The organism is Nocardioides sp. Soil_C_8, from assembly GCF_057656315.1.
The window spans coordinates 57,770-113,693 of record NZ_JBDGKQ010000004.1 but is presented as its reverse complement, the minus strand read 5'-3'; the positions used below and the strand labels follow the sequence as shown (position 1 = coordinate 113,693).

The window sequence follows — 55,924 nt, the reverse complement described above, 5'->3', positions numbered from 1 at the left end:
GCCTGCGAGGCGCCGCCGCCGGTGCCGCCGCAGCCACCCTCGCCCTGACCCTGGTGCCCGGCAGCTCCGCCGCTGCGCAGGAGTCGAGCCGTGACGCCGTGGCCGTCAGCCTGAAGGTGGCCGACCAGCCGCGCGTCGAGGTCGCGACCGTGCCCCGTGCGTGGCCCGGCGAGCTGCTCGAGGCCCAGGGCGTCCCGGTCGACGGCAACGACCTCGTCGACGTCGTCCGCGACGGCCGCGAGGTCAGCGGTCCCCGCAAGCGCCTGCGCCAGGGCGACGTCGTACGCCTGACCGACGTGGTCAAGGAGCGCAAGAGCAAGCGCGAGCGCGTGCGTCCGCGCACCGTCGAGGTCGCGACCACCAAGCTGGAGCCCGGCCGCCGCAAGGTCGTGCGCGAGGGCCGCCCGGGTGTCCGCAAGGTCGTCGCGGTGAAGACGCTCCACAACGGCGAGCCCGTGAAGTACCGCGTGGTCAAGCGCAAGCTCGTCAAGGACCCTCGCCCGCGCCGCGTGCTCGTGGGTCGCAAGGCGTACGCCGTCACCGGTGCCGACGGCCTCAACTGGGGCGCGCTCGCCAACTGCGAGTCCGGCGGCAACCCGCGTGCGGTCAACCCGGCCGGCTACTACGGGCTCTACCAGTTCGACCTCGGGACTTGGCGCAGCGTGGGCGGCTCCGGCCTCCCGACGAACGCCTCGGCCGGTGAGCAGACCTACCGCGCGAAGCTGCTCTACAAGCAGCGCGGCCGCTCGCCGTGGCCGAACTGCGGGCGCCTGCTCTGAGCCACTGAGGCGCCTCCCGGGCCAGGACCGCCTCAGAGGCTCCGGGTGCGCACCATCCGCAGCACCTCCTCGGAGCGCTCGGTGAGCGCGCTGACCACGACCGGCGCCGCCTGGGCGGCCGCGACCTCGCGGGCGCGCGCCACCCAGGCCTCGTCGACGGCGTACACCGGGAAGAGCGTCGCGGTCAGCGCCAGGCCGGGGATCATCCCGCCCTCGTGCAGCGTCGGGAGCGCCTCGAGGTAGCGGTCGAGGAACGGCGCCAGGACCTCGGCCTGGCCCGGCCGCCAGAGTGCAGTCGCGACGACGCGCGCGGACTGCACCGGCACCGTGCGGTCCACCACCTTCGTCCACGCCTCCTCCTTGGCCTCGGCGACGGGTGAGCTCGCGCGCACCCGTAGCGCACGCACCCACGCGTCGGGATCGGGGTCGCGGTCCTCCAGCGCCTGCATCGCGTCGGCGTCCAGGGTGCCGAGCTGGGCGCGACGTTCCAGGACGTACCACTGGAGGTCCACGTCGTCCCCGACCTCGTCGAGCAGCTCGTCGAGGTCAGCCTCGCTCGCTGCCGTGCGCACCAGCGCGCGCAGGGCCGTCTGGCGTGACACCCCCGCATCGACCAGGTGACGCGCAGCCGCGGCGACCCGGGCCTCGAGCCGGACCCGCTCCGCCTCGGGCGCCCACTGCTGGGCGGCGCTGAGCGCGAGGTCCACGCAGGGGTCGACGACGGTCTCGACGGTCTCGACCGACAGCACGTCGGTGATCGCCCCGACGGCCTCGCCGGCGGTCGCGTCGCCGTTGGTGAGCATGTCCCACACGGTCGCGATGGCCACCGCGCGCGTCAGCGTCGTGGGCAGTCCGGACGGATGCCCCACCAGCACCTCGCGACCGGCCGCGTCCGGGCGCGTGGTGGCGAAGGTGGTGTCGTCGTGGTTCACCAGGTAGAGGTCTGCCTCGGGCAGGCCGTCCACCGACGTGCGCTCGCCGTCGACCTCGACCAGGACGGAGCCGACCTGCTCGAGGGCGTCGCCCGCGCGGCGGTAGGCGCCCACCCCCACCACCTGCGGGTGCGGGGCGCCCTGCGCCCCGAGCGCGGTCAGCACCAGGCCGTCGGCCGTCTGCTCGACGCCGAGCCGGTCCACGCCGGCCGTCTCGAGCCACGCCGTGCGCCACGGCTGCAGGTCGCGCCCGCTCGCCCGCTCCAGCGAGCCGACGAGGTCGTCGAGGGTGGTGTTGCCCCAGGCATGCCGGGCGAAGTAGTCGCCCATGCCCCTGCTGAACGTCTCCTCGCCCACGAAGTACATGAGCTGCTTGAGCACCGCGGCGCCCTTGGGGTAGGTGATCGAGTCGAAGATCGACTCGGCGTCGGCGACCGACGGCACGGGTTGGCGGATCGGGTGCGAGCTCGGCCCCTGGTCGGCGAGGTAGGCAGCCAGCTTCTCGTGCACGAGGTTGTTCGCGGCGGTGTCGCCGTACGCCGTCGCGCGCTCGGCTGCCCACATGCACGCGAACTCGGCGAAGGCCTCGTTGAGCCACAGGTCGTCCCACCAGCGCATCGTGACGATGTTGCCGAACCACATGTGCGCCATCTCGTGCAGCAGCACGTTGGCGAACCACTGCCACTCGCCAGTGGTCGGCTCGTGGCGCTTGAGGATGTCGTCGGTCCACGTGACGCAGCCGTAGTTCTCCATCGCCCCTCCGAACTCGGGCAGGAAGACCTGGTCGTAGCTGCGCTGCGGGAACGGCATGCTGAAGCGGTCGCCGAAGAACGCGAGGCCCTGCTCGGTGAGGGTGAACAGCTGCTCGGAGTCGCGCTCGAGGACCGACGCGAGGGTCTGGCGGGCGTAGAGCCGCAGGTCGTGGTCGCCGACCTCCTTGCGCAGCTCGACGAACGGACCGGCCACGACGACCGGGTTGTACGTCGACAGCCGGGGCGTGGGCGAGAACGTCCACCGGCGGCCGCCCTCGACGGCCTCGACGACCGGGTCGCCCGAGTTGCTGACCACGGTCCACGACTCCGGCGCGGTGACGGTGAACGTGTGCGGTGCCTTGAGGTCGGGCTGGTCGAAGCACGCCCACGCGTAGCGCGCCTCGTCGGGCTCGAAGCTGGTCCAGAGGTAGACGTTCTTGTCGGCGGGGTCGACGGCACGGTGCACGCCGCGGCCGTCCCTGGTCTCGCTCTGCACCGTGGCGACCACGAGCTCGTTGTCCTGCTGGAGGCCGGCCAGGGCGATGCGCCCCTCCTCGGCTGCCGGCAACGGCTCGCCGTTGAGGGTCGCCGACTCGACCTCGGCGCAGCAGTCGACGAACGTCGACGCCCCATCGGTGGCGGTGAACCGCACCGTGCTGACGGCCCGGAAGGCGGGACCCTCCGGCAGGTCGGTGAGGTCGATGGCGATGTCGTAGGAGGTGACCGACAGCAGGGCCGCGCGCTCGATCGCCTCCTCCTGTCGAAGGCTGCGGACGGACACGGTGTGGTCCTCACTGTCGGCGGACGACGCCCCGATCGAGCGCCGCTCGCAGCCTAGGGCGGCGGCGTCCGCGGGAGCGAACGAAATGGCACCGGGCGAGCTGCGAGGCTCCGGCGAGCCTCATCGAGGTGCATCGACGGTCGACCGGCTTCGCACGCCCTCCCACGCGCCTCCCAGCGCGGTCACGGCGACGAGTGCGATCCCGAACCCGGTCCAGTCGCCCACCGGGAGGTAGCGGCCGAAGGCGTAGAGGGCGGTGTTGACGACGCAGTAGACGGCGCCGTACTGGACGATCCGTCGCACCGGCGTCAGCCCCACGTGGTGGTCGGCTGCTGATCTGTTCGCACGGCGGTAGACCTGCCACGGGGCGCTCATCACGATCGCGTCGAGGAGGTAGCGGGTGTTGTCGGTGTCGTCGTCGACGGGACGGTGTCCGACCAGCTCGGCCCGGTGCCGCTCGATCTCGCGCTGGACGAGCCCGAGCGACACAGCGAGGACGAACGCGATGAGCGCGGTGACGACGTACGCACCCAGCGGGCCGGTGAGGTCGTAGGTCCGCAGGTAGATCCAGTAGCCGGGGATGTCGTCGGCCACCTGGTAGACGGGGAAGACAGTGGCGCACCAGACCCGTGCGAAGGCGAACCTGCGTCGGTCCGACGCGGTCGGGCCGGGTCCCGCGAGCGCGCGGGTGATCTCGGCGTTCCGCGCGGACATCTCGCGGAAGACATCGACGGCGTCGGGCACGTAGCGCCACACGCTGAGCGCGGCGCCACGTGCGGCTCGTAGAGCGGTGCGGCGTGCACGCATGCGGGCTCGGATCTCTCGGACGGACTGGTCCGAGTGCAGCCGAGGCGGCCGGAGGCGTCAAGGGAGACAGGTGCTTCGACGGGTCGTGGCCGCCACTCCATGACGCCCCGGGCTGATGCCTACTGCCCGACGCCTACTGCCCGATGCGGGTGCGCACCTCGTAGAGCTCGGGGAAGAACGTCAGGTCGAGCGCCCGGCGCAGGAAGTCGACGCCCGAGGACCCGCCGGTGCCGACCTTGTGCCCGATGGTGCGCTGCACGACCTGGAGGTGGCGGAAGCGCCACTGCTGGAAGGCGTCCTCGACGTCGACGAGCTCCTCGCACGTCTCGTAGACGCCCCAGTGCTCGGCGGGCGCGGCGTAGACGGACGCGAAGAGGTCGACGAGCTCGGCGTCGGTGGTGTGCGGCAGCGTCTGGTCGCGGTCGAGCAGCCGCTGCGGGACGGCGTACCCCTGGCGCGAGAGGTGGGCGAGGAACTCGTCGTAGAGGGACGGCTCGTGGAGCAGCTCGTCGAGCGCGGCGCGCGCCGACTCGTCGTGGGAGAAGACCTTGACCATGTCGGCGTTCTTGTTGCCGAGCAGGAACTCGACCTCGCGGTACTGCGCGGACTGGAAGCCCGAGCTGGTGGCGAGGAACGGCCGGATCTCGGCGTACTCCGACGGCGTCAGCGTCGCGAGCACGGACCACTGGTCGGTCAGTGTGTGCTGGATGTGCTTGACGCGCGCGAGCCGCTTCAGCGCGGGGGAGAGGTCGTCGGTGCGCAGCAGCGCGCGGGCCGAGCGCAGCTCGTGGACCATCAGCTTGAGCCAGAGCTCGCTGGTCTGGTGCTGGATGATGAAGAGCAGCTCGTCGTGCTGCTGCGGGTCCGACAGCGGCTGCTGGGCCGACAGGAGCACGTCGAGGCGCAGGTAGTCGCCGTAGGACATCGAGCGTGAGAAGTCACGCTGGATGCCCTCCTCGAGGTTGCGCTGGTTCGGTGTGCCACCCGGTCCCTGTGCCATGGACTGCAAGGTAGTCGGTGGTCTCGTCTACCGTCGCACCCATGGCCCCCACGACCCGTCCGGATGCGGGCGCGCGCACCCGCACCTGGGTGCCCGGCTGGCCGTGCGCGCCGGCGCAGGTGCTGCGCCCGCAGCGCCGCGGGGCGGGTGACCCGACGCAGCGCCACGAGGAGTCCGGCAGGATCTGGCGCGCCATGCGCACGCCGGAGGGGCCGGCGTCGCTGTGCGTGCAGCCGAGGCCGTCGGCGGGCGAGGTCCTCGGCCGCGCCTGGGGGCCCGGAGCGGAGTGGGCGCTCGACCGGATGCCCGCGCTGCTGGGCGCCGACGACGACCCCTCGGGCTTCGAGCCGCACCACCACCCGGAGGTCGCGGCCGGCTGGCGCACCCACCAGCACTGGCGGATCGGCCGCACCGGGCTGGTGATGGAGTCCCTGGTGCCCTCGATCCTCGAGCAGAAGGTCACCGGCAAGCAGGCCTTCGGCTCGTTCCGCGAGCTCGTACGACGCCACGGCGAGCCCGCGCCCGGCCCCGTCGCTCCGCTGCGGTTGATGCTGCAGCCGACGCCCGAGACGATCGCCGCGATCCCGTCGTGGGAGTGGCTGCGCCTCGGCGTCCAGCCCGCCCAGTCCCGCACTGTGGTGACCGCCTGCCGGCTGGCGTCGTCGCTCGAGCGCGTGACCGAGGTGTCGGCCGAGGAGGCCGACCGGCGGCTCCGCTCGGTCCGGGGGGTCGGGGTGTGGACGAGCGCCGAGGTGCGGCAGCGTGCGCTGGGCGACCCCGACGCGGTCAGCTTCGGCGACTACCACCTCGCCAACTGGGTCGGCTGGGCGCTCGTGGGCCACGACATCACCGACGAGGAGATGGGCGAGCTCCTCGAGCCCTACCGCCCCCAGCGCGGGCGGGCTGCCGCGATGGCGATGGCTGGCGGGCAGTCACGTCCGCGGCGCGGACCGCGGATGAGCGTGCCCACGCACCTCCCGACCCGCTGACCGGCCCCGCCGAAGCGGTCCAGACCCCCAGAAATGGTGTCGCCGCCCGCAGCGGGCCGGGAGTAGCGTCGATGCGGATGTGAAGGCTCGAGGGAGGCCGACATGGGCGATCCGGTCCTGCTGCTGGCCACGACCGACGAGACGTCGCGGGACGTGCTGGGGTCGGAGCTGCGGCGCAGGTACGGAGGCGACTACGAGGTGGTCGTCTGCGCGGACTACGAGCACGCCCGCGCGGTGCTCGAGGGGCTGCGGCGATGGGGGCGGCAGGTGGCGCTCGTGATCGCCGGCTACGGTCCCGACGACCGGGGCGGGCTCGACTTCCTGCGCCGCGCCTATGGCATGCACCCGTCGGCCAAGCGGGCGGTCGCCGCCATCTGGGGCGACTTCGCCAGCACCCGCGACGTCTTCACCGCCATCAGCCACGGGCACGCCGAGCTCGTGCTGCTGCGCCCCGAGCGCCGGCGCGACGAGGAGTTCCACGGCGCGATCACCGACGCCCTCGACGACTGGCACCTCGCCCAGGGCATCGGCTTCGAGGCGGTGCGGATGATCGGCGAGCAGCGCGACGAGCGCACCCACGCGCTGCGCGACCAGTTCGGCCGCAACCACATCCCGGTCGGTTTCCACCAGGTCGGCACGGAGTCCGCCAACCGGCTGCTGGCAGGGCTCGGCCTCACCGATCCCGAGCTCCCGGTGCTCCAGCTCGCCTTCACCAACCCGCCCACGACGCTCGTCGCGCCGACCGACCTCGAGATCGCCGACGCCTTCGGGCTGATGGGCCCGCTGCCCGCCGACCACGTGTACGACGTCGTGGTGGTCGGCGCCGGGCCCAGCGGGCTGGCCGCCGCGGTGTACGCCTCCTCCGAGGGACTGTCGACGATGGTCGTCGAGCAGCAGGCGGTGGGCGGCCAGGCCGGCACGTCCTCGCTCATCCGCAACTACCCCGGCTTCTCCCGCGGGGTGAGCGGTGCCCACCTGGCCTACCGGTCGTTCCAGCAGGCCTGGGCCTTCGGCAGCGAGTACTCCTTCCTCCGCGAGGTCCAGGCGCTCGGCACCGACGGCGACCTGCGGACGGTGTCCATGTCCGACGGCAGCGTCATCCGCACCCGCAGCGTCGTCATCGCCACCGGCGTCGACTACCGCCGCCTCGGCGTGCCGGCGCTGGAGGAGCTCGTCGGACGCGGGGTCTTCTACGGGGCAGCGGTCGCCGAGGCGCCGTCGATGGCCGGCATGGAGGTCTACGTGATCGGTGGCGGCAACTCGGCCGGGCAGGCGGCGCTGCACCTGGCACGCTACGCCCGCCACGTGACCCTCCTCGTGCGCGGTGCGTCGCTCGCGGCGAGCATGTCGGAGTACCTCATCGCCCAGCTCGACGCCACCCGCAACGTCGGCATCCGCTACGGCACGGCCGTCCTGGACGGTCGGCAGGAGGACGGCTGCCTGGCCGCGCTCACGCTGGGCGAGCAGCACAGCGGCCCCGGCGGCGGCGAGGAGGTTCCCGCCGGCGGCCTGTTCGTGCTCATCGGCTCGGTGCCGCGAACGCAGTGGCTGCCTGCCGAGATCGAGCGCGACGCCTCCGGCTTCGTCGTCACCGGGGGTGAGGGACGCCTGCCGCTCGAGACGAGCCTGCCGGGGGTGTTCGCCGTCGGCGACGTGCGCGCCGGGTCGATCAAGCGGGTCGCGACGGCCGTCGGCGACGGCGCGACGGTGATCGCGACCCTTCACGGCTACCTCGCGGCGCACCCGCTGGCGACCCCGACCGCATGAGCCGGCGCCACGCCGCGACCGGTGCGCCGGTGACGCGCGGGATGCGGGTGCTGCTCGTCGTGGCGGCCGTGCTCGTCTTCCTCGCCGGCTTCCAGCTGACCGTCTTAACGACCCGGACGGCGGACTGGTTCTCGTGGACCATCGACGTGCCGATGACGGCGGTGTTCCTCGGCGCGGCCTACTGGTCCAGCGCCGTCCTCGAGGTCGCGGGAGCCCGCTCGCGCACGTGGGGCCGCGCGCGCCTCACCGTGTGGACGGTGCTGGTCTTCACCGTCCTCACGCTGGTCGTCACGCTCGTGCACCTCGACAAGTTCCACCTCGGCGCCGAGCACCCCGCCAGCGCCCGCGCGATCACGTGGGGCTGGCTGGCGATCTACGCCGGGGTGCCGCTCGCCATGGTCGCCGGCCTGGTGCTCCAGGCGCGCGCCGGCGGCTCCCGGGACGTGGACGTCGTACGCCTCCCGGCTGGGCTGCGGTGGCTGCTCGTCGGCCTCGCCGCGCTGCTCCTCGCCGCGGGCGCGGCCCTGCTGCTGGCGCCCGAGTGGGCCGCCGGCGGGTGGGCGTGGCCGCTCACGCCGCTGACGGCGCGCGCCATCGGTGCCTGGCTGGTCGGTCTTGGCTGGGCCTCGGCCCACGCCCGGCTGGTCGACGACCGCGAGTCGGTGCGGCCCGTCGGGCTCACCGGGGCGGCGTTCGTGGTGCTGGAGGCGGTGGCGCTGCTGCGCCACGGCGACGACCTCGACTGGTCGGGCTGGCCGGCGGTGGCCTACGTCGCCGGGCTGGCGTGGATCGCCGTCGTGTCCGCCTGGATCCTGTCGCTCAGAGCAGGGGGCGCAGGGGAGCCAGGAAGCTCTCGGTGAACTTCCGGTTGAGGTCGCGCGCCTCCCACTCCGACAGGGTCAGCTCGAGGCAGTTCGTCTCGTCGTTGACGAAGACCTCCTCCATCATCGCCGCGAATGCCGGGTCGATGACCTCGAGGTTGATCTCGTAGTTGCCCTGGAGGCTGAGGCGGTCGATGTTGGCGGTGCCGACGGTGGACCAGCTGCCGTCGATGGTGGCGGTCTTCGCGTGCACCATCGCGTCCTTGAACCGCAGGATCCGCGCGCCGGCGGTGAGCAGCTGGCCGTAGTAGCCGCGGGAGATCCAGTCCGCCACGATGTGGTTGGACTTCAGGGGCAGCAGGATGCGTACGTCGACCCCGCGCCGCGCCGCCTCGGCGAGGGCGTCGACGAAGTCCTGGTCGGGCAGGAAGTAGGCGGTGGTGAGCCAGATGTTGTGGCTCGCGCGAGCGATCGCCTCGAGGTACATGCTCCGGATCGGGAAGTTCCACTGCCGCGGGACGTTCTTGTGGACCCGGATCTGGGGGTCCCAGTCGGACGCCGTCTCGATCAGCAGCGGCCGGTCGTTGCGCCGCAGCCGGTGGTGGCGGTTGAGGTTCCAGAAGTCGGCGAAGGCCCGCTTCATGTCCCAGACACCCGGCCCCGTGATCCGGACGTGGGTGTCGCGCCACTCGGTCGCGTAGGCCGAGCCGATGTTGTAGCCGCCGAGGAACGCGACCTCCTCGTCCACCACCAGCATCTTGCGGTGGTTGCGGCCGTAGCGGCGCAGGTCCCAGATGCGGATCCCCGCCGTCCACACGGGGTAGCGCAGCACCTTGAGCGACGGCGGGAACCGCTTGAACGCGGGGGACACGACCATGTTCGCGAAGCCGTCGTAGATGCAGTGCACGTCGACCCCTCGGTCCGCGGCGGCGGCGAGGGCGGTCTTGAACTTCCACCCGATCTCGTCGCCCTTCCAGATGTAGGTCTCGAAGAGGATCTGCTTCTTGGCGCCGTCGATCGCCGCGAGCATGTCGTCGTACAGGTCGCGGCCGAAGGTGTACGTGGTGATCTCCCCGTCGCCGACGGGCACGGTGCCGGGGCCGGTCACGGGGAACGGCTTGGGCCGCTTGCCGCGGCGGCGGTAGGAGTCGACGAGCGAGAGCGCCACCGCGACGGTGAGCTGGAGACCGACGAGTCCCATCAGGATGCGCCGGACTGCGGTCAGCGTGCGGGCGACGGTCACGGGGTCAATCTAGCGACGGACCCCAGTCGGGGTGACTGCGGCGCGGCTGGCAGCATGCGTGGGATGCGCCGCCTCGTCTACCTGGTCGCCGTCACGCTCGACGGGTTCATCGCCGGACCGGACGGCGGTGACCCCAGCGGCTCGGACTTCCTGCCCGTCACGCCGGACCTCGTCGAGCACCTGGTCGCCACCTGGCCCGAGACGCTCCCCGGCCCCGCCCGCGACGCGATGGGCATCACCGGTCCGGGCACCCACTTCGACACGGTGGTGGAGGGGAGGGGGTCGTACGACGTCGGGCTGTCGGCGGGGCTCACCGACGCCTACCCACACCTGCGGCACCTGGTGGTCTCCCGGTCGCTCGCCGGTCGGACGGACCTGCCGGTCGAGGTCGTCGCGGGCGATCCGGTCGAGCGGGTCAGGGAGCTGAAGGCGGAGGCCGGCCTCGACATCTGGCTGGTCGGCGGCGGGACCCTCGCCCACACGCTGCTCCCCGAGATCGACCGGCTCGTCCTCAAGGTCAACCCGTCGGTCATCGGCGACGGACGCCGGCTCCTCGCGGGTCCGTTCGCGCACGCGCGCTTCGAGCCGGTCGAACGGGTCGACCTGCCCGGCGGTGTCCGGATCGTCACCCTCGACCGGGTGCGCTGACGCCCGGGCGAGGCTCGAGCCGGGCTCAGGCCAGGTCGAGCGCCGTGTAGCGCGCGACGTCGCACGGCTCGTCCGACAGCACCCGGAACAGCGCCGCCCGGAGCATCGCCTGGCGCTCGACCCCGGTGCGCCAACCGTCGAGCGCCGTCCTCGGCGCACCGAGCCACAGCACCGCGTCGAGCACGCAGACCGCCTCGGCCCAGAGGGGCGAGCGCCAGGCGGGGGAGACGTCGATCACGAACGGGATCCCTGTGGCGTCGAGCAGGACGTTGCCGGCCAGGTCGGCGTGGACCAGGTGCTCGCGACCCAGGTCGGTGTCGTCCAGGCCGGCCGCGAGACCGTCGACGAGTGCTGCCAGGCCCGGCTCGGGGCGGTCGGCCGCCGCCGCGACGGCAGCGTCGGCGTCGTACGCCTGGCGCTCGGCCACGCCCCAGCGGTCGGTGCGCGCGCCCAGCCCGGCCGGGCGCTCGGCCACCGCGCCGGCGAGGTGGGCGTGCAGGAGGTGGGCGGTCGCCCGCAGGGTCGCGAGGTCCCGGCACGGCGTCGCGTCCGGCTCGAAGCGGGTCGCCGTCCAGCCGTCGACGACGAGGTTCCCGTCCCGGGCGGGCACCGGCAGCGCCAGCCGGATCGAGCGGGGCGACTGCTCGTCGAGCCGCACCGCCAGCCGTGCCTGGATCGGCGCCAACCAGCCCTCGGAGGCGTCGTGGCCGGGGGACAGCGCGAGGTCGCCGGCCCGCCACGTCGTGCCGCGACCGCCCGGGAGCGGCTCGAGGACCCCCTCGGCGACGAACAGGTCGAGCACGTGGTCCGGGGGCCGGCCGGTGTCGCCGTAAGGATCCCGAGAAGACATGGCAGCGAGCGTAGGACGAGTGCCGCGCGCACGGTGCAGGCAGTTCGCGTGGATCGTGGCGCAGGTCACGCTCAGGCGCGGCTGATGCGGCCCCAACTGCGTGCATGGTGCTTGGTCATGCGTGCGCCGGCGAGCTCGAACGTCTCGGGGCCGAACCTCGACGTCAGCTGGGTGCCGGTGACGAGCCACGCCACTGCCAAGGCGACCCACGTCCCGCGCGTGCGCAGCCGCGCCCGGGAGAACGCCCGGGCCGCGGCACAAGCGTCGCCGTCGCCGGCCACCCACTGCCGTCCCTCGCCCTGCTCCATGCGGACATCCAACCCGTCCGCGCGGCTGTCCGGGGCGAAGCGACCGAGCCCGCTGTCGGTGGGCCCGCGTACGCTCGACGCATGCGTCCAGTCACCGATCTCCAGCGCCGGGTGGCCCCCTTCAAGGTGGTGTCCGACTACGAGCCCTCAGGCGACCAGCCGGCGGCGATCAAGGAGATCGTCGGCCGGATCCAGGGCGGCGAGCAGGACGTCGTGCTGCTCGGTGCGACCGGAACCGGCAAGACGGCCACCGTCGCGTGGGTGGCCGAGCAGCTGCAGCGGCCCGTCCTGGTGCTCCAGCCCAACAAGACCCTCGCCGCGCAGTTCGCCAACGAGCTGCGCCAGCTCTTCCCCGACAACGCGGTCGAGTACTTCGTGTCCTACTACGACTACTACCAGCCCGAGGCCTACGTCCCCCAGACCGACACCTACATCGAGAAGGACTCCTCGATCAACGAGGAGGTCGAGCGGCTGCGCCACAGCGCGACCAACAGCCTGCTCACCCGCCGCGACACCATCGTGGTCTCGACGGTGTCCTGCATCTACGGCCTCGGCACCCCCCAGGAGTACGTCGACCGGATGCTGCGGCTGAAGGTCGGCGAGGAGCACGACCGCGACTCGGTGCTCCGCCGGCTCGTGGAGATCCAGTACACCCGCAACGACATGTCGTTCACCCGCGGCACGTTTCGGGTGCGCGGCGACACCCTCGAGATCTTCCCGGTCTACGAGGAGCTGGCGATCCGTGTCGAGTTCTTCGGCGACGAGATCGAGCGGCTGATGACCCTCCACCCGATCACCGGCGAGGTCGTCTCCGACGACACCGAGCTCCACGTCTTCCCGGCCACCCACTACGTCGCCGGCCCCGAGCGGATGGAGCGCGCGATCAAGGGCATCGAGCTCGAGCTCGACGACCAGCTCGCGGCGTTCGAGAAGCAGGGCAAGCTGCTCGAGGCGCAGCGCCTGCGCATGCGCACGACCTACGACGTCGAGATGATGCGCCAGGTCGGCTCGTGCTCCGGCATCGAGAACTACTCGATGCACATGGACGGCCGCACCCGCGGCAGTGCGCCCAACACGCTCCTCGACTACTTCCCGGAGGACTTCGTCCTCGTCATCGACGAGTCCCACGTCGCGGTGCCGCAGATCGGCGGCATGTACGAGGGCGACATGTCCCGCAAGCGCAACCTCGTCGACCACGGCTTCCGGCTGCCGAGCGCGATGGACAACCGCCCGCTGCGCTGGGAGGAGTTCGTCGACCGGATCGGCCAGACCGTCTACCTCTCCGCCACGCCGGGCAACTACGAGCTCGACCGGGTCGGCGGCGTGGACAACACCGTCCAGCAGATCATCCGCCCGACCGGCCTCGTCGACCCCGAGGTCGTGGTCAAGCCGACCAAGGGGCAGATCGACGACCTGATCCACGAGATCCGCGAGCGCTCCGACAAGGGGGAGCGGGTCCTGGTCACCACGCTCACCAAGAAGATGTCCGAGGACCTCACCGACTACCTCCTCGACGCCGGCATCAGGACGCGCTACCTCCACTCCGAGGTCGACACGCTCAAGCGCATCGAGCTGCTGCGCGACCTGCGCCTGGGGGAGTACGACGTCCTCGTCGGCATCAACCTGCTGCGCGAGGGCCTCGACCTGCCCGAGGTGTCGCTGGTGGCGATCCTCGACGCCGACAAGGAGGGCTTCCTGCGCTCCGACAAGTCGCTCATCCAGACGATCGGTCGCGCGGCGCGCAACGTGTCCGGCCAGGTCCACATGTACGCCGACAAGATCACGCCGTCGATGGAGGCCGCGATCGACGAGACCAACCGTCGTCGCGCCATCCAGGTCGCCTACAACACCGAGCGCGGGATCGACCCGCAGCCGCTGCGCAAGAAGATCGCCGACATCACCGAGATGCTCGCCCGCGAGGACGAGAACACCGAGGAGCTGCTGCGCACCTGGGCCGACGTCGGCCAGAAGGGGCGCGCCGGTGGCGTCAAGGCGGGCAAGTCGCCGACACCTGCGCTGTCCAGGATCCACGCCGAGGCGCCCGACACGGCCGGCATCCCGTCCACCGACCTCGCCGAGCTCATCCAGACCCTGACCGACCAGATGAAGCAGGCGGCCGCCGACCTCCAGTTCGAGGTCGCCGCCCGCCTCCGCGACGAGATCGGTGACCTCAAGAAGGAGCTCCGCCAGATGATGGAAGCGACGAAGTGAGCTAGAGGCCTTCCTCGCGCTTGCGGAGCTCCTTGCGCTCCTTCTTCTCGAGCTGCCTCACGTGCTCCTCGACGATGTCGCGCTTGTTCGCGATGATCCGGACGAGATTCATCAGGGCAGCTCCCATGGGGAAGAGCGGCCACGGGAACCCGCCCGGGGTGGTGAACGCCCAGATGGTCCACACGAGCGCCGAGAGCCCGATGAGGCCGATCAGCGCCTCGCGCCGGTCGGACTCCCACCTGCGGACGGCCTCCTCCTGGTGGCTCCTCGTCCCGGCTCGCGGGGCACGGGCGACCGGCAGGTCCTCGACGAGGGGGACGAGGTCGCCGAGCGTGCGGCTGGACAGGGCGGCCTCGGTGCGCTCGTCGTACTCGGCGCGGGTGAGACGGCCCTCCGCGAACGCGTCGGCCAGCACGGTCTCGATGACCGCGCGGTCCCGGTCGGAGGCACGGATGCCTCCGTTCGCCGGGCTGCGCGGGTCATGGTCGAACTGGCTCCACACCTCGATTCCTGGCACGCCGACCATCGTAGGCACGCCCACCCGTCCGGAGGTGGGTGCTGGCCGGGTCGCACGCCGCTCGCTAGGTTCGCGCCATGAGCACTCCCATCGACCTCGGCCGCCCCGTCTCCGGTGACGTCATCGACCTGATCCTCGAGGACCACCGCCGCTTCGAGGCACTCATGCGTCAGCTCCGCGACAGCACGTCGGACCGCGACGCCGTCCGCAAGGCGCTCGCGGCCCTGCACGTCGCGCACGCCGAGGCGGAGGAGAAGCACGTCTACCCCAAGCTCCGCAACAAGGACGCGATCACCGAGCACGAGGCCGAGCACGGCGAGGAGGAGCACGCCGAGGGCCACGAGGCGATGCTCAAGGTGCTCGAGCTGAAGGGCACCGACACGCAGGCCTTCGACGACGCAGTCGAGGAGCTCGCCACCGCGCTCAACCACCACCTCACCGAGGAGGAGCTGACGATCCTCAACCCGGCCCGCGAGGAGGTCAGCGAGAAGGTCCGGTCCGAGCTGGGCGAGGCCTTCGCGACCGAGCGCAACGCCCAGCTCGACGCCGACTGCGGCAACATCGACAACGTACGCCGGATCGTGGAGGCTGCTGAGGAGGAGGGCCTCCTCGACGAGGACGAGGAGGACGACGACTGAGCGCAGGTGGTCGCGTGGACGTGACCCGGATGCACGAGCTGTGCGCGGGCTTCCCCGGAGCGTGGCCGGACAACCCCTGGGACCACGAGCACCCAGTGTTCAAGGTCGGGCCCGGGGAGCGCGGCAAGATCTTCGCGTTCCTCGGTGCGACGACGGTCGGCGTCAAGGCGGGTGCGACCCGAGAGGTGGCCGACGAGTGGCTGCACCGCTATCCCGACGACGCGAGCGTGATGGCCTACATCGGCCGCTCCGGCTGGAACGACCTCGCGCTCGCCGGTGCCATCCCGGACGTGGAGCTCGTCGAGGCGGTCGGGGAGTCCTACCGGCTCGTCGTCACCCGGTTGCCGAAGCGCGACCGGCCGGCGGGCTGGGAGAGCGTCAGCGACGGTGGCGCATCATCGTGAGCCCGACCATGCGCGCCACGACCATGGCGATGTAGAACACCCCGACCATCATCTCGACCATGACGACCGAGCGGGCCTGCTGCCCGACCGCCACGATGTCGGAGAGACCGACGCTCGTGAGCGTCGAGAACGACAGGTAGAGCAGCTCGAACCACGGGCGGTCGTAGCCCTCGGCGTTGATGAACGAGTCGGGCCACACGACCTGCACGGCGGCGAACAGGTACGCGAAGCCCCACGCCACCACGGTGAAGGCCGCACCGGTCGCGAAGTACTCGTCGGTGGTGACGATGTCGTCGTGCAGCAGGTAGCGCAGCATCGCGTACGAGACGTAGAAGTAGAACGGCGCGTGCAGCATGCCGGAGACGAGCACGATCGGGTCCACCTCGGGGAAGATCGCCTCCAGCAGGGTGAAGACGATCGTCGGGGCGCCGAGGAAGAACACGACCCGGCTCACGTGGGGCGTACGCCGGACCGCGAGCACCGCAGAGCCGACGGCGAGCATGCCGATGACGCCCAGGAACGCGCCGCCGACCTTCGATCCGCCGAGGAACGGCCAGGCCAGCACCTGCAGCAGCTGGGCGCCGAGCAGCATCGCGGACGGGTGCGCGGTCACCTGGTCGAGTCGTCTGCCCACGACGACGCAGTCTAGGGACGAGCGGGTCACCGGGACGGCGACGCTCCGCTGGGCTAGGTTCGCCCCGTGGGTGAGCGAGCGGGGCGATGGGTGGCCGGTGGCCTCGCCGTCGTGCTCGTCGCGCTGCTCGTCGCGATCGGCCTGGTCGTCACCCGGCAGGGCGACATCGACGACGCCCTGACGGCTGCCCAGCAGGACGTCGGTGGGGCGGCGCGGGCGGAGGCGCTGGCCTTCCTCACGGTCGACCACCGCGACATGGACCCGCTCGTCGACGCCGTCCTCGACGGGGCGACCGGCGACTTCGCGGACCAGTACGCCGCCCAGCGCGAGACCCTGACCAGCGAGGCGGTCCGCACGAAGGCGACCTCGACCCCGGAGGTCGTCGCGCTCGGGGTGGGCGACCAGGACGACGACTCGGCCACGGTGCTCGTCGCGGCCAACAGCACCGTGACCAACTCGAGCACGGGCGACGAGGGCCAGGTCCGCTACTACCGGCTGCGGCTGCGGCTCGTCCGCGAGGACGACCGGTGGCTCACGAGCGACCTGCAGTTCGTGAGGTGAGCGCCGTGACGAGCAGGACGACAGTGAACCGGTGGGCCCTGGTGCTCGCAGCACTGGTCGTGGTCGCCGCGGCGGCCCTGGTGTGGGTGCTTCGCGACGCGGACGACGGGTCCGGCAGGAACATCAGCAGCGCCGACTCGGCGGACGCCACCGTGGCCTCGTCGACGGTGAAGGAGGACGTGCGGGAGCGCGCGGAGGCAGGAGCCGCCGCGGCCTACAGCTACTCCTGGAAGACCCTGACCGAGGACAAGGCCGCCGCGCGTGAGCTGATGACGTCTGCGATGCGTCAGCGCTACGACCGGACGATGGCCGGCGTGGCGACCTCGAGCAGGCGGGACCGGACGGTGGTCGAGGCCGAGGTCGTCGACACCGCCCTGGTGACCGCGTCGCCGACCTACGCCCGCGTGCTGGTCTTCGTCAACCAGCGCACCTCGGGCCAGGACCTGGAGCGCCCGACGGTGGACCTGGACCGGGTGCTCGTGACGGTGCAGCGGGTGGACGGCGAGTGGAAGGTCAGCGAGCTCGACTCGCTCTAGCACCTTGTGGGACGACCACCCAGACGATTGGATCGCGAACGTGGACGACGTGACGACCGACCTGCTGATCATCGGCGCGGGCCCGACGGGGTTGTTCTCCGCCTACTACGCCGGCTTCCGCGGCATGAGCGTCGCGGTGGTCGACTCGCTGCCCGAGCTCGGCGGCCAGATCACCGCGATGTACCCCGAGAAGGCGATCCTCGACGTCGCCGGCTTCCCGAGCGTGAAGGGCCGGGACCTCGTGGAGGGTCTGGTCGAGCAGGCCGCCACCGCCGACCCGACGTACCTCCTGGACCGGACCGCCACCACCCTCGAGCACGGTGAGGAGCACGTCGTCGTCACCCTCGACGACGGCACCCGCGTCACGGCCGGCGCCGTCCTCATCACGTCCGGCATCGGGAAGTTCAGCCCGCGGCCGCTCCCGGCGGGCGAGGGCTGGGTCGGCAGGGGCATGGAGTTCTTCGTGCCCAGCTTTGCGCCGTACGCCGGCAAGGACGTGGTGGTCGTCGGGGGAGGCGACAGCGCGTTCGACTGGGCCCAGCACCTCGAGCCGATCGCCGCGTCGGTCACCCTCGTCCACCGCCGCGACGCGTTCCGCGCCCACGAGCGCACCGTGGCGGCGGTCCAGGACTCCACCGTCCAGATCATCACAAACGCCCAGGTGACCGAGCTGCGCGGCGACGCCCACCTCGAGGAGGTGGTGGTCAGCGTCGACGGCGAGGAGCCCCAGGTCCTGAAGGCACAGGCGCTCGTCGCCGCCCTGGGATTCATCGCGGACCTCGGAGCGATCCAGCAGTGGGGCCTCGAGACCCAGAAGCGCCACGTGGTCGTCGACTCCTCCATGCGCACCAACCTGGCGCGGGTCTTCGCCGCCGGGGACATCACCGACTACCCCGGGAAGGTCCGGCTCATCGCGGTCGGCTTCGGTGAGGCGGCCACCGCCGTCAACAACGCCGCCGTCGTGCTCGACCCCTCGGCGCACGTCTTCCCGGGCCACTCGAGCGAGGGGTGAGCGGCTGCCATGGGGCTGTTCTCACGATCCGGCGGGGCCGCCGACATGCGCGACCGGGACTACGTGCTCACGGGCTGCCCGGTGGTGGCGCAGGACGACATGGTCGTCATGGTCGACCTGGCCGTGCGCCTCGGTGTGCGGCCGCCGCGAGACGACGGGGGTCTGGCGTTGGGCTACGACCCGGACGACGAGCGCACGATCGACGCGGTGTGCGTCCTCCTGCTCCGCCAGCTGGGTGCCGCCGTGCCGTCGGAGGAGCTCCTGGTGGGACGGGCGCGGGTGGTCGAGGTGGTCGAGCAGGGACTCGCGCTCGCACCGGTGGGTGCCGGTGTCACGGCGCGCGTCACCCACGTCGAGGTGCGACCCCACGATCCGGACGGGGTGTTCGACCACCGCGAGTTCCGGCTGGTCGGCGGGCGCTGAGGCAGCGAGGGTCGCACGCCGCTCCTACCGGCCAGTAGGCATAATGGGGCACTCACGAAGCGCCACGAAAGGCAGACCACAGTGCGCATCGCCATGCTGTCCTACCGCAGCAAGCCGCACTGCGGCGGTCAGGGCGTCTACGTCCGCCACCTCAGTCGCGAGCTCGTCCGACTCGGGCACCAGGTGGAGGTGTTCTCCGGGCAGCCCTACCCCGACCTCGACGAGGGCGTCGTCCTGACCAAGGTCCCGAGCCTCGACCTGTACCGGGAGCCCGACCCGTTCCGGGTGCCGAAGCTGCGCGAGTTCCGCGACCGGATCGACGTCGAGGAGTTCCTCACCATGTGCACGGCCGGGTTCCCCGAGCCGAAGACCTTCAGCTCGCGCATCGCCCGGCTGATGAAGGAGCGTGCCGGCGACTTCGACATCGCCCACGACAACCAGGTGCTCGGCACCGGCATCATGGAGCTGGAGTCCTACGGGCTGCCGGTGATCACCACGATCCACCACCCGATCACGATGGACCGCAAGATCGACCTGCAGACCGCGCCCACCTTCCGCAAGCGGCTCACGCTGCGCCGGTGGTACGGCTTCCTGCGCATGCAGGGCAAGGTGGCCAGGCGGGCGCGGAAGGTGCTGGTGCCGTCGGAGTCGTCACGCCGTGACGTCGCGCGCGACTTCGGGGTGGATCCGGCGCGCATGCAGACCGTGCTGCTCGGCGTCGACGACGTCTTCGTCCCGCCCACCGCCCCCCGCGTCCCCGGCCGCATCCTGGCGATGGCCAGCGCCGACGCACCGATGAAGGGCATCGCCACCCTGCTCGAGGCCTTCGCCAAGCTCGCCGTCGAGCGCGACGTGTCCCTCGTCCTGGTGACCCGTCCCGAGCCCGGAGGGCGCACCGAGCAGCTGATCGACCAGCTCGGCATCGCCGACAAGGTCACCTTCGTCAGCGGCGTCAGCGACGCCGAGCTCGTGGAGGTCATGGGCTCCGCGGAGGTGGCGTGCGTGCCGTCGCTCTACGAGGGCTTCTCGCTCCCGACGGCCGAGCTCATGGCCTGCGCGACCCCGCTCGTGGTGTCGCGCGCCGGCGCGATCCCGGAGGTCGTCGGTCCTGACGGGGTCTGCGCCGACCTCGTCACCCCCGGTGACGTCGGTGAGCTCGAGCAGGCCGTCGCGGCGCTGCTCGACGCCCCGGAGCGACGTACGACGATGGGCGCGGCCGGACGCGCCCGCGTCGAGGAGCTGTTCAGCTGGCGTGCCGTGGCCGAGGCCACCGCCGCCGCCTACGAGGAGACCATCGCCGACTTCCGTCGCGAGCAGGAGGAGAGCCGCCGTGCTGACCGTTGACTTCGACCGGCTCGGGCTGCGCCCGGGCGACCGCGTGCTCGACATGGGCTGCGGCGCCGGCCGGCACGCGTTCGAGATGTACAAGCGCGGCGCGGACGTGATCGCCTTCGACCAGGACGCCGACGAGCTCGCGACGGTGCGCGAGTGGTTCACCGCGATGCGCGAGACCGGCGAGGTGCCGGCGGGCGCGGAGGCCGACGTCAAGGAGGGGGACGCGCTCTCCCTCCCGTTCGCCGACGGTGAGTTCGACCGGGTGGTGGCCGCCGAGGTGCTGGAGCACATCCACGCCGACGTGGACGCGATCAAGGAGCTCGTGCGGGTGCTGCGCCCGGGCGGCACGCTGGCCATCTCCGTCCCGCGCTGGTTGCCCGAGGTCGTGAACTGGAAGCTGTCCGACGACTACCACAACGCCGAGGGCGGCCACATCCGCATCTACACGGCCCAGGAGCTCGTCGACAAGGTCACCAAGGCCGGACGTCCCAACGACGGCACCCCCGGCGACGCGATGGTCTTCACCGGCCGCGACCACGCCCACGGCCTCCACACGCCCTACTGGTGGATCAAGTGCGCCGTCGGCGTGAACAACGACGACCACCCGCTGGCGAAGGCGTACCACAAGCTGCTGGTGTGGGAGATCATGCAGAACCCCAAGGCGCTGCAGTACGCCGGCAAGGTGCTCGACCCGCTCATCGGCAAGAGCATGGTGCTCTACTTCCGGAAGCCCGAGGCCGCGTGAGCGCAGTCCCGTCCGCCGACGCGATCCTCACGCGCGCCCAGCTCGAGCAGACGGCCGCGACGATCGCGGCGATGCAGGAGCCGTCCGGGGCGATCCCGTGGACGCCCGGAGAGCACACTGACGTCTGGAACCACCTCGAGGCGGCGATGGCGCTCGTGGTCGGCGACCAGCGCGAGGCGGCCGAGCGGGCCTTCGCCTGGGTGCGCGGGACGCAGCGGGCCGACGGGTCGTGGCCGATGAAGATCGTCGCCGGCGAGGTCGAGGACCACTCCGGCGAGACCAACATGTCGGCGTACGTCGCCGTCGCGACGTGGCACCACTGGCTCGTCGCGCGCGACGAGTCCTTCGTCCGGCTGATGTGGCCGACGGTGCGGCGGGCGCTCGACTTCGTGGTCTCGATGCAGCTGCCGTTCGGCGGCATCGCCTGGTCCCAGGAGTGGCGCGACGGCGAGCCGGGACCGGTCAACGAGGACGCGCTCCTGGCGGGGTCGTCGAGCATCCACCACTCGTTGCGCGCCGGTGTGGCGCTCGCGGAGCTGGTGGGGGAGCCGCAGGTCGAGTGGGAGCTCGCCGGGGGTCGCCTCGGCCACGCCCTGCGTGAGCACCGTGACCTCTTCCTGGACAAGTCGACGTTCTCGATGGACTGGTACTACCCGGTGCTGGGTGGTGCCGTGCGGGGACCCGAGGCCCACGCGCTGATCGCCGAGCGCTGGGACACCTTCGTCGAGCCCGGCCTCGGCATCCGGTGCGTCTCGGAGAACCCGTGGGTGACGGGCGCGGAGACCTGCGAGCTCGTGCTCGCCCTCGACGCGATCGGCGACCGCACCCGGGCGCTGCAGCTCCTTGCCGACATGCAGCACCTGCGCACGGCCGAGGGGTCCTACTGGACCGGCTACGTGTTCCCGACGGATGTCGACGAGGTGGGCGTGAACTGGCCCGTCGAGCAGACGACCTACACCGCGGCTGCCGTCGTCCTGGCCGTCGACGCGCTCAGCGAGGGCACGCCGGGCGCCGACATCATGCGCGGCACGACCCTCGCACCGGACTTCGCGGAGATCGGACTCGAGTGCGGGTGCCCGTCAGCCGAGCGGGTCGCCGGCGTCGCCGGACGTACGGCGTAGCACCCGCAGCGACCCGACCACGTCGACCTCGGTGAAGGCGCCGCTCGCGAGGGCGGGGAGGTAGATGTCCTCGTACGGCGGCCGGCCGCCGTCCGCGGGGTCCGGGAAGACGTCGTGGATGGCCAGCACGCCCCCCGCCATCACCCAGCGCGGCCAGGTGCGGAAGTCGGTGCGGGCGGGTTCGACCCCGTGGCCCCCGTCGATGAAGAGCAGCGAGAGCGGGGTCCGCCACCACGCGCCGACCGTCTCGGAGCGGCCGACGACCGCCACGACCTGCTCCTCGAGGCCCGCGGCGGCGATGGTGCGCCGGAACGTCGGCAGGGTGTCCATCAGCCCGAGGTCGTGGTCGACGAGGGTGTCGTCGTGGTGCTCCCAGCCGGCCTGGTTCTCCTCGGACCCGCGGTGGTGGTCGACCGTGACGACGGTGCCGCCGACCTCGCGTGCCGCGGCGCCCAGCCACACGGCCGACTTGCCGCAGTAGGTGCCGACCTCCAGGACCGGTCCGAGCGGGAGCCGCTCGCGGGCCCATCGGTGCAGCAGCGCCCCCTCGTCCTCGGGCATGAAGCCCTTCGCGGCGCGGGCGTGGGCGAGGAGGTCGGCGGGCATCACGGGAGACGACCCTAGTGCGGTCACGCCACGGACTCCGCAGAGCTAGCTGGCAGCGCCGTCGAGGCCCTCGAGGTCCTCGGGGTCGACGCCGCTGTCGGCCTCGAGGCCGTGGCGCCAGGTGTTCCAGTGCCAGGTGAGGTAGCGGTCGACGGCCCGCACGGCGTGGGCGCTGCGGATGGAGTGGAAGACGTCGAAGGCGTGCTGGGCGCCCGGCAGCTCGGCGTACACCACCGACTTCTCGGACGTGCGCCGCAGCTCGGCGACGAACAGCCGCGCCTGGTCGACGGCCACGAGGCTGTCGAGCTCGCCGTGGATGACGAAGAAGTCCGGGGCGTCGGGCGTGATGCGCAGGATGGGGGAGGCGGCCTCGTAGACGTCGGGGGCGTCCTGCCACGTCGTCTGCATGACCCGGGGGCCCAGGAAGGCGTCGCGCATGCCGATGGCGTTGGCGAGGCCGGTCGAGCCGGCGAAGTCGTAGACCCCGTAGAACGGCACGGCCGCCCGCACGGACGTGTCGGCGTCCTCGAACCCCGGCTGGAACTGCGGGTCGCCGGCGGTGAGCGCCGCCAGCGCGGCGAGGTGGCCGCCGGCCGACCCACCGGTGATGACGAGGTAGTCGGGGTCGCCGCCGTGCTCGGCGATGTTGTCCCTGACCCAGGCGATGGCGCGCTTGACGTCGACGATGTGGGCGGGCCACGGGTCGCGCGGGGAGAGGCGGTAGTTGATGGCCACGCAGACCCAGCCCTTGGCGGCCATCCGGTTCATCAGCGGGCGGCCCTGGTGCTCCTTGGCGCCGAGGGTCCACGCCCCGCCGTGCACCTGGAGGAGCACCGGCGCGTCCTTGATCACGTCCTCACCGGCGGGCAGGTAGATGTCGAGGTGCCCGCGGCGCCCGGCCTCGGAGTAGGGAAGGTTGCGGATGACCCGGACCGCCTCGTCCCGGAAGTCGAACGGCCGGGCCAGGCTGCGCCAGGGAGTCGCCAGGTCAGCCGGGTCGGGGGCGGCGTCGAGCTGCTCGACGTAGTCGACGCCGAGCCCGTCCACGAGGGCGTCGTCGAGGACGTCGGCGGAGTGGCGGCTCTGCCGCACCATGTGCGCCAGCCCGAGCGCGCTGGCCCCGGCGAGGGCGAGCCCCGCCTTGGCGCGCCAGCCGGCGCGGCGGCCCCTCGTGACGTGGGCCGCGGCGTCCAGTGCGGTCAGTGCCAGCATCTGGGGAGCGGTCTCGCCGAACAGCCAGCCCGCTGCGAACGCCGGTACGCCGGCACGCTGGCTGCGTGGCGGACGCAGCGCGTTGGCGGTGAGGGCGGCGATCACGGACTGACGGGTCAGGAAGCTCACGCCGCCATGTTACTCGCCGGTACCACCCGGTCAGCCCTCGTCCATGCCCGGCAGCCCCCTCGTGCTGACGACCTCGTCGGCGATGTCGTGCAGCCGGACGTTGAGGGTGTTGGAGTAGCGCCTGAGCAGGGCGAAGGCCTGCTCGGAGTCGAGCTCGTAGCGTTCCATCAGGACGCCCTGGGCCATGCCGATGATGTGGCGGGACTCCACGGCCGCGCGCAGCCCGGTGACCTCGCGCGCGGCCGAGAGTGCCAGTCCGGCGTGGGTCGCCACCAGGAGGGCGAGGTCGACCTCGATCGGGTCCTGGAACAGCCCGGGTTCTTCGGCGTACACGTTGATCGCGCCGTAGTGGTTGCCGTCACCGACCAGTCGCACCGACAGCATGGACCGGATGCCGAGCTCGGCAGCGGCCTTGCCACCCCAGACCGGCCACCGCTCGTCGGCAGAGATGTCGCCACTGCGGTACCAGTCGGCTCCGTCGGCTACGTCCACGCACGGACCCTCCTGCAGCTCGTACTGCATCCTGTCGGCCGTCGCGGCCCGTTCGTCGGTCGCGGCCAGGGTGACGTACTTGCTGCGACGGGATCGGGCGGTGATGCTCGCGATCTCGGCCGACGGCAGCAGCTCGAGGACGTGCTCCAGCAGCGTCCGCCCGGTCAGCTGCTCACCCGGCGTGCGGCGCAGCTCCGCCGCGAGCGCCGCGAGGAGTGTGGCTCGATCGTGTGCCACTGGCACCACCGATCAGTCGGGGACGACGCGTGATGCGCCCTTCGTCTCCACGGTAGGCGCAAGGACGGCGGGACACCATGCCGGCCGGGTCCACGTCTCCTCGGGGACAGCCCGGCATGATCGCCGCGTGGACTCGTCTGGCACGGACCCCTGGACCTACGTCGTCACCGACGTCGAGCTCGACGGCCCGTGGCCGGGCCTCAACTCGATGCGCTCGTTCGCGTCGGTCGCGGTGACGGCCGACGGCGTCGAGCACGGCCGGTTCGAGGCGGTCCTCGAGCCGTTGCCCGGCACGTCGCCCGACCCGGCCACGATGGCGTGGTTCGCCACCCAGCCCGGCGCGTGGGACGCGGCGACGCGCGACGCCGAGCCGGTCGTGCGCGTGATGGAGCGGTACGTCGCGTGGCTCCAGGGCCTGCCCTGGCCGCGGATGTTCGCCGCCTTCCCGCTCGCCCTGGACGGCATCTGGATGGACCACTACCTGCGCCGCTTCACGGCCTACGGCATCCGGCAGGGCCACCACGAGGAGGACCGGCTGTTCGTCGGCGGCGGACTGTGCCTGCGGAGCTATGCGGCAGCGGTGACAGGGGAGTCGGTGGGAGTCGTGGACGTCGACACCCTCCCGAGCCCCTGGTTCGGCGAGGTGGAGCACACCCACCGGGCGATCGACGACACCGTCGGCTACGCCAACCTGCTGGTCGAGCTGATGCGGCGGGCTGCCCGCTGAGCGCCCGGGGTCGATCGCTTCCCGGCGCCGGCATCAGGTCTCGAGGCAGAACTCGTTGCCCTCCGGGTCTGCCATCACGTAGAGCTCGTCGTGCGCCGCGGTCACTTTCGCCCCCAGCGCCACGAGTCGGTCCCGCTCGGAGTCGAGCGGACCCATGACGCGGAGGTCGAAGTGCTGGCGGTTCTTGGCCGACTTCGTCTCGGGCACCTTCTGGAACCAGAGGTTCGGCCCGCCCCATCCCGCGGGCTCGACCCAGGCCCGCTCAGGCGTGCTGTCCTCGTCGACGTTCGACCCCAGGGCCTCCGCCCAGAAGGTGGCGACCAGCATCGGGTCGTGGCAGTCGAAGGTGACGGACTTGACGAAGGACGGCATCTGCCGACCGTAGCCGCGCTGACGTGGCGCGGGAACTGCCTGGACGTGCCAACGTCCCCGCCCTCAGTGCTCGGGGGGTGCGGGGCGGAGTCATCGTCGGCGAGGGCGCGGGACGTCGGGCGGGTCGGGTGGATCGACCGCTGATGGCTCGGCCTGGTTGATCGCGGTGGTGCCGGTGCGGTCGCGTTGGTAGGTGTGGCCGTGGGGTGAGGTCCACTCGAACACTCCTGGTGCGGTCGTGCGGTAGTGCCAGGCGGTGTGGGTCTTGAGTCGGTGGTGGAACCTGCAGAGTGCGGCGAGGTTGCGGGTGCGGGTGGGCCCGGGTTGTGGGCGGCCTTCCGCCTCTGCTTGATGGTCGAACTCGGTGACGTGGTCGATGTCGCAGCCGCGGGCGGGTCGGGTGCACCACGGGAACACGCACGTCCGGTCCCGGAGAACGACCTGTTCGCGGATCCGGTCCGGAACCTCGTAGGCCGCGGTGTGCAGCTGGGCGTTGAGGTCGATGACGGGCTTGATGGTGATCTTGGTGCGGGAGTCGGCGCACCAGTCGCGGATCTGGTCGAGCAGGATCAGCCGCTGGCCTTGCTCCATCCGACCGGTCGGGCCGAAGACGGTGGTGTCTCCGGAGAGGGTGGCGTCGAAGTGGGCGTGGAGGACGACCTCCCGCGCAGCGGGCAGGCGATCGCGGTCGGCACCCGCGCCGGCTTCCTGGGTGTGGAGGTCGAGCGCGGTCTGGGTGCGGGCGAGGTCGCCCAGTGCAGCCGAGCGGCGAGCCCCGAGCGAGGCGTCCGACCCGAGGGCCTTGAGGGTGGCGGCGCCGTGGGCGAGGGCGCGGTCGAGGTCCAGGGCGTCGGCGATGTCGAGCTCGGCCTCGATCCGCATGGTGCCGGCGAAGTGCACGTCGTCGTCGTGGATGGTGACGTGGCGCGGGTCGACCGACAGGTAGCCGTCCTCCGGGTCCGCCGCCGGGTCGACCTCGGCGAGGTCGTAGCGCTTGATCGCCTCCGCCACGAGACGGTCCAGCTGCGCCGGCCCGACCCTCCCAGCGACCGCTGCGACCTGCGCGTCGACGAACGCCGCCGCGTCACGGGTCAACGCGGGCGACGTGTGGATCGTGGTCTCGGCGACCGCGCGGGCCTTCCAGGCCGGCACCCGACCGGCCTGCACGAGGTCCCACAGCCGCGGGAGGCGGTGGCGCAGCTCGAGGGCATGGCCGACGAGCTTCTTCGCCGCGGTCGTCGACACCCCGAGGACGCCGCCGAGCTCGGCGAGGCAGAACTCCGCGACCAGCGGCGCGCCCTCACCCGCGATCGGCTCCTCGTGCTCCGAACCGGGCACGGTGAAGGCAGCCGCATCGTGGATCGACTCCGGCGGGTGCAGGTCAGCCCACCGCGCGGCGAGGACCAGCTGGTCGGCCGCGGCACGCTCCTCGTCGAGACGTCGGGCCCGGATCGCGCGCAGCAGCCCGGAGGCGGTGAGGTCCTCGACCTCACCTGCTCCGCGGTCTGCCAGCGTCTCGATCATGTGTTCGATTGTATCGGCGACCACTGACACCCGCGGCGTGGGCCGATGTTGTTCATCTGTCGCGAAGCGCCCGCGGTCTGGCCGGCCGTCACGTGGACGAGCTGACACGCTCGGGCGGCGGGAGCAGCAGCCTGCCCATGTGGCACTAGCCTCCCGACCATGGGGGAAGGACGAACCGCAGAGCCGCTCAGTGACACTGCTGCGGCCGACTGGCTGGTGTCGGCCCTCCCCGACTTCCAAGGCCGGGTCAGGGACCTGGTCACGGACACCTTTCCTGCCTACGTCCGGATCTTCCATCGCCCCGACCAGGGCCTCCCCAGCAGCGACCGCCCCAGCAGCTGGGCCGCGATCGCCCGTGACCGTGGCACCGTGTTCCACCCCGCTGCCCAGTACACCGACCTGGCTCGGTGGGCCTACCAGCCCGAGAGGGAACGGATCCCGGGACCGCGTCTCGGGACACTCGATCGGCTCACCTTGTCGTCGCTGGTCGAGCACCTGGTCGCGCACACAGCCACCCCGCAGACGTGCTGGTCTGCCTTGTGGGTCGGCCATGGCAAGTCTCCTGAGCGGTGGCGCGCCAAGCCGTCGTTCCGGCTGCCCGGTCGCCAGTACTGGCTCTTCTCGGAGGCGTTGGAGGACCTGGTCGAGCTGTCGTCGGAGCTCGAGACGGCCGGGCTCTCCGAGGAATGGCGCAGGACGTCGCGCGAGATGGGCATCGTCCAGTCACCGACGCTCTGGTGGCCCGACGACAGGGCGTGGCTGGTCCACTCCGAGATCGACTACGACAGCACGATCGTCGGTGGCACACCGTCGCTGGTCCAGGCCCTGGTCGACGACCCGGGGATCGAAGCCTTGCAGGTCGACCGGGACGTCTCGCTCTATGCGAACGGAGACAGGATCAACGGCTCGTACCCGAGCGGCTGGCCGCAGGGCGACTGAGGGAACGGCGGTCCGCCTCAGCGCAGGCGCTCGGCGAAGAAGGCGAGCACCGCGTCGACAGCGACATCGGACCGGTGCTCGGTGACGGTGGAGTGGCCGGAACCCTCGAGCTCGACGCGGATGAAGGCGTCGCCGATCAGCGAGGTGAGGGTGTCGAACCGTGTGCCGACCGCCCGGTCGGATGCGTAGCGGATGCCGAGCACGGGGCAGCCGTCGGCCGCGCGGCGGCGTACGACGTCGGCGTCGGCGGGGGAGAGGTTGAGGTCGGCCGCACGGCCGGGGAGGCCGATGAACGGTGCAGCGGGCTGGCAGAGCACCGGCGCGACGGTGCTGTCGTCGACCATCATCGCCAGCGCGAAGCCGCCGGTGAAGCACATGCCGAGCGCCCCGACGCCGGGTCCGCCGAGCTCGGTGTGGAGCTCGCGGGCCAGCGACCGCAGCCATCCGGCGACGGGGGTCGTCTCGCCGCGGGCGATCTTGGTGAACTCGCGGCTCACGCAGATCCGGGGGAACACCCTGGCCACGTCGGCGGCGCCGAACTCGCGGCCGACCGGCCCGAACAGGTGCGGCAGCAGCACGGTGTAGCCCGCCGCGACCAGCTCCTCGCCGAACCTGATCACCCCGGACGTCAGGCCCGGCAGCTCGTGGACGACGACCACCCCGGGACCCGATCCGCGGCGCCACACGGGGTGGGTGGTCGGGACGCCCGCGACGTCGTCTGTGTGCTCGCTGCGGGTCCATCCGTCGAGTGCGTCCACGGGAGGAATGTGGCAGCCCACGAGGCGCGTGGGAAGAGGGTGGGTCTCAGAACGTGTAGCCGAAGGCGTCGAGGTCCGCCCCGTAGACCTCGGCGACCTTCGTCCGCGTCGCGTCGGTGTAGTAGTCGCGGTAGCTGCCGTGCGGGGACTTGTTGCGGTGCGGCACGTGCACCGGCTCGCCGCCGAGGCGCCGCTCGACGTGGGCCAGGTCGTCGGCGAAGGTCTCGGTGCGCCCGACGAAATCGACCTCGCGGTCGGGAGCGCGCAGGTAGTCGACCTGCGGGCGGCCGACCCGCGGCAGCTCCTCGGTGCCGCGCAAAACGAACTCGTCGAAGCCTGAGTACGCCGCCGCCGCGCGCCACATGTCGTTGCCGCGCATCCGCGTCGCCTCGGCGCCCTGCGGGCGGCCGCTGGAGGGTCCCCACTCGCGGTCCCAGTCCTGGATCATCGACCACCACGAGACCATCCGCGCCCAGGGGTTCCGGACGAACGCGAAGGACCAGTAGTCGGCCGTCTGCGGCTCCGCGCGCAGGATCCGGGCGTACGGCGCGTGCCGGCCGAGCGGGGGCCTGACGCCGGGTGCCTTGCTCCGCGCGTCGGGGCAGCAGCGCTCGAACGCCACCCCGACCGACACGCCGCCGGTCTTGGGCACGTGCACGAAGAGAGCGCGCGCGGCGTCGGAGATCAGCACGGGCGCGAGGCTAACCCACGCACCCGTGACAGGCGGCGCCTGCGTCTCGCCCGGCCGTGGACGTGGGCGGCCGGTGGGGGATGATCGCCCCGTGATGACGTTCCTCGAGCTCGGGCCCGGGCGGGACTTCGTGCTCCTCGCCCTGCCCAAGACGGCCAGCACGGCCCTCGAGCGGACGCTGTCGCCGTACGCCACCGAGTCGGTCAGCGCACCGCCCGGCCGCAAGCACCTCCCGGCGCGCGGGTTCGTGCACAGGAAGGCCCACGAGCTCGCCGAGCAGGGCCGTCCGCGCGAGTCCTACGAGCTCGTCACGATGTTCCGGGAGCCGATCGCGTGGCTCGAGTCGTGGTGGCGCTACCGCGCGCGCGAGGACAGCCGGCAGTCGACCGCCGACATGACGTTCGAGGAGTTCGCGCTCCACTACCTCGCCGGGGACGACGACGCGCCGATCCCCAAGGGCCGCCCGGCGAGGTTCATCCACGCCCAGGGAGCGGTCGCGGTCGACCGGGTCTTCGCGGTCGAGCGGCCCGACGTCTGGTCGGCGTGGTTCGCCCAGCGGATCGGTCGTCCCCTGGACTTCGAGCGACGCAACGCCTCCACCGCTGAGCACGGCGAGCTCACCTTCGCGACGAGGGAGGCGCTGGCTTCGCACTTCGCGCCGGAGTACGACGTGTGGCGACGGCTGGAGGCGACGGGCGAGTGGTCGGGCGCGCGCGGCACGCGCCTGCCGGACCTCGACGGCCCGGCGCGGGCGTAGAAGTCAGTCGTAGGTGTAGCCGAAGATCTCGATGTCCTCGGCGTAGACCTCGGCCACCCGCTGGCGGGTCTCGTCGGTGTAGTAGTCGTGGTAGGTGCCGTGCTTGGACTTGTTCTTGTGCACGGGGGTCGACGGCTCGAGGCCGAGCTGCACCTGCACCTGCTGCAGGTCGGCGACGAAGTTCTCGGTGCGGCCGATGAAGTCGACCTCGCGGCCGTGCTTCGGGGCGCGGAGGTACGTGATCTGCGGGGTCCCGACGCGGGGCAGCTCCTCGGTGCCGCGCAGCACGAACTCGTCGAAGCCGGAGTACGCCGCGGCGGCCCGCCACATGTCGTTGCCGTCGCGCATCGAGCCGTGCTTGACGTCCTGCGGCTTGCCGCTGCTCGGTCCGTGCCGGCGGTCCCAGGCCGAGATCATGGAGTACCACGACACCATCCGGGCCCAGGGGTTCCGGACGAAGCCGAACGTCCAGTAGTCGATGACCTGCGGCTCGTGCTTGATGATCTTGCCCAGCGTCGCGTGGCGGCCGATCGGGACGCGCGCCTTGCGGGCGTCGGGGCAGGCCTCCTTGACCGTCTCCTCGACCGACACGCCGCCGGTCTTGGGGACGTGGACGAAGAGCACCTTGCGGGAGTCGCTGATCAGCACGCGGCGAGGTTATCCCAGCCGGACGGGCGGTCCCGACCGACAGGCACCTCTGGCACGATCGCGCCATGTCCGCTCCGACCGCCGCCGACCCGGCAACGGGGGTCCGGGGCTACCGGGCCTCGCAGAAGGTCCTGCACTGGCTGACCGTGCTGGCCGTCGCGGCCCAGTTCACGGTCGGCTACCTCCTCGACCTCGACGACGACTGCGACCCACCCGGGGAGGACCGCAGCGGCGGCGACACCACCGACGCCGAGGAGGAGCGGTTCGACCGGCTCGAGGAGCAGTGCGAGGCCCGCGCCGACGACTACGACCTGCTCGGCGGCGGGTTCGACCTGGCCGAGGTGCACCTGCTCCTGGGCCTCACCGTGCTCGCGCTGGGCGTCGTACGACCCCTGTGGCGCAAGGTGGCCGGCCTCCCGCCGTGGTCCGAGCACCTCTCCGCCGGCCAGCGGCGGCTGGTCCACTGGACCGAGCGCGCGCTGCTCGTGCTGCTCGTCGTCGTGCCGATCAGCGGCATCGTGCTCGTGACGACGGGAGACGACGCCTGGCTGCCCCTGCACGTCGGCGCCCATGTGGCGTTCTTCCTTGCCCTCGCGGCGCACCTCTCGACCAACCTGCGGCCGGTCATCCTCCGCCGGATGCTCTGAGGTCCGCCAGGAGGGATCAGGCCTCGAGCGGCCAGCCCCGCTGCGCCCAGCCGCCGGTGCCGCCGGCGACGTTGATCGCAGTGATGCCCTTGGCCCGGAGGTGGTCGACCACCGCGCGGCTGCGGTTGCCGGACTGGCAGATGACGAAGACCGGGACGCCCGTCGGCAGCTCGTCGACCCGCGCCGGGACGTCGTTCATCGGGATGTGCACGGCGCCGGGGACGCGGCCGCCGGCCACCTCGGCGTCCTCGCGGACGTCGACGACGTAGGCGCCCTCGCTGTGCGCGGCGGCGAACTCGTCGAGGCCGACCTCGTCCTGCGGAGCGTTCGCGGCGGCCTCCTGCGCGGCGGCCACCTCCTGGCGTACGGCGTCCATGTCGAGGTCGCGGGCCTGCTCGATCACGCCGGCGAGGGCCTGCGGCGGCAGCGCGCCGGCCTGGTTGAAGAGCAGGATGCCGTCACGGAACAGCATGAGCGTCGGGATCGAGGTGATCGCCGCCATCTGCGCCAGCTGCTGCTCGGCCTCGGTGTCGACCTTGCCGAAGACGATGTCGGGGTTGTCCTCCGACGCCTTCTCGTACACGGGGGCGAACTGACGGCACGGTCCGCACCACGACGCCCAGAAGTCGATGAGGACGATGCCCTCACCGCTCACGGTCTGCTCGAAGTCGGCCAGGGTCAGCTCACGCGTGCTCATGTCACCAGAGTGCCACGGCGGTCCGCGTCGAGCAGGACCCCCGGGTTGAGGATGCCGGCCGGGTCGAGGACCGACTTCGCCGCGGCCAGGGCGGCGGCGAAGTGGTCGGGGCGCTGCTCGTCGTACCAGGGCCGGTGGTCACGCCCCACCGCGTGGTGGTGGGTGATGGTGCCGCCGTTGTCCACGATCGCGCGCGAGACGCTCGCCTTCACCTCGTCCCACTGCTCGGCCAGCGCGCCCCAGCGTCCGGGGGCGTAGACGCCGTAGTAGGGCGCCGGGCCGTCGGGGTAGACGTGGGTGAACCGGCAGGTGACCACCGCCGCGCCGCAGACCCGTTCCGCCGACTCCTGGGCGGTGGCGGTGACCGCGGCGTGGAGCGCGGGGAAGCGGTCCCAGGTGCACGCGGTCTCGAAGGTCTCGACGACCATCGAGCGCCGGGCCATCGCGTCGCGCTGGTAGGGCATCCGGATGAACGACGAGCGCCAGCTCGCCGCCGCACCGGAGGCGCCCTGCTCCTGGGTCGTCGCCTCGCCACCGTGCTCGGCGGTGATCGCGAGGGCCCGGGCGAGGGCGTCGTCCACGGCGTGGTCGGCCGACTCGAAGCCGAGCACGAGCACGCTGCTCGACGATTCGGCGTTGAGGAAGGCCTCCGCGGGGTCGAGCAGCCGGCAGTTGGCGGGGTGCAGGCCGGACTGCGCGATCGCCCGGGTGGCGTCGACCGCCCGCTCGTAGGACGCGAACGCGACCGACGCCGTACGCCGCCAGCGCGGCCGCTGCTGGAGCCGGACCCAGGCCTCGGTGATCACCCCGAGCGCGCCTTCCGAGCCGAGGAACAGGCGGTCGGGCGAGGGCCCCGCACCCGAGCCCGGCAGCCGGCGCGACTCGACCGGACCGGCCGGGGTGACGACCCGCATCGACTCCGTCAGGTCGTCGACGTGCGTGTGGAGGGTGGCGAAGTGACCGCCCGCGCGGGTCGCGAGCCACCCGCCCAGCGTCGAGAACTCGAAGGACTGCGGGAAGTGCCGCAGGGTCAGGCCGTACGGGCGGAGCTGGTCCTCGAGGTGCGGGCCGAGCACGCCGCCCTGCACGCGGGCGGCCCGGCTGGTCGCGTCGACCTCGAGCACGCGGTCCAGCCGTCCGAGGTCGAGGGTGACCGCCGGGCCGTCGAAGCGGGGCTCCACGCCGCCGACGACCGAGCTGCCACCGCCGTACGGCACCACGGCCACGCCCTCGTCGCCGCACCACCCGAGGACTTCTGCGACCTCGTCGTCGTCGCGCGGGCGGACGACGACGTCCGGGAGCGGCCCGACGTCGCCGCGGAGGTTGTGCACCACGTCGCGATAGGCCTTGCCCCGGGCGTGGGAGAGCCGGTCGACGGCCTCGCTGGACGCGATCGCCTCCAGCCGTCGCGGGACGGCGATGAGGGGAGCGGGCAGGTGGAGGGACGCCGGGTCGGGCGGGTCGTGGGGGGTGAAGTCGTGGTCGGGGAGCAGGGCCGAGGCGCGCTCCACCAGGGACGCGGCCTCCGCGCCCGTCACGGCCTGCTCGACCTCGCCCCAGCCCCACCACGACCGCGTCATGCGGGTCAGTCTGGCGTCACGGTCGACGCCGCGTCACCAACCGCGCTCGCGCCACTCCGCGAGGTGCGGCCGCTCCTCGCCCAGCCGGCCGTCGTTGCCGTGCCCGGGGTAGAACCACGTCTCGTCCGGCAGCCGGCCGAAGACCTTGGCCTCGACGTCGCCGATCAGCTGCGTGAAGGCGTCGGCGTCACCGAAGGTCGCGCCCACGCCGCCGGGGAAGAGCGAGTCGCCGGTGAACAGGTGCGGGGTGGGGGAGACCGCCGGGTCGTCGAGCAGGAGGCAGATGGACCCGGGGGTGTGCCCCGCGACGGCGATGACGGACAGGTCGCAGGTGCCGACAGCCACCTTGTCGCCGTCGCCGACCCGGCGCTCGACGCTCACGCCGGTCTGTTCCTCGACGGCGTCGGCGTCGGGGGCGCCGGCGACGACGGTCGCACCGGGGTGCGCGGCCTTGACGGCCGCCAGGCCGCGGTGGTGGTCCCAGTGCTGGTGGGTCGTGACGATCGAGGTCAGCGACCGGTCGCCGATGAGCTCGAGCAGCCGCTCCGGCTCGGCCGCCGCGTCGACCAGCACGAGCTCACCGGTCTCGCCGCAGTGCAGCAGGTAGCAGTTGTTCGACATCTCCGGGTCGACGGCGACCTTCGTCAGCGTCAGGCAGCCCAGCTCGCGGACGGCGGGGGCGCCGCCCGGCGAGACGTCGCCCGTGTAGCCGCTCGTGTCGTCGGTCACCATGTCTCCACCTCCGGGAGGTCGTTCGAGTCGGACCTGAGGCCCTCGCCGGAGCCCCGGCCGGTCAGCCACCACCCCAGCGCGGCCGACGTACCGGTGACGACGGGACCACCCGCTCCGTCGCCGTAGTGCCAGGTGTGGTCGAGGTCCGTGGGGCGCACGTCGAAGGGCGCGGGGTAGGGGCGCTTGGTCATCGACTCCAGCAGGATCGCCCGGAAGTCGTCGGGCCAGTCGTCGGCCGTGTAGCCGGTCCCGAGGTCGGCATGGTGGATCTCCACCTCACGGAGCCGCATCAGCACGACGTTGCGCAGCGCGAAGTCGGGGCCGCCGGGCGTCCGCTCGAACCGGCCCTCCCAGTCCGCCTCGTGCATCGCCTCGAGCGCCTCGGCGAAGCGCGTGGTGGCGGCCAGGAAGCGCTCGCGGAGCTCGTCGGGCGCGGCTGCGGCGAGCTCCTCGATGTCGGCGTCGCGTGCCTCGGGCGAGGCGTACATCGGCTGGGGTCGGCCGAGGTGCGCCCCGTGGAGCACGCCTGCGAGGCCCTCGCCGTTGAGGGCGAGGTGGGCCACGACGTGGGCGCGCGTCCAGCCGGGGAGTTGGGACGGCTCGGCATACTGGAGGTCGGGGAGCGCGTCGACCGTGCGGACGAGCGCTCGATCGGCTCGGGCGATGGTGTCCGGGTCGGGTCTCGGGACGTCGATCACCCGCCCATCGTGCCACTTCGACAGCCACGTCACGGTCCACCCTGCCGGGTGGACGATGGGCCCGCTGTCGGTGGCGCGTGAGAGGGTTGATCGGTGCGTCGACTTGCCAGCGACGACGCTCCGGGACGAACATGTGTTCGACTCCGTCAATGCCAGAACGAGGACCACTGTGGCCGACCAGCTCATCATCCGGGGCGCCCGGGAGCACAACCTCAAGGACGTCTCCCTCGACCTCCCGCGTGACTCGCTCATCGTCTTCACCGGACTGTCGGGATCGGGCAAGTCGAGCCTGGCCTTCGACACGATCTTCGCCGAGGGCCAGCGCCGCTACGTCGAGTCCCTCTCGGCCTACGCCCGCCAGTTCCTCGGCCAGATGGACAAGCCCGACGTCGACTTCATCGAGGGCCTCAGCCCGGCGGTCAGCATCGACCAGAAGTCGACCTCGAAGAACCCGCGGTCCACCGTCGGCACGATCACCGAGGTCTACGACTACCTCCGCCTCCTCTACGCACGCGCGGGCCGTGCCCACTGCCCGACCTGCGGCGCGCCGATCGAGCGCCAGACGCCGCAGCAGATCGTCGACCGCGTCCTCGCGCTCGAGGAGGGCCGCCGCTTCCAGGTGCTCGCCCCGGTCATCCGCGGCCGCAAGGGCGAGTACGTCGAGCTCTTCCGCCAGCTCCAGCAGCAGGGCTTCAGCCGCGCTCGCGTCGACGGCGAGACCCACACGCTCGACGACCCGCCGACCCTCGACAAGAAGCTCAAGCACACGATCGAGGTCGTGGTCGACCGCCTCGCGGTCAAGGAGTCGTCCAAGCGCCGCCTCACCGACTCGGTCGAGACCGCACTGGGCCTCGCCGGCGGCCTGGTGGTCTTCGACTTCGTCGACCTCGACGCCAAGGACCCCGGGCGCGAGATGAAGTTCTCGGAGAAGATGGCGTGCCCCAACGACCACCCCATCGACACCGACGACCTCGAGCCCCGGTCCTTCTCGTTCAACTCGCCCTTCGGTGCGTGCACCGTCTGCTCGGGCCTCGGCACCAAGATGGAGGTCGACCCCGAGCTCGTCGTCCCCGACCCGGGTGCCACCCTCGGCGAGGGTGCGATCGCGCCGTGGAGCGGCGCGCACGTCGCCGACTACTTCCTGCGGCTGGTCAACGCGCTGGGCGAGGAGCTCGGCTTCGACCTCAACACGCCGTGGGAGCAGCTGCCGACCAGGGCGCGCACCTCGTTGCTCGAGGGCCACAAGACCAAGGTCCACGTCGTCACCAAGAACCGCTACGGCCGCCAGCGCGCCTACTACGCCGCGTTCGAGGGCGTCCGCCCCTACGTCGAGCGCCGGCACCGCGAGGCCGAGTCCGACACGAGCCGCGAGCGGTTCGAGGGGTTCATGCGCGAGGTGCCGTGCCCGGCCTGCCGCGGCACCCGTCTCAAGCCGGTCTCCGTCTCCGTCACCCTCGGCGCCCGCGACCAGGGCGGCAAGAACATCGCCGAGGTCTGCGCGCTGCCGATCAACGAGGCGGCCCACTACCTCCGCACCGTCGACCTGTCGGTGCGCGAGCGCCAGATCGGCGAGCGGGTGCTCAAGGAGATCCAGGAGCGCCTGCAGTTCCTGCTCGACGTCGGGCTCGACTACCTCTCCCTCGACCGGCCGAGCGGCTCGCTCTCCGGCGGCGAGGCGCAGCGCATCCGGCTCGCGACCCAGATCGGTGCCGGCCTCGTCGGCGTCCTCTACGTCCTCGACGAGCCGTCGATCGGCCTCCACCAGCGCGACAACCAGCGCCTGATCGAGACGCTCGTGCGGCTCAAGGACCTCGGCAACACCCTCATCGTGGTGGAGCACGACGAGGACACCGTGCGCGTGGCCGACTGGGTCGTCGACATCGGTCCCGGGGCGGGCGAGCACGGCGGCCAGGTCGTCCACTCCGGCACGGTCGAGGACCTCCTCACCCACCCCGACTCCATGACGGGCCAATACCTCAGCGGCCGACGCGAGATCCCGGTCCCCGCCGTCCGCCGTCCCCGCACCAAGGGTCGCGAGCTGACCGTCCACGGCGCCCGCGAGCACAACCTGCAGGACGTCGACGTCAGCTTCCCCCTCGGCGTTTTCACCGCCGTCACCGGCGTGTCCGGGTCGGGCAAGTCGACGCTGGTCAACGACATCCTCTACACCTCGCTGGCCAAGCAGATCTACAACGCCCGCACCGTCCCCGGGCGACACACCAAGATCACCGGCCTCGAGCACGTCGACAAGGTGATCCACGTCGACCAGTCGCCGATCGGCCGGACCCCGCGGTCCAACCCGGCCACCTACACCGGCGTCTTCGACCACGTGCGTCGCCTCTTCGCCTCCACCCCGGAGGCGAAGATGCGCGGCTACCTTCAGGGCCGCTTCTCGTTCAACGTCAAGGGCGGACGCTGCGAGGCGTGCTCCGGTGACGGCACGATCAAGATCGAGATGAACTTCCTCCCGGACGTCTACGTCCCGTGCGAGGTGTGCCACGGCGCCCGCTACAACCGCGAGACGCTCGAGGTCCACTACAAGGGCAAGACCATCGCCGAGGTCCTCGACATGCCGATCGAGGAGGCCGCCGAGTTCTTCGCGGCGGTGCCCGCGATCGCGCGCCACATGAAGACGCTGGAGGAGGTCGGCCTCGGCTACGTCCGTCTCGGTCAGCCGGCCACGACGCTCTCCGGCGGCGAGGCCCAGCGGGTCAAGCTGGCCAGCGAGCTGCAGAAGCGCTCCACGGGCCGCACCGTCTACGTCCTCGACGAGCCGACCACCGGACTCCACTTCGAGGACATCCGCAAGCTGCTGGGCGTGCTGTCCAGCCTCGTGGACAAGGGCAACTCCGTCCTGGTGATCGAGCACAACCTCGACGTCATCAAGACGGCCGACTGGATCATCGACATGGGTCCCGAGGGCGGCTCGCGCGGCGGCACCGTCGTCGCCGAGGGCACGCCCGAGGAGGTCGCGGCGGTCCCGGAGAGCCACACCGGTTCGTTCCTGGCGCCGATCCTCGAGGGGCGCGGCGCCCAGCAGCCCGGCGCGCCTCGCCGCCAGAAGGTCGTGGCGGCGAAGTCGGCACCGGCGAAGCGGACGGCGACCAAGAAGGCAGCGACCACGAAGGCAGCGGCCACGAAGGCCCCGGCCAGGAAGGGTGCTGCGAAGAAGTCCTCGTGAGCGGCCATCAGGTTCCTCACAGGGTCGCTGGCTAGGGTCGCCGCATGACCGCCATCAACCGACGTCGTGCCCTCACCGGATCGGCGGCCATCGCCGTCGGTGTCCCCGTGCTTGCCGCCTGCAGCTCCGACGACGAGCCGACGGCCACCGACCCGGCCTCGTCCTCCCCGTCGCCGAGCGACGAGTCGCCCTCGCAGCCCAGCAGCGACGGCACGGAGACCCCCAGCGGCGGCACGGCCCTGGCCAGCGTCAGCGACGTACCCGTCGGCGGGTGCTTCGTCGTGGCCTCGGCCAAGGTGGTGGTGACCCAGCCGACGGAGGGTGACTTCAAGGCCTTCTCGGCCGTGTGCACCCACCAGGGCTGCCTCGTGGAGTCGAGCACCGACGGCGAGATCCCGTGCCCGTGCCACCTCAGCCACTTCTCACTGGAGGACGGGTCGCCGGTGTCGGGGCCCGCGTCGTCGCCGCTCGAGCCGGTCCAGATCACCGTCGACGGGGACTCGATCACCGAGGCCTGACCCACCCGGCGGAGGGTGTCGGGGGCCGACCGTAGGGTTGCCACGTGGCAAGCCCGAGCTCCTACCGACCCGCGCCCGGGTCGATCCCGACCAAGCCGGGGGTCTACCGCTTCCGCGACGCCAAGGGTCGCGTCATCTACGTCGGCAAGGCCAAGAGCCTCCGCCCGCGCCTGTCGTCCTACTTCCAGGACATCGGCAACCTGCACCCCCGCACCGCCACCATGGTCACGACGGGCGCGAGCGTCGAGTGGACGGTCGTCGACACCGAGGTCGAGGCCCTGCAGCTGGAGTACAGCTGGATCAAGGAGTTCGATCCGCGCTTCAACGTGAAGTACCGCGACGACAAGTCCTACCCGTGGCTGGCGGTCACCGTCGGGGAGGAGTTCCCCCGGGTGATGGTCGGGCGCGGCGCCAAGCGCAAGGGCACCCGCTACTTCGGCCCCTACAGCCACGCCTGGGCGATCCGCGAGACCGTCGACCTGCTGCTCCGCGTCTTCCCCATGCGCTCGTGCAGCAACGGCGTCTTCAAGCGCTCGTCCCAGATCGGCCGGCCCTGCCTCCTGGGCTACATCGACAAGTGCGCGGCCCCGTGCGTCGGCAACGTGACGCCCGAGGAGCACCGCGAGATCGTCGACGACTTCTGCGACTTCATGGCGGGCAACACCAGCGCCTTCACCAAGCGCATCGAGCGAGAGATGTACGCCGCCTCGGAGGCGCTCGACTTCGAGAAGGCCGCCCGGCTGCGTGACGACCTCGGCGCGCTGACCAAGGCGCTCGAGAAGCAGGCCGTCGTGCTGCGCGACGGCACCGACGCCGACGTGATCGCGCTCGCCGAGGACCCGCTCGAGGTCGCCGTGCAGATCTTCTACGTCCGGGGCGGCCGCATCCGCGGCCAGCGCGGCTGGGTCGCCGACCGCACCGACGAGGGCGGCACGCCGGAGCTGGTCCAGGACTTCCTCCTCCAGCTCTACGGCGGCGAGGACGACTCGATCCCGCGCGAGGTGCTGGTGCCGGCCCTGCCGCCCGACAGCGACGTGCTGGAGCAGCTGCTCACCGAGCGGCGGGGGAGCAGGGTCGCGATCCGCGTCCCCCAGCGCGGCGACAAGCGCGACCTGCAGCAGACCGTCGCCAACAACGCCGCCCAGGCGCTCGCCCTCCACAAGACCAAGCGGGCCAGCGACCTCACCACGCGCAACCGTGCCCTGGAGGAGATCCAGACGTCGCTGGGCCTCGACGAGGTGCCGCTGCGGATCGAGTGCTACGACGTGTCCAACCTCCAGGGCACCGAGGTCGTCGCGTCGATGGTGGTCTTCGAGGACGGCCTCGCACGCAAGTCGGAGTACCGGCGCTTCGTGATCCGCGGGGTCGACGGCCAGAACGACGTCGCCTCCATGCACGAGGTGATCACCCGGCGCTTCAAGCGGCTGCTCGACGAGCAAGCCCGGAGCGAGACCGTGTCGACCGACTCCGGTCCGATGCTCGTCGACCCGGAGACAGGCCGCCCCCGCAAGTTCGCCTACGCGCCGTCGCTGGTCGTCGTGGACGGCGGACCGCCCCAGGTGGCCGCCGCGGAGCAGGCGCTCGCCGACCTCGGCGTCAACGACGTACCCGTGTGCGGTCTGGCCAAGCGGCTGGAGGAGGTGTGGCTGCCGGGGGAGGAGGACCCGGTGATCATGGCCCGCACCAGCGAGGGCCTCTACCTCCTCCAGCGGATCCGCGACGAGGCCCACCGCTTCGCCATCACCCATCACCGCAACCGGCGCTCGAAGTCGATGGTCGAGAGCACCCTCGACGACGTCCCCGGGCTCGGCGAGGTGCGTCGCAAGACCCTCCTCAAGCACTTCGGGTCGCTCAAGAAGCTGCGCGAGGCCGACGTCGACCAGATCGCTCTCGTCCCCGGCATCGGCCCCCGCACGGCCGCGGCCATCAAGGACGCCGTCGCCAAGGCCGACGCGACCCGCAAGACTGCTCCCAAGGAGCCGACGATCAACACCGCCACCGGCGAGATCCTGGAGGACTGACGAGTGGACCCCACGCCCGGCGAGCTCGTGATCGTCACCGGCATGACCGGTGCCGGTCGCAGCACGGCAGCCAAGGAGCTCGAGGACCTCGGCTACTTCGTGGTCGACAACCTCCCGCCCACGCTGGTGCGCGACGTGGTGCGGCTCGTGGACGACAGCCGCGGCATCCACCAGCCCATCGCGGTGGTGGTCGACGTGCGCTCGGGCTCGTTCTTCGACTCCCTCCAGGCCAACCGCCACCAGCAGGTGACCGGCCGCCCGACGACGCTGCTGTTCCTCGAGGCGACCGACGAGGTGCTGGTGCGCCGTCAGGAGGCCGCTCGCCGGCCGCACCCGCTCCAGGGCGGCGGGCGGCTCCTGCACGGCCTGCAGCGCGAGCGCGGCGTGATGGCCGACATCCGTGGTGACGCCGACGTGCTTCTCGACACCTCCAACTTCAACGTCCACCAGCTCCAGGACAGGATCGCCGAGCTGTTCGGCACGGCCGCCTCGACGCGCCTCAAGGTGACGGTGATCAGCTTCGGCTTCAAGTACGGCATCCCCGTCGACGCCGACTGGGTGGCCGACATGCGCTTCCTGCCCAACCCGCACTGGGTCCCGGAGCTGCGCCCCCAGAACGGTCGCGACCCCGACGTGGCCGACTACGTGCTCTCCCAGCCGGGTGCCGGCCGGTTCCTCGAGCAGTACCTCCCGGTCCTCAGGACCGTCGCGGAGGGCTACCTCGGCGAGGGCAAGCGGTTCATGCAGGTCGCCGTCGGCTGCACCGGCGGCAAGCACCGCAGCGTCGCGATGACCGAGGCCATCGCCGGTCTCCTGCGGGAGGCGGGCTACGACGTCAGCACCGCCCACCGAGACCTCGGCAGGGAGTGACGTGGCCCGCGACACCGCCCAGGCCGCGGTCGCCCTCGGCGGGGGCCACGGCCTCTTCGCGACCCTCTCGGCGCTGCGTCGCCTCCACGACGACCTCACCATCGACGACCTGACGGCGGTCGTGACCGTCGCCGACAACGGCGGCTCGTCCGGCCGGCTGCGCGGCGAGTTCGGGGTGCTGCCCCCGGGTGACCTCCGGATGGCGCTCGCCGCGCTCTGCGGCGACGACGAGTGGGGCCGCACGTGGGCCGACGTCCTGCAGCACCGGTTCGCCGGCCAGGGCGAGATGAACGGTCACGTCGTCGGCAACCTGCTGATCGTCGGGCTGTGGGAGCTCATGGGCGAGCCGGTGCGGGCGCTCGACTGGGTCGGGCGGCTCCTCGGCGCCCACGGTCGCGTGCTGCCGATGGCGACCACCCCGATGGACATCACCGCTCGGGTGCGGGGCTCGGACGAGGGCGATCCGGAGGCCGTCACCGTGGTGCGCGGCCAGGTCGAGGTGGCCACCACCGCGGGCCGCATCGAGTCGGTCGCGCTCGTCCCCGAGGACCCGCAGGCGTGCGCGGAGGCGGTCGACGCGATCATGGCCGCCGAGTGGGTCGTGCTGGGCCCCGGTTCGTGGTTCAGCTCGGTGATCCCGCACCTGATGGTGCCGGGCCTCCGCCGCGCGCTGGCCGAGACCGCCGGACGGCTCGTGGTGGTGCTCAACCTCGAGGCGCAGCCGGGGGAGACGACCGGCTTCGGTCCTGCCGACCACCTGGCTGCCCTGTTCGAGCACGCGCCCGACCTCACCGTCCACGCGGTTCTCGTCGACGCGTCCGCGCTCGCCGACGACCACGCCCGGTTGGAGAAGGCCGTGGCCGAGCGTGGAGCCCGGTTGGTGGTCGCCGACATCGCGGTCCCGGGGGAGCCACGTCACGACCCCGACCGGCTGGCCGAGGCGTTCCGGCAGGTCGTCGACGAGGCCTGAGTCACTCCTGCGCGAGAGGCCCGACCGTTCCGGCCGAGGGTCGTTGACCCACGTGGCAGGATTCGCCCCATGGCTATGACGGCACAGGTGAAGGCAGAGCTCGCCTCCACCCAGATCACCAAGACCTGCTGCCGCAAGGCCGAGGTCGCCTCGATGCTCCGCTTCGCCGGCGGCCTGCACATCGTGAGCGGCCGGATCGTCGTGGAGGCCGAGCTCGACACCGGCGCCGCGGCCCGCCGACTCCGCAAGGACATCTCCGAGGTCTACGGCCACCCGTCCGACGTCGTGATGGTCCAGGGCAACGGCATCCGCAAGGGCAGCCGCTACATCGTGCGCGTCACCAAGGACGGCGAGGCGCTCGCCCGCCAGACCGGCCTGCTCGACCAGCGCGGCCGACCGGTGCGCGGCCTGCCCCCCGCCGTGGTCAGCGGCGGTGGGTGCGACGCCGTCGCCGCCTGGCGTGGTGCCTTCCTGGCACACGGCTCGCTCACCGAGCCGGGACGCTCGTCGTCGCTGGAGATCACCTGCCCCGGCCCCGAGGCCGCGCTCGCCATCGTCGGCGTCGCCCGCCGCCTCGGCATCTCCGCCAAGGCGCGGGAGGTGCGCGGCGTGGACCGCGTCGTGATCCGCGACGGCGACGCCATCGGTGCGCTGCTGACCCGCCTCGGTGCCCACGAGTCGCTCATGGCCTGGGAGGAGCGCCGGATGCGGCGCGAGGTCCGGGCCACGGCCAACCGGCTCGCGAACTTCGACGACGCCAACCTGCGCCGGTCGGCCCGCGCCGCCGTGGCGGCGGGCGCGCGCGTGGAGCGGGCGCTGGAGATCCTCGGCGAGGAGATCCCCGACCACCTCCGCCAGGCCGGCCACCTGCGCCTGGAGCACAAGCAGGCGTCCCTCGAGGAGCTGGGCCAGCTGCACGAGCCCGTGCTCACCAAGGACGCGATCGCCGGGCGCATCCGACGGCTGCTGGCGATGGCCGACAAGCGCGCCGAGGAGCTGGGCATCCCCGACACGGAGTCGTCGCTGACCCCGGAGATGCTGGCCGACGAGGCCTGAGACCCGGCTGGGTCCTGCCTAGCGCGCCTTCTCGCGCAGCGACGCGCCGCGCGCCCGTCGTACGGTCGCCCAGGCGCTGAGGAGGGCCACGGTGCCCAGCAGCACGGCGACCACCAGGGCGGTGCCGCTCAGCAGCACGGGATCGATGCGCGGGACGACCCGTGGCCAGGAGATCTCCTCGACCTGACCGAGGGTGATGCGACCCAGCACGATGAGCTGCGAGGCCGCGCCGGCGAACAGGCCGGCGATGCCTGCGGCGCCGAGCACCACCACCTGCTCCACGGCCACCGACGACAGCACCGAGCGCCGTCGGACGCCGACGACGCTCAGCGCGGCGGCGTCCATCCGACGCCCGGGGAGCTGGATGGCAGTGGTCACGACGAGCCCGGCGACCGCCATCAGCAGCACCAGGACAGACGCGACGAGGTAGAGGCGCAGGGCGAGCGCGTACGCCGTCCCGTCGAGGCGCTCGCGCTCCTGGGAGTAGAGCCGCTCGACCGTGAGTCCCTGGTCGGCCAGCGCCGTCGTGACGCTCTCGGGGGTGTCGGCCGCCGCGAGGACGCGGACCTCGAACTCCTCCTCGTAGACCGTGCGGTTGGTCGTGAGCATGGCGTAGTCGATCAGCACGCCCTCGGGGCCGAGGAACGGCACGCTCTCCGCGACCAGCACGGCCTCGGACGGCGGGGGACCACCGACGGTGGAGGTCGCGGCGCCCGCGGCGACCCGGCCGAGGCGGCCCACGGCCTCGCGCCCGGCCACGACGGGTCGCAGGCCGCCGGTCCCGGACGTCAGCGCGGCCTTGCCGGTCCCGTCGGCGGTGACGACGAGGCCGCTTCCGTCGACGCGCACGTCCTGCGCAGCCTGCGTCACGCCCTCGTCGACGAGGTGCCAGTCACCGCGGGTGAGCACGTCGGAGGCGTCCGAGCCGTCCGCCTCCAGCGGACCGACGACGTACTTCCCGGACAGGTCGGTCGGCAGGCCGGCCGGCCCGGCCAGGGCGAGGCCCTCGACGGTGCAGCCGCGCTCGCACGGGACACGCTCCGTGGCGGTGGAGGATCCGGGGGAGAAAGGTCCGACGTACGCGTTGTAGGTGTCGCCGCCGGCTGTGCGCAGACGCATCTCGACGGTGACCTCGTCCGCGGACGGCGGCGCGGTCAGGTCGAGCCGGAGAAGGGCGCCACGGAGCGGTGGCGTGGGCGGCCGGGTGATGAGGGAGACGACGTCGTCGACGCTGTGCCCGGGCGTCCACGAGGGGTCCCACGACGACGCGGCCGGCAGCCGCGGCACGTCGGCGACGACGTAGACGCCGTCCTGGGCGTTCCAGGTGCCCGTGGCCATGAGCCACCGGCCGTCGGGGTCGAGGCGGTGGGTGAGCGCGACGGCCTCGCTCATCGGCAGCTCGCTCGACCAGACGGTGCTGGCCGGGGCCTGGGTCGCGGCCACGCTGGCGCGCCAGGCGCCCGCCGCGTCGAACGTGCCGGCACCGAAGGTGACGACGGCGATCGCGATGGTCAGGGGCAGCACGACGAGCGTGCCGACCGAGCGCCGGGCGACGGCCCGAACCGCCAGGAAGCCCGCGACGCCACGCGCCGGCCGACGGGCGAGCGCCCGAGCGGTCGCCCGGGCGCCGCCGGCGGCGGCGAGACCCAGCACGGCGGCGATCAGCAGCGGCAGCACGAGGTCCGCCGCGTCGGTGGCACCACCCGCAGGCCGGGTGAGCGCGGCGACCACGAGGACGAGCGTGAGCGCGACCAGCGCGAGGGCGGCCAGCACGGCGAGCCGCCCCGCCGGGCGGGGCCGGGCCTGACCGCTCAGCTGGTCGGCGAGGCTGCGCGCGAGGACAGCCCGGGTCGAGACTACGCACACGGCGACCGAGCAGGCGACGACCGCGACGCACGCCAGGACGGCGTACGTCGGCACCGGGATCGGCAGCCCCGGTGTCAGCCAGGCGCGCACGAGTGCCCACGTGAGCGCCGCGCCGGCGGCGACGCCGGCGGGCACCGCCAGGGCGACGAGGAGCAGCGGCTCGCTCAGGGCCAGCAGCCACGTCCGCCGCCGGTCTGCGCCGCGCAGCGAGGCCAGGGCCAGGTCGGGGACCCGCAGCTCGCCCGCCGCCGAGGTGAGCCGGCTGAGGAGGGCGAGGGCGACGAGGACGAGCGAGACCACGGCCGGGGTGACGGCGAGCAGCGCCGAGCGCCGTTCACGGTCGACGTCGGTGACGATCCCGTCGAGGTCGTTGTTGGAGATCTCCGCTGCGGTGCCCACGGCGAGCTGCTGCGGCGCCGGGTCGGCGGCCGCGCGCCCGGCGATCGCGGGCAGGTCTGCGGCATCAAGGTCTGCAGGCACGTCGATGCGGCTGTCGACCCGGACGAGGAGCAGGCTCGGGGGGAGGCCGGCGAGCTGGTCCGGAGCCACGAGGTACGGCGCCGGCTGCCGGGGGATCTCCGTGCCGAGCCGCACGGTCGTCGGCACCGACGCGAGCCGGGTGGGCTCGAACCAGAAGTCCTCCAGCGCCTCGCGCCGCTCGGCGGGAAGGGTGGGTCCGGACGGGTAGGCATAGGTGCCGACGAGGGTGAGCGTGCCGAACGGCTTGCCGAGGTCGATGCGGTCGCCGAGCTCGTGCCCGTCCTCCTCGGCGTCGCCGGCCAGCACCGCCACCTCGCCCGGAGCCGACGGGCAGCGGCCCTGGAGGTCGAGGTGCGCGCATGCGTCGGGCTTGGCCAGCAGCATCACCTCGCCGAGGAAGCGCGAGGCAAGCACGCGTGCGGTCTCCAGCTGGGCGCTCGGGGCGTGCTGGTCGTCAGGCAGGTCGAGCTGGTCGAGCGTGTCGTCGAGCAGGGTCGACGGGTCGTCCGTCGAGGCGCTCGGGCGGACCTCCCACGTCCGGCCCGTCAGCACGTTGCGCTCCGCGGAGAGGCGGGTGACGGCGTACGCGTTGCCGACCGCGGCGGCGAAGGCCGGGCCGAGCACGGCCGAGCCCAGTGCGACCACGAGCAGCAGCAGGGTGCCGAGCGAGAGCAGCGAGCGCGACCGCAGGCCGTCGAGTGCCACCCGGATCACGGCGTCACCTCCTCGCGCAGCCGGGCCGGGAGGCTGGCGCGGTCGGGCACGTGCCCGGTCCACCAGGTGGTGACGCCGGCGAGCACGGTCGCGACCGCGCCGGCCACGAGGAGCGCAGCGAGGCGGGGGCCGGCGTCCAGGGGGAGCTGCCCCGGACCGGCGGCCAGCACGGGCAGGGCGTCGGAGAGGGTGACCACGACGAGCAGCGTCGCCGCGACGCTCGCGAGGCCGGGGGCGAGCGCCATCACGACGACCTGCAGGCGGCCGGCGGCGCGCTGGTCGGCACGGCGTACGCCGACGAGGCGCAGCACTGCCCGCTCGTGGGTGCGCTCGCGACGCAGCCGCGCGGCCGGCAGGGCGAGGGCCAGCAGCCCGAGCAGCGCTCCGCCGGCGGCGAGCACGGCGAAGCGGCTCGCCGCCCCGTCGTCCGCGGCGTCGACGACCTGGCGCGAGAGCTCGGACCCGGGGCGCGGCGTGCCGACCTGCGCCAGCACGCTGTCCGGGGTGTCGGCGCGCGCGAGGACCAGCGGCTCGGCGCGCGCGACGGCGCCGGTGCCCGGGATGACGGACGTGGACAGGTCGAGCACCGTGCCGGCGGCGCCGACGACGGGCAGCGCGTCGGCGGTCGCCAGGACGCGGGCAGGCCGCGCCATGCCACCAGTGGTCGGAGCCTCCGGCTCGTCGGGCCAGTCCACGGACCTCGTGGCGAGGATCGGCGTTGCCCACGTCGAGCGGTCGGTGGTGAGGTAGCTGGTGCCGGCGCTGCTCGGCCGGACGCGGAGGCGTCCGGGCGTGGCCGTGACCTCGCCGGGGGGCCGGTCGTCGGGCTCGCCCAGCAGCCAGGGTCGTTGCAGCAGGTCGAGCCCACCGAGGTCCAGCGCGGTGACGGTGAGCGCCGGCCGCTGGCAGCGGGGCTGGGCCCAGGTCTCGGATCCGCACGGGAACCCGACCGCGACCTCCATGCCGGTCACGCGGCAGCCGGTCTCGCACCGGGTCAGGTCGGCGACCAGGGTGGTCGGCGTCCCCGGCGTCGGTCGGGCGAAGACCGTCTGGCGGCCCGCGCCGGACGGGCTCACGGTCAGCACGTCGAGGCGCAGCGGTCGCGGGCGCGGCCCCGCCAGGGTGAGGCGGACGGTCATCCGGCTGCCGTCGGTCGTGGGCTCCGGTTCGGTGTCGGCCGCGACGGCGCCGAGGTCGGACACCTGCGCTGAGCCGCGCGACGCCGCGGTCCCGTCGAGGCGGTCGCCGACGACCCGCTCGTAGCGCGTCGTGTCGAGGTAGACCCGACGCGAGATCGGACGGTCGTCCTCCAGGACGCGGATGGCCGCCATCAGCCACTTGCCGTCCGGGTCCGCCTCGCGGGCCGCGTCGAGCAGGTCTTCGGCAGGGCCGTCGTACGGCACCACCAGCGGCGTCGCGGACGTCACGAGCGAGGTGTCGCGCGCCCAGTCGTGGACGGCGAAGGCGGTGTTCGCGGCGCAGCCCAGCAGCACCGCCGACCCCACCAGGACGGGGAGCCCGGTCGTGGCGCGGGGCAGCGCGAGCCGGTGACCGGCGAGCGAGGGCCCGAGGCCGGCCCGCCGGGCGAGCCGGTTCGCGACGAGCCGCACCACTGCGGTCACCAGCAGCCCGGCGGCGAGGCCCACCACCACGGGCGCGGCGAAGGCCCACGCGTCGGGCGCGGACGAGGAGCGGCGGAGCAGCGCGACCACCGCGGCCACCGCGACGACCACGGGCACCAGGGCGGCCAGGGCGCTGGCCCGGCGCGCCCGTTCGGCACCGGCGGGTCGGAGCAGCTCGGTCAGCGGGCCGCGCACTGCCACCACCATGGCCGTGACGACGGTGGCGGTGGCGACGACCCAGACAGCGGCGACCGGCGCAGGGGAGACGTTCCCGGTGCCCAGGAGCACCGCCAGCGCGACGCCGATCACGCCACCGAGGACCGCCGTCAGCAACGGCTCGGCGACGAGCGAGGACACCCACCGCACGCCCCGGCGCCCGTGCAGCCGCAGCAGCGCTGCCTCCTGCCGGCGTGCGCCGCCGAGGGCCAGTCCCGCCCCGGGAAGGACACCGGCCGCCAGCACGACCAGCGGCACGAGGAGGGCGGGCCTGCCGCCTGCGTCGGCGAGCACGGCGGCCGCGGTGACCACGGCGATCGCCACGGCGACGGGCAGGTGCGTGCCGCGCCGGGCCCACCACCCGGCCACCAGGCGCAGGGTCATGCGATCCGGCCCTCGTCGATCGCCACGTGGAGGTCGGCCAGGTCGACGATGGCCGGGTCGTGCGTGGCGATCACGACCACGCAGCCCCGCTCGGCCTCGGCGCGCAACGCCTCGAGGACGACAGCGACGTTGCCCTGGTCGAGCTCGCTGGTCGGCTCGTCGGCGAGCAGCACCGGGGCGCCGACGACCAGGCCGCGGGCGCATGCCACGCGCTGCAGCTGCCCGCCGGAGAGCTCCTCCACCTGCCGGTCGCCGAGGTCGGCGATGTCGAAGCGGGCCAGTGCCGACTCGGCCCGGTCGGAGGCGTCGGTCCACGAGGTCCCGCGGGCACGCAGGGCGATGGCGACGTTCTCGCGGGCCGACAGGATGGGGACCAGGCCGTAGACCTGGAGCACGAACGCGATCTCGGGAGGCGGGTCACCGTCGCCCTGCCAGGTCGCGCTGCCGCCGTACGTCGCGGTGCCGGTGCTCGGCGCGACGAGGCCGCCGGCGATCGAGAGGAGCGTCGTCTTGCCCGAACCGCTCGGCCCCGACAGGGCCGTCACCCGGCCGGCCGGGAACGTGACCGAGACGTCGTCGAGCAGGAGCGGCCCGGGCTGGTACCTGACGTGGTCGAGGACCAGGTCGCCGGCTGCGGACGTCGCGGCGTTCGTCGGGGTGCTCATCGCAGCTCTTCCCGCGGGATGCCGGTCTCGTCGGCCGGGTGGCTGATGACGATCCGACGCGGCTCCGCGTCGACGCGCACGAGGGTGCCGGCGGGCCACTGGGTGGTCAGGTGGGACGGCAGGTGCAGGACGCCCTCGTTGCCGATGACGGCGTACTCGGCGCCGTGGTGCCCCTCGGACCCCACGCGGCCGCCCTTCATCGTCACGGTGCGGGGGAAGGTCGCTGCCACCTCGGGCTGGTGGGTGACCACCACGACGGTGGTGCCGAAGTCGCGGTTGAGGTCGTGGAGCAGCCCGACGACCGCGTCGCGGTCCACGTGGGAGAGCTGGCTGGTGGGCTCGTCGGCGAGGAGCAGGCCGGGCGTCGTGGCCACGGCGCAGGCGAGGGCCAGGCGCTGGCGCTGGCCGCCGGACATCGTGCTGACCACCTGGTCGGCCTGGTCGGAGAGGCCCACCCGGTCGAGGAGGTCGGTCACGCTCGGCGCGCGGTCGGCCTCGTCGGCCGTCATGCCGATGCGGGCGAAGTCGATGTTGCGTCGCGCCGTCGTGTAGGGAAGGAGGTTGCGGGTGGATCCCTGCAGCATGGTCGCCACCCGCCGTGCCCGGAGCCGGGACAGGTGTCGCTCGCTCATCCGCGAGATGTCGTCGTCGCCGAGCAGGATGCGCCCGGCGCTGGGGCGCTGGATGCCGCCCAGGAGCGCGAGGAGCGTGGACTTCCCGGAGCCGCTCGGGCCGAGGAACGCGACCCGTTCCCCGGGAGCGATCTCGAGGTCGACGCCCTGCAGCGCCACCACGTCATGGCCCTCGAAGGTGCGGTAGAGGTGCACCACGCCCGAGCACCGGACGCCGATGCCACCCCCGTCCTGCACCTGGAGTCCTCCTGAAGCCACCTGAAGCCATGTCGTCGGTCAGCACCCCGTGCGGAGTGCTGGGACATCATGCACCTGCGACGCCCGGCGGGGGAGCGACGACCCTCTTGGATCGATCCAAAGTTACCGGTCCGTACCGCGGGAGACCGCGCGTTGCGGCGAACCGGTGGCCCGCTAGGGTCGGAGGTGGTCACCAAAGGCCGCAGTTGTCGACGGGGTCACCGAAGGCCCCACCAAGGAGGCATGGATCATGACTGTCCGCGTAGGTATCAACGGCTTCGGTCGCATCGGCCGCAACTTCTTCCGCGCCGTGCGCGCCTCGGGCGCCGACATCGAGATCGTCGGTGTCAACGACCTGACCGACAACGCCTCGCTGGCGAACCTGCTCAAGTTCGACTCGATCCTGGGCCGGCTCGACGCCGACGTGTCCAGCGACGACACGTCGATCAAGGTGGGCGACCAGACCATCGCCGCGTTCGCCGAGCGCGACCCGTCCGCCCTGAAGTGGGGCGACATCGGTGCCGACGTCGTCGTCGAGTCCACCGGCTTCTTCACCGACGCGACCAAGGCCAAGGCCCACGTCGACGCCGGCGCCAAGAAGGTCATCATCTCCGCGCCCGCCTCCAACGAGGACATCACGATCGTGATGGGCGTCAACCACGAGCTCTACGACCCCTCGGCGCACACCGTCATCTCCAACGCGTCGTGCACGACCAACTGCCTCGCCCCGATGGCCAAGGCGCTCAACGACGGCCTGGGCATCACCAAGGGCCTGATGACGACCATCCACGCCTACACCGCCGACCAGAACCTGCAGGACAACATCCACAAGGACCCGCGCCGTGCCCGCGCCGCCGCGCTCAACATGGTGCCGACCTCGACCGGTGCGGCGAAGGCCATCGGCCTTGTGCTGCCCGAGCTCAAGGGCAAGCTCGACGGCTACGCCATGCGCGTCCCGGTCCCGACCGGCTCCGCCACCGACCTGACCTTCGAGGCCAGCCGCGAGACCTCGGTCGACGAGGTCAACGAGATCGTCAAGGCCGCCGCGGACGGGCGCTACCTGAAGTACTCCACCGACCCGCTGGTCTCCACCGACATCGTCACCGACCCGGCGTCCTGCATCTTCGACGCGCCGCTGACCAAGGTGATCGGCAACCAGGTCAAGGTGCTCGGCTGGTACGACAACGAGTGGGGCTACTCCAACCGCCTCGCCGACCTGATCACCCACGTCGGCACGTCGCTCTGAGTCGATGGCCGAGTCCACCGCTGGCATCGAGTCCCTCGGTGACCTGAGGGGGAAGCGCGTCCTGGTCCGCTCGGACCTCAACGTGCCCCTCGACGGCACCACCATCACCGACGACGGCCGGATCCGCGCGAGCGTGCCGACTCTTCTGGAGCTCGCCGACGCGGGCGCCCGAGTGGTGGTCGTCGCCCACCTGGGCCGCCCCAAGGGCGCGCCCGACCCGCAGTACTCGCTGGAGCCGGTCGCCGGTCGCCTGTCCGAGCTGCTCGGGCGGCCGGTGGCGTTCGCGACCGACACCGTCGGCGCGAGCGCGTCCGAGACGGTCGCGGCCCTGCAGGACGGCGACGTCGCCCTGCTGGAGAACGTCCGCTTCAACGACGGCGAGACCAGCAAGGACGACGAGGTGCGGGGCGCGTTCGCCGACCAGCTCGCGCAGCTGGCCGACGCCTTCGTGTCCGACGGGTTCGGCGTCGTCCACCGCAAGCAGGCGAGCGTGTACGACGTCGCGCTGCGGCTGCCGTCCGCGATGGGCGGGCTGGTGGCGGCGGAGGTCGACGTGCTGCGACGCCTGACGGAGGAGCCCGAGCGGCCCTACGTCGTGGTGCTGGGCGGGTCGAAGGTCTCCGACAAGCTCGGGGTCATCGACAACCTCATCGACAAGGCCGACAAGCTGCTCATCGGTGGCGGGATGGTCTTCACCTTCCTCAAGGCCCAGGGCCACGAGGTCGGCAAGAGCCTCCTCGAGGCCGACCAGCTCGACACCTGCACCCGCTACCTCCGCGAGGCGGAGGACCGGGGCGTCGAGATCGTGCTGCCGACCGACGTCGTCGTCGACACGGCGTTCCCGTCGGACGACCGCGAGCCGCAGCCGTCCGTCGTACCCGCCTCGGAGATCCCGGCGGACGCGCTCGGTCTCGACATCGGGCCCGAGTCCGCCTCCGCGTTCGCGGCGGCGCTGGCGGACGCCAGGACGGTCTTCTGGAACGGCCCGATGGGCGTGTTCGAGACCGACGCCTTCGCCGGCGGCACCCGTGCGGTCGCGCAGGCGCTCACCGAGGTCACGACGTCGGGGGGCCTGTCGGTCGTCGGTGGCGGCGACTCCGCCGCGGCCGTGCGCCAGCTCGGCTTCGACGAGGCCGCGTTCGGCCACATCTCCACCGGCGGTGGCGCGTCGCTGGAGTTCCTGGAGGGCAAGGAGCTCCCGGGCATCGCCGTACTCGAGAGGGGCTGACCGTGGCCGAGACAAAGACCGACCGCACGCCGCTGATGGCGGGCAACTGGAAGATGAACCTCAACCACCAGGAAGCGGTGGTGACGGTCCAGAAGCTCGCCTGGACGCTGTCGGACAAGCGCCACGACTTCGGCAAGGTCGAGGTCGTCGTCGTGCCGCCGTTCACCGACCTGCGCTCGGTGCAGACGCTGGTCGACGGCGACCGGCTGTCGATCCGCTACGGCGCCCAGGACGTCTCCGTCCACGACAACGGCGCCTACACCGGCGAGATCTCCGCGGCCATGCTCTCCAAGCTGGGCTGCTCCTACGTCGTGGTCGGGCACAGCGAGCGCCGGATGTACCACAACGAGTCCGACGAGCTGGTCAACGCCAAGGCCCACAAGGCGCTCCACGCCGGGATGACCCCGATCGTGTGCGTCGGGGAGGGTCTCGACGTGCGCCAGGCGGGCGAGCACGTCCCGTTCACGCTCACCCAGCTCGACGGCTCGCTCGACGGCTTCACCGCCGAGCAGGTCGCCGGCCTGGTGGTCGCCTACGAACCGGTCTGGGCCATCGGGACGGGCGAGGTGGCGACCCCGGACGACGCCCAGGAGGTCTGCGCGGCGATCCGCGAACGCGTCCGCGAGGTGCACGGCGACGGCGCCGCTGACGGCCTGCGGATCCTCTACGGCGGGTCGGTCAAGGCCGCCAACGTCGGGGGGATCATGGAGAAGGCCGACGTCGACGGATGCCTCGTCGGTGGCGCGAGCCTGCAGGTCGACGAGTTCGGCGGGATCTGCCGGTTCTACGACATGCCCGTGCTGTGAGGGCGCTCACCGGTTCTCGGCCGTCGTGACGTAGGCTTCCGCTCGTGATTACGGCTTTCACCATCCTGCTCGTCCTGACGAGCGCGATCATGATCCTGCTGGTGCTCCTCCACAAGGGCCGCGGTGGCGGTCTGTCCGACATGTTCGGTGGCGGCGTGTCCAGCAGCCTGGGGGGATCGTCGGTGGCCGAGCGGAACCTCGACCGGTTCACGATCGGGGTCGGCGTCATCTGGTTTGCGTGTGTCATCGCCCTGGGCCTGCTGATGGCCTACTCGGGCAGCTGAGTCCCCGAGCGTTTCTGAGAAGGAGTCGTCATGGCTGGTGCTGGAAACGCGATCCGCGGTAGTCGAGTAGGGGCTGGCCCGATGGGCGAGGCCGAGCGCGGTGAGGCCGCGCCGCGCCAGGCCGTCACCTACTTCTGCAGCCACGACCACCGGTCCGTGGTGACCTTCGCGATCGAGGCCGCGGTGCCCGAGTCGTGGGACTGCCCCAAGTGCGGGCTGCCGGCGAGCCTCGACTCCGAGAACCCGCCCCCGGCTCCCAAGATCGAGCCCTACAAGACGCACCTCGCCTACGTGAAGGAGCGTCGCAGCGAGACCGAGGCGGCCGACATCCTCGACGAGGCCGTCGCCCTCCTCCGCAGCCGCCGCAAGGCCGGCGAGATCATCTTCTGACCGAGCGGGCACTTCCGCGCGCTAGGCGTCGCCGAGCGGGCACTTCCTCGCGCTAGACAGCGCCGAGCGGGCACTTCCTCGCGCTAGACAGCGCCGAGCGGGCACTTCCTCGCGCTGGACAGCCCGCGCCTGTGGATGAGGTACGACGTCGAGCACGCCGTTCGGGCATCGTCCGAGCATGCAGCGCTTGCCGACCTGGTGTCGCGACGCCGTCCTGCTGGACGGGACCGCGCCAGTCCCTGTCGATCGACCGTTCACTGCGCGTGAGGCCGACGCGGCCGGCGTGCCGTCCAGCCTCCGCCACAAGCTGGTCTCGAACGGCTTGCTGAGGCCGATGGTGCGCGGGGTCTTCGTCGCCACCCAGGTGCCAGACTCGCTACGGCTCCGCGTCGCTGCGTTGAAGCTGGTGACGCCTCCGCACGTCGTGGTCGTCGACAGGACCGCGGCGTGGCTCCACGGCGTCGACGCCCTTCCCCGCAGCGCCATCCACGAGATACCTTCGCTGGACCTTCACAGCCGCAGGGCCAGCAGGATGCGGCGCACGGGTGTGAGCAGCGGCGTCCGCCGCCTGACTCCGGCGGACACGGAGGAGATGGCTGGCATGCTGGTCACCACCGCCCTGCGCACGGCCTGCGACCTCGGCCGCCTGCTGTGGAGGTACGACGCGCTCGCCGCGATCGACGGGTTCCTCCGCCTCGGCGTCGACCAGGACCAGCTGATCCGTGAGGTCGACAGGTTCAAGGGGCACCGCGGCGTCGTACAGCTCCGCCGGCTCGCTCCGCTCGGCGATCCAGGAGCGGAATCCCCGCCGGAGAGCGCCCTCAGGTTGCACTGGCACGAGGCGGACATACCGGTCTGGCCCAAGACCCAGATCTGGGTGCACTCGGATGACGGCACACCTCGGTTCCGGATCGACGTCGGCGACCCGGACGCGCGGTTCGGCGCCGAGTACTTCGGCGAGGAGTTCCACGGTGAGGACGACGAGGTATCGGACGAGGACCGCTTGAGCTGGCTACGCACTCGGCGGGCGTGGGTGATGGAGGTGTTCACGAAGGCGGACGTCTACGGCCCTGATCTCGCCGCAGGTGACCGCCTCCACCGGGGGTACTGGACGGCGCGGTCGACCATGAGCCTGCGCGCTCCGACGTACGTCGACCTCGGCCGGCCCTAGCGCGAGGAAGTGCCCGCTCGGCCGGCTGTAGCGCGAGGAAGTGCCCGCTCGGCCGGCTGTAGCGCGAGGAAGTGCCCGCTCGGCCGGCTGTAGCGCGAGGAAGTGCC

55 protein-coding genes (1 of these 55 only partly in view) are annotated in these 55,924 nt (G+C 72.3%); 31 read left to right on the top strand and 24 right to left on the bottom strand.

What is annotated here, in order from left to right; genetic code table 11:
• A protein-coding gene (locus AC3A3L_RS17485) for a resuscitation-promoting factor (RefSeq protein ID WP_487641318.1) crosses the window boundary here: on the top strand, positions 1-779 show its 3' portion. Its footprint begins 49 nt before the window's first position; only the last 779 of its 828 coding nucleotides appear in the window; the start codon falls outside the window, past its left edge; it ends in the stop codon at positions 777-779.
• A gap of 32 nt (positions 780-811) precedes the next feature.
• Here AC3A3L_RS17485 and pepN read toward each other — a convergent pair whose 3' ends face one another.
• The 3 genes from pepN to kynA form a co-directional block, all read right to left on the bottom strand.
• Positions 812-3,244, bottom strand: coding sequence for an aminopeptidase N (gene pepN, locus AC3A3L_RS17480; protein WP_487641317.1), 2,433 nt, complete (start codon positions 3,242-3,244; stop codon positions 812-814).
• Positions 3,245-3,364: 120 nt separating this feature from the next.
• Entirely contained in the window at positions 3,365-4,051 is a 687-nt protein-coding gene (locus AC3A3L_RS17475; RefSeq protein WP_487641316.1) for a hypothetical protein, read from the bottom strand.
• A gap of 133 nt (positions 4,052-4,184) precedes the next feature.
• Positions 4,185-5,051, bottom strand: coding sequence for a tryptophan 2,3-dioxygenase (kynA, locus tag AC3A3L_RS17470; protein ID WP_487641315.1), 867 nt, complete (start codon positions 5,049-5,051; stop codon positions 4,185-4,187).
• Positions 5,052-5,092: 41 nt separating this feature from the next.
• On the opposite strand from kynA, the gene AC3A3L_RS17465 reads away from it, so the two are divergent.
• The 3 genes from AC3A3L_RS17465 to AC3A3L_RS17455 all read left to right on the top strand — a co-directional run bounded on the left by AC3A3L_RS17465 (position 5,093) and on the right by AC3A3L_RS17455 (position 8,667).
• Positions 5,093-6,040, top strand: a complete 948-nt coding sequence (locus AC3A3L_RS17465; RefSeq protein ID WP_487641314.1) for a DNA-3-methyladenine glycosylase family protein — start codon at positions 5,093-5,095, stop codon at positions 6,038-6,040.
• A 102-nt stretch (positions 6,041-6,142) separates the two neighbouring features.
• On the top strand, positions 6,143-7,807 hold the full coding sequence (locus tag AC3A3L_RS17460) for an NAD(P)/FAD-dependent oxidoreductase (RefSeq protein ID WP_487641313.1): 1,665 nt from the start codon (positions 6,143-6,145) through the stop codon (positions 7,805-7,807).
• Positions 7,804-8,667 (top strand): hypothetical protein, encoded by an 864-nt coding sequence (locus AC3A3L_RS17455; RefSeq protein WP_487641312.1) that lies wholly within the window; start codon positions 7,804-7,806, stop codon positions 8,665-8,667. The genes AC3A3L_RS17460 and AC3A3L_RS17455 overlap by 4 nt, the downstream gene beginning before the upstream one ends.
• On the opposite strand, the gene AC3A3L_RS17450 is transcribed toward AC3A3L_RS17455, so the two are convergent.
• Positions 8,627-9,871 (bottom strand): phospholipase D-like domain-containing protein, encoded by a 1,245-nt coding sequence (locus AC3A3L_RS17450; RefSeq protein WP_487641311.1) that lies wholly within the window; start codon positions 9,869-9,871, stop codon positions 8,627-8,629. The genes AC3A3L_RS17455 and AC3A3L_RS17450 overlap by 41 nt on opposite strands.
• A gap of 63 nt (positions 9,872-9,934) precedes the next feature.
• Here AC3A3L_RS17450 and AC3A3L_RS17445 point away from each other — a divergent pair, with 63 nt between their 5' ends.
• A complete protein-coding gene (locus AC3A3L_RS17445) occupies positions 9,935-10,519 on the top strand; it encodes a dihydrofolate reductase family protein (RefSeq protein ID WP_487641310.1) in 585 nt (194 codons plus the stop codon).
• A 25-nt stretch (positions 10,520-10,544) separates the two neighbouring features.
• On the opposite strand, the gene AC3A3L_RS17440 is transcribed toward AC3A3L_RS17445, so the two are convergent.
• Both AC3A3L_RS17440 and AC3A3L_RS17435 read right to left on the bottom strand, forming a co-directional pair.
• Positions 10,545-11,369, bottom strand: coding sequence for an aminoglycoside phosphotransferase/kinase family protein (locus AC3A3L_RS17440; protein WP_487641309.1), 825 nt, complete (start codon positions 11,367-11,369; stop codon positions 10,545-10,547).
• Positions 11,370-11,440: 71 nt separating this feature from the next.
• Positions 11,441-11,677: a hypothetical protein gene (locus AC3A3L_RS17435; RefSeq protein ID WP_487641308.1), complete on the bottom strand. Its 237-nt coding sequence runs from the start codon at positions 11,675-11,677 to the stop codon at positions 11,441-11,443.
• Positions 11,678-11,758: 81 nt separating this feature from the next.
• Here AC3A3L_RS17435 and uvrB point away from each other — a divergent pair, with 81 nt between their 5' ends.
• Positions 11,759-13,888, top strand: coding sequence for an excinuclease ABC subunit UvrB (uvrB, locus tag AC3A3L_RS17430; protein ID WP_487641307.1), 2,130 nt, complete (start codon positions 11,759-11,761; stop codon positions 13,886-13,888).
• Between the two features lies 1 nt (position 13,889).
• Here uvrB and AC3A3L_RS17425 read toward each other — a convergent pair whose 3' ends face one another.
• A complete protein-coding gene (locus AC3A3L_RS17425; RefSeq protein WP_487641306.1) occupies positions 13,890-14,405 on the bottom strand; it encodes a DUF1707 SHOCT-like domain-containing protein in 516 nt (171 codons plus the stop codon).
• Positions 14,406-14,482: 77 nt separating this feature from the next.
• Between AC3A3L_RS17425 and AC3A3L_RS17420 the strand changes: the two genes are divergently transcribed.
• Positions 14,483-15,043 (top strand): hemerythrin domain-containing protein, encoded by a 561-nt coding sequence (locus AC3A3L_RS17420; RefSeq protein WP_487641305.1) that lies wholly within the window; start codon positions 14,483-14,485, stop codon positions 15,041-15,043.
• A 14-nt stretch (positions 15,044-15,057) separates the two neighbouring features.
• Positions 15,058-15,447 carry an MmcQ/YjbR family DNA-binding protein gene (locus AC3A3L_RS17415; RefSeq protein WP_487641304.1) on the top strand — a complete coding sequence of 130 codons (390 nt, stop codon included), beginning with the start codon at positions 15,058-15,060 and terminating at the stop codon, positions 15,445-15,447.
• Here AC3A3L_RS17415 and AC3A3L_RS17410 read toward each other — a convergent pair.
• Positions 15,422-16,081 carry an ion channel gene (locus AC3A3L_RS17410; protein ID WP_487641303.1) on the bottom strand — a complete coding sequence of 220 codons (660 nt, stop codon included), beginning with the start codon at positions 16,079-16,081 and terminating at the stop codon, positions 15,422-15,424. The genes AC3A3L_RS17415 and AC3A3L_RS17410 overlap by 26 nt on opposite strands.
• Positions 16,082-16,147: 66 nt before the next feature.
• On the opposite strand from AC3A3L_RS17410, the gene AC3A3L_RS17405 reads away from it, so the two are divergent.
• From AC3A3L_RS17405 to AC3A3L_RS17375, 7 genes are all read left to right on the top strand, one after another.
• The gene (locus AC3A3L_RS17405; RefSeq protein ID WP_487641302.1) at positions 16,148-16,642 is read left to right on the top strand and encodes a hypothetical protein; all 495 of its coding nucleotides are present in this window, start codon (positions 16,148-16,150) and stop codon (positions 16,640-16,642) included.
• Between the two features lie 5 nt (positions 16,643-16,647).
• A complete protein-coding gene (locus AC3A3L_RS17400; protein WP_487641301.1) occupies positions 16,648-17,178 on the top strand; it encodes a hypothetical protein in 531 nt (176 codons plus the stop codon).
• Between the two features lie 40 nt (positions 17,179-17,218).
• Positions 17,219-18,190: an NAD(P)/FAD-dependent oxidoreductase gene (locus tag AC3A3L_RS17395; RefSeq protein WP_487641300.1), complete on the top strand. Its 972-nt coding sequence runs from the start codon at positions 17,219-17,221 to the stop codon at positions 18,188-18,190.
• A gap of 9 nt (positions 18,191-18,199) precedes the next feature.
• Positions 18,200-18,613, top strand: a complete 414-nt coding sequence (locus tag AC3A3L_RS17390) for a hypothetical protein (RefSeq protein WP_487641299.1) — start codon at positions 18,200-18,202, stop codon at positions 18,611-18,613.
• Positions 18,614-18,694: 81 nt separating this feature from the next.
• Positions 18,695-19,957, top strand: coding sequence for a glycosyltransferase family 4 protein (locus AC3A3L_RS17385; protein WP_487641298.1), 1,263 nt, complete (start codon positions 18,695-18,697; stop codon positions 19,955-19,957).
• A complete protein-coding gene (locus tag AC3A3L_RS17380; protein WP_487641297.1) occupies positions 19,944-20,693 on the top strand; it encodes a class I SAM-dependent methyltransferase in 750 nt (249 codons plus the stop codon). Before AC3A3L_RS17385 ends, AC3A3L_RS17380 begins: the two co-directional genes overlap by 14 nt.
• A complete protein-coding gene (locus AC3A3L_RS17375) occupies positions 20,690-21,814 on the top strand; it encodes a prenyltransferase (RefSeq protein WP_487641296.1) in 1,125 nt (374 codons plus the stop codon). The genes AC3A3L_RS17380 and AC3A3L_RS17375 overlap by 4 nt, the downstream gene beginning before the upstream one ends.
• On the opposite strand, the gene AC3A3L_RS17370 is transcribed toward AC3A3L_RS17375, so the two are convergent.
• From AC3A3L_RS17370 to AC3A3L_RS17360, 3 genes are read right to left on the bottom strand one after another with little or no spacing between them, the layout of a single operon-like run.
• On the bottom strand, positions 21,773-22,420 hold the full coding sequence (locus AC3A3L_RS17370; protein WP_487641295.1) for a class I SAM-dependent methyltransferase: 648 nt from the start codon (positions 22,418-22,420) through the stop codon (positions 21,773-21,775). The two genes, AC3A3L_RS17375 and AC3A3L_RS17370, sit on opposite strands and share 42 nt — an antisense overlap.
• Before the next feature lie 45 nt (positions 22,421-22,465).
• On the bottom strand, positions 22,466-23,761 hold the full coding sequence (locus AC3A3L_RS17365) for an alpha/beta hydrolase fold domain-containing protein (RefSeq protein ID WP_487641294.1): 1,296 nt from the start codon (positions 23,759-23,761) through the stop codon (positions 22,466-22,468).
• A 30-nt stretch (positions 23,762-23,791) separates the two neighbouring features.
• Positions 23,792-24,490: a GAF and ANTAR domain-containing protein gene (locus tag AC3A3L_RS17360; protein ID WP_487641293.1), complete on the bottom strand. Its 699-nt coding sequence runs from the start codon at positions 24,488-24,490 to the stop codon at positions 23,792-23,794.
• A gap of 127 nt (positions 24,491-24,617) precedes the next feature.
• On the opposite strand from AC3A3L_RS17360, the gene AC3A3L_RS17355 reads away from it, so the two are divergent.
• Positions 24,618-25,217 (top strand): hypothetical protein, encoded by a 600-nt coding sequence (locus AC3A3L_RS17355; protein ID WP_487641292.1) that lies wholly within the window; start codon positions 24,618-24,620, stop codon positions 25,215-25,217.
• 33 nt (positions 25,218-25,250) lie between these two features.
• Here AC3A3L_RS17355 and AC3A3L_RS17350 read toward each other — a convergent pair whose 3' ends face one another.
• Together AC3A3L_RS17350 and AC3A3L_RS17345 are read right to left on the bottom strand one after the other, a co-directional pair.
• On the bottom strand, positions 25,251-25,589 hold the full coding sequence (locus tag AC3A3L_RS17350; protein ID WP_487641291.1) for a VOC family protein: 339 nt from the start codon (positions 25,587-25,589) through the stop codon (positions 25,251-25,253).
• Between the two features lie 90 nt (positions 25,590-25,679).
• Positions 25,680-27,113, bottom strand: a complete 1,434-nt coding sequence (locus AC3A3L_RS17345; protein ID WP_487641290.1) for an HNH endonuclease signature motif containing protein — start codon at positions 27,111-27,113, stop codon at positions 25,680-25,682.
• A gap of 159 nt (positions 27,114-27,272) precedes the next feature.
• Here AC3A3L_RS17345 and AC3A3L_RS17340 point away from each other — a divergent pair, with 159 nt between their 5' ends.
• Positions 27,273-28,052, top strand: coding sequence for a hypothetical protein (locus AC3A3L_RS17340; RefSeq protein ID WP_487641289.1), 780 nt, complete (start codon positions 27,273-27,275; stop codon positions 28,050-28,052).
• A 17-nt stretch (positions 28,053-28,069) separates the two neighbouring features.
• Here the strand turns inward: AC3A3L_RS17340 and AC3A3L_RS17335 are convergent, their stop codons facing one another.
• Both AC3A3L_RS17335 and AC3A3L_RS17330 read right to left on the bottom strand, forming a co-directional pair.
• Positions 28,070-28,810 (bottom strand): dienelactone hydrolase family protein, encoded by a 741-nt coding sequence (locus AC3A3L_RS17335; RefSeq protein ID WP_487641288.1) that lies wholly within the window; start codon positions 28,808-28,810, stop codon positions 28,070-28,072.
• Between the two features lie 46 nt (positions 28,811-28,856).
• On the bottom strand, positions 28,857-29,501 hold the full coding sequence (locus tag AC3A3L_RS17330) for a sulfotransferase family 2 domain-containing protein (protein WP_487641287.1): 645 nt from the start codon (positions 29,499-29,501) through the stop codon (positions 28,857-28,859).
• Positions 29,502-29,592: 91 nt separating this feature from the next.
• On the opposite strand from AC3A3L_RS17330, the gene AC3A3L_RS17325 reads away from it, so the two are divergent.
• On the top strand, positions 29,593-30,258 hold the full coding sequence (locus tag AC3A3L_RS17325) for a hypothetical protein (protein ID WP_487641286.1): 666 nt from the start codon (positions 29,593-29,595) through the stop codon (positions 30,256-30,258).
• Between the two features lie 3 nt (positions 30,259-30,261).
• On the opposite strand, the gene AC3A3L_RS17320 is transcribed toward AC3A3L_RS17325, so the two are convergent.
• Positions 30,262-30,906, bottom strand: a complete 645-nt coding sequence (locus AC3A3L_RS17320; RefSeq protein ID WP_487641285.1) for a sulfotransferase family 2 domain-containing protein — start codon at positions 30,904-30,906, stop codon at positions 30,262-30,264.
• Positions 30,907-30,971: 65 nt separating this feature from the next.
• Here AC3A3L_RS17320 and AC3A3L_RS17315 point away from each other — a divergent pair, with 65 nt between their 5' ends.
• Positions 30,972-31,553, top strand: a complete 582-nt coding sequence (locus tag AC3A3L_RS17315) for a cytochrome b/b6 domain-containing protein (protein WP_487641284.1) — start codon at positions 30,972-30,974, stop codon at positions 31,551-31,553.
• Between the two features lie 16 nt (positions 31,554-31,569).
• Here the strand turns inward: AC3A3L_RS17315 and AC3A3L_RS17310 are convergent, their stop codons facing one another.
• Genes AC3A3L_RS17310 through AC3A3L_RS17295 form a run of 4 tightly spaced genes read right to left on the bottom strand, consistent with a single transcriptional unit; the run spans position 31,570 to position 35,260 of the window.
• A complete protein-coding gene (locus AC3A3L_RS17310; RefSeq protein WP_487641283.1) occupies positions 31,570-32,250 on the bottom strand; it encodes a thioredoxin domain-containing protein in 681 nt (226 codons plus the stop codon).
• The gene (locus AC3A3L_RS17305) at positions 32,247-33,830 is read right to left on the bottom strand and encodes an FAD-binding oxidoreductase (protein WP_487641282.1); all 1,584 of its coding nucleotides are present in this window, start codon (positions 33,828-33,830) and stop codon (positions 32,247-32,249) included. The genes AC3A3L_RS17310 and AC3A3L_RS17305 overlap by 4 nt, the downstream gene beginning before the upstream one ends.
• A 33-nt stretch (positions 33,831-33,863) precedes the next feature.
• Positions 33,864-34,562 carry an MBL fold metallo-hydrolase gene (locus AC3A3L_RS17300; protein WP_487641281.1) on the bottom strand — a complete coding sequence of 233 codons (699 nt, stop codon included), beginning with the start codon at positions 34,560-34,562 and terminating at the stop codon, positions 33,864-33,866.
• Complete coding sequence (locus tag AC3A3L_RS17295) at positions 34,556-35,260, bottom strand: maleylpyruvate isomerase family mycothiol-dependent enzyme (protein ID WP_487641280.1); 705 nt, start codon at positions 35,258-35,260, stop codon at positions 34,556-34,558. The genes AC3A3L_RS17300 and AC3A3L_RS17295 overlap by 7 nt, the downstream gene beginning before the upstream one ends.
• Before the next feature lie 169 nt (positions 35,261-35,429).
• Here AC3A3L_RS17295 and uvrA point away from each other — a divergent pair, with 169 nt between their 5' ends.
• From uvrA to whiA, 6 genes are all read left to right on the top strand, one after another.
• Entirely contained in the window at positions 35,430-38,441 is a 3,012-nt protein-coding gene (gene uvrA, locus AC3A3L_RS17290; RefSeq protein WP_487641279.1) for an excinuclease ABC subunit UvrA, read from the top strand.
• A gap of 44 nt (positions 38,442-38,485) precedes the next feature.
• A complete protein-coding gene (locus AC3A3L_RS17285; RefSeq protein WP_487641278.1) occupies positions 38,486-38,959 on the top strand; it encodes a Rieske (2Fe-2S) protein in 474 nt (157 codons plus the stop codon).
• A 44-nt stretch (positions 38,960-39,003) separates the two neighbouring features.
• Entirely contained in the window at positions 39,004-40,980 is a 1,977-nt protein-coding gene (gene uvrC, locus AC3A3L_RS17280) for an excinuclease ABC subunit UvrC (RefSeq protein ID WP_487641277.1), read from the top strand.
• A 3-nt stretch (positions 40,981-40,983) separates the two neighbouring features.
• The gene (gene rapZ, locus AC3A3L_RS17275) at positions 40,984-41,850 is read left to right on the top strand and encodes an RNase adapter RapZ (RefSeq protein WP_487641276.1); all 867 of its coding nucleotides are present in this window, start codon (positions 40,984-40,986) and stop codon (positions 41,848-41,850) included.
• Between the two features lies 1 nt (position 41,851).
• A complete protein-coding gene (locus tag AC3A3L_RS17270; RefSeq protein WP_487641275.1) occupies positions 41,852-42,820 on the top strand; it encodes a gluconeogenesis factor YvcK family protein in 969 nt (322 codons plus the stop codon).
• Positions 42,821-42,889: 69 nt separating this feature from the next.
• Positions 42,890-43,876, top strand: a complete 987-nt coding sequence (gene whiA, locus AC3A3L_RS17265; RefSeq protein ID WP_487641274.1) for a DNA-binding protein WhiA — start codon at positions 42,890-42,892, stop codon at positions 43,874-43,876.
• A gap of 18 nt (positions 43,877-43,894) precedes the next feature.
• Here the strand turns inward: whiA and AC3A3L_RS17260 are convergent, their stop codons facing one another.
• Genes AC3A3L_RS17260 through AC3A3L_RS17245 form a run of 4 tightly spaced genes read right to left on the bottom strand, consistent with a single transcriptional unit; the run spans position 43,895 to position 50,713 of the window.
• Complete coding sequence (locus tag AC3A3L_RS17260; RefSeq protein ID WP_487641273.1) at positions 43,895-46,936, bottom strand: ABC transporter permease; 3,042 nt, start codon at positions 46,934-46,936, stop codon at positions 43,895-43,897.
• Positions 46,933-49,158 carry a hypothetical protein gene (locus AC3A3L_RS17255; protein WP_487641272.1) on the bottom strand — a complete coding sequence of 742 codons (2,226 nt, stop codon included), beginning with the start codon at positions 49,156-49,158 and terminating at the stop codon, positions 46,933-46,935. Before AC3A3L_RS17255 ends, AC3A3L_RS17260 begins: the two co-directional genes overlap by 4 nt.
• The gene (locus AC3A3L_RS17250; RefSeq protein WP_487641271.1) at positions 49,155-49,823 is read right to left on the bottom strand and encodes an ABC transporter ATP-binding protein; all 669 of its coding nucleotides are present in this window, start codon (positions 49,821-49,823) and stop codon (positions 49,155-49,157) included. The genes AC3A3L_RS17255 and AC3A3L_RS17250 overlap by 4 nt, the downstream gene beginning before the upstream one ends.
• A complete protein-coding gene (locus AC3A3L_RS17245; protein ID WP_487641270.1) occupies positions 49,820-50,713 on the bottom strand; it encodes an ABC transporter ATP-binding protein in 894 nt (297 codons plus the stop codon). The genes AC3A3L_RS17250 and AC3A3L_RS17245 overlap by 4 nt, the downstream gene beginning before the upstream one ends.
• Positions 50,714-50,942: 229 nt before the next feature.
• Here AC3A3L_RS17245 and gap point away from each other — a divergent pair, with 229 nt between their 5' ends.
• From gap to AC3A3L_RS17215, 6 genes are all read left to right on the top strand, one after another.
• Positions 50,943-51,938: a type I glyceraldehyde-3-phosphate dehydrogenase gene (gap, locus tag AC3A3L_RS17240; RefSeq protein WP_487641269.1), complete on the top strand. Its 996-nt coding sequence runs from the start codon at positions 50,943-50,945 to the stop codon at positions 51,936-51,938.
• A 4-nt stretch (positions 51,939-51,942) separates the two neighbouring features.
• Positions 51,943-53,166 (top strand): phosphoglycerate kinase, encoded by a 1,224-nt coding sequence (locus AC3A3L_RS17235; RefSeq protein WP_487641268.1) that lies wholly within the window; start codon positions 51,943-51,945, stop codon positions 53,164-53,166.
• A gap of 35 nt (positions 53,167-53,201) precedes the next feature.
• Positions 53,202-53,972 carry a triose-phosphate isomerase gene (gene tpiA, locus AC3A3L_RS17230; protein WP_487641690.1) on the top strand — a complete coding sequence of 257 codons (771 nt, stop codon included), beginning with the start codon at positions 53,202-53,204 and terminating at the stop codon, positions 53,970-53,972.
• Positions 53,973-54,016: 44 nt separating this feature from the next.
• Complete coding sequence (gene secG / locus AC3A3L_RS17225) at positions 54,017-54,256, top strand: preprotein translocase subunit SecG (protein ID WP_487641267.1); 240 nt, start codon at positions 54,017-54,019, stop codon at positions 54,254-54,256.
• Positions 54,257-54,286: 30 nt separating this feature from the next.
• Positions 54,287-54,646 (top strand): RNA polymerase-binding protein RbpA, encoded by a 360-nt coding sequence (locus AC3A3L_RS17220; protein WP_172259783.1) that lies wholly within the window; start codon positions 54,287-54,289, stop codon positions 54,644-54,646.
• 283 nt (positions 54,647-54,929) lie between these two features.
• Positions 54,930-55,817 carry a type IV toxin-antitoxin system AbiEi family antitoxin gene (locus tag AC3A3L_RS17215; protein WP_487641266.1) on the top strand — a complete coding sequence of 296 codons (888 nt, stop codon included), beginning with the start codon at positions 54,930-54,932 and terminating at the stop codon, positions 55,815-55,817.
• Positions 55,818-55,924: the final 107 nt, after the last annotated feature.

What these genes read in the sequence shown, in the direction of transcription:
- AC3A3L_RS17465 (WP_487641314.1), top strand. Translation starts at nt 5,093, where the DNA reads ATGGCCCCCACGACCCGTCCGGATGCGGGCGCGCGCACCCGCACCTGG.
- AC3A3L_RS17300 (WP_487641281.1), bottom strand. Translation starts at nt 34,562, where the DNA reads ATGGTGACCGACGACACGAGCGGCTACACGGGCGACGTCTCGCCGGGC.
- AC3A3L_RS17285 (WP_487641278.1), top strand. Translation starts at nt 38,486, where the DNA reads ATGACCGCCATCAACCGACGTCGTGCCCTCACCGGATCGGCGGCCATC.
- AC3A3L_RS17435 (WP_487641308.1), bottom strand. Translation starts at nt 11,677, where the DNA reads ATGGAGCAGGGCGAGGGACGGCAGTGGGTGGCCGGCGACGGCGACGCT.
- kynA (WP_487641315.1), bottom strand. Translation starts at nt 5,051, where the DNA reads ATGGCACAGGGACCGGGTGGCACACCGAACCAGCGCAACCTCGAGGAG.
- tpiA (WP_487641690.1), top strand. Translation starts at nt 53,202, where the DNA reads ATGGCGGGCAACTGGAAGATGAACCTCAACCACCAGGAAGCGGTGGTG.
- AC3A3L_RS17220 (WP_172259783.1), top strand. Translation starts at nt 54,287, where the DNA reads ATGGCTGGTGCTGGAAACGCGATCCGCGGTAGTCGAGTAGGGGCTGGC.
- gap (WP_487641269.1), top strand. Translation starts at nt 50,943, where the DNA reads ATGACTGTCCGCGTAGGTATCAACGGCTTCGGTCGCATCGGCCGCAAC.
- AC3A3L_RS17255 (WP_487641272.1), bottom strand. Translation starts at nt 49,158, where the DNA reads ATGACCCTGCGCCTGGTGGCCGGGTGGTGGGCCCGGCGCGGCACGCAC.
- AC3A3L_RS17460 (WP_487641313.1), top strand. Translation starts at nt 6,143, where the DNA reads ATGGGCGATCCGGTCCTGCTGCTGGCCACGACCGACGAGACGTCGCGG.
- AC3A3L_RS17250 (WP_487641271.1), bottom strand. Translation starts at nt 49,823, where the DNA reads ATGAGCACCCCGACGAACGCCGCGACGTCCGCAGCCGGCGACCTGGTC.
- AC3A3L_RS17390 (WP_487641299.1), top strand. Translation starts at nt 18,200, where the DNA reads ATGGGGCTGTTCTCACGATCCGGCGGGGCCGCCGACATGCGCGACCGG.
- AC3A3L_RS17345 (WP_487641290.1), bottom strand. Translation starts at nt 27,113, where the DNA reads ATGATCGAGACGCTGGCAGACCGCGGAGCAGGTGAGGTCGAGGACCTC.
- AC3A3L_RS17370 (WP_487641295.1), bottom strand. Translation starts at nt 22,420, where the DNA reads ATGCCCGCCGACCTCCTCGCCCACGCCCGCGCCGCGAAGGGCTTCATG.
- AC3A3L_RS17235 (WP_487641268.1), top strand. Translation starts at nt 51,943, where the DNA reads ATGGCCGAGTCCACCGCTGGCATCGAGTCCCTCGGTGACCTGAGGGGG.
- AC3A3L_RS17420 (WP_487641305.1), top strand. Translation starts at nt 14,483, where the DNA reads ATGAGCACTCCCATCGACCTCGGCCGCCCCGTCTCCGGTGACGTCATC.
- AC3A3L_RS17315 (WP_487641284.1), top strand. Translation starts at nt 30,972, where the DNA reads ATGTCCGCTCCGACCGCCGCCGACCCGGCAACGGGGGTCCGGGGCTAC.
- AC3A3L_RS17445 (WP_487641310.1), top strand. Translation starts at nt 9,935, where the DNA reads ATGCGCCGCCTCGTCTACCTGGTCGCCGTCACGCTCGACGGGTTCATC.
- AC3A3L_RS17340 (WP_487641289.1), top strand. Translation starts at nt 27,273, where the DNA reads ATGGGGGAAGGACGAACCGCAGAGCCGCTCAGTGACACTGCTGCGGCC.
- AC3A3L_RS17305 (WP_487641282.1), bottom strand. Translation starts at nt 33,830, where the DNA reads ATGACGCGGTCGTGGTGGGGCTGGGGCGAGGTCGAGCAGGCCGTGACG.
- AC3A3L_RS17350 (WP_487641291.1), bottom strand. Translation starts at nt 25,589, where the DNA reads ATGCCGTCCTTCGTCAAGTCCGTCACCTTCGACTGCCACGACCCGATG.
- AC3A3L_RS17475 (WP_487641316.1), bottom strand. Translation starts at nt 4,051, where the DNA reads ATGCGTGCACGCCGCACCGCTCTACGAGCCGCACGTGGCGCCGCGCTC.
- AC3A3L_RS17440 (WP_487641309.1), bottom strand. Translation starts at nt 11,369, where the DNA reads ATGTCTTCTCGGGATCCTTACGGCGACACCGGCCGGCCCCCGGACCAC.
- uvrB (WP_487641307.1), top strand. Translation starts at nt 11,759, where the DNA reads ATGCGTCCAGTCACCGATCTCCAGCGCCGGGTGGCCCCCTTCAAGGTG.
- AC3A3L_RS17310 (WP_487641283.1), bottom strand. Translation starts at nt 32,250, where the DNA reads ATGAGCACGCGTGAGCTGACCCTGGCCGACTTCGAGCAGACCGTGAGC.
- AC3A3L_RS17455 (WP_487641312.1), top strand. Translation starts at nt 7,804, where the DNA reads ATGAGCCGGCGCCACGCCGCGACCGGTGCGCCGGTGACGCGCGGGATG.
- whiA (WP_487641274.1), top strand. Translation starts at nt 42,890, where the DNA reads ATGGCTATGACGGCACAGGTGAAGGCAGAGCTCGCCTCCACCCAGATC.